The sequence below is a fragment of the Paenibacillus sp. NPDC056933 genome, assembly GCF_042674385.1.
Taxonomy (GTDB): Bacteria; Bacillota; Bacilli; order Paenibacillales; family Paenibacillaceae; genus Paenibacillus.
The window spans coordinates 1-41490 of record NZ_JBHUQN010000013.1 but is presented as its reverse complement, the minus strand read 5'-3'; the positions used below and the strand labels follow the sequence as shown (position 1 = coordinate 41490).

General features: G+C 47.2%; 35 protein-coding genes and 3 tRNA genes. 5 read left to right on the top strand and 33 right to left on the bottom strand.

All coding sequences use genetic code 11. From position 1 onward, the window contains the following. Positions 1 to 206 precede the first annotated feature (206 nt). From ACFTRD_RS32230 to ACFTRD_RS32220, 3 genes are read right to left on the bottom strand one after another with little or no spacing between them, the layout of a single operon-like run. Positions 207 to 464, bottom strand: coding sequence for an AAA family ATPase (locus ACFTRD_RS32230; protein WP_379387061.1), 258 nt, complete (start codon positions 462 to 464; stop codon positions 207 to 209). A 44-nt stretch (positions 465 to 508) separates the two neighbouring features. Continuing rightward, positions 509 to 1816: a replication-associated recombination protein A gene (locus ACFTRD_RS32225; RefSeq protein ID WP_192270196.1), complete on the bottom strand. Its 1308-nt coding sequence runs from the start codon at positions 1814 to 1816 to the stop codon at positions 509 to 511. Positions 1817 to 1869: 53 nt separating this feature from the next. Continuing rightward, on the bottom strand, positions 1870 to 2748 hold the full coding sequence (locus tag ACFTRD_RS32220) for a LysR family transcriptional regulator (protein ID WP_379387048.1): 879 nt from the start codon (positions 2746 to 2748) through the stop codon (positions 1870 to 1872). A 164-nt stretch (positions 2749 to 2912) separates the two neighbouring features. On the opposite strand from ACFTRD_RS32220, the gene ACFTRD_RS32215 reads away from it, so the two are divergent. Both ACFTRD_RS32215 and ACFTRD_RS32210 read left to right on the top strand, forming a co-directional pair. Further along, positions 2913 to 3653: an SDR family NAD(P)-dependent oxidoreductase gene (locus tag ACFTRD_RS32215; protein WP_379387059.1), complete on the top strand. Its 741-nt coding sequence runs from the start codon at positions 2913 to 2915 to the stop codon at positions 3651 to 3653. Between the two features lie 31 nt (positions 3654 to 3684). Beyond that, positions 3685 to 4587 (top strand): DMT family transporter, encoded by a 903-nt coding sequence (locus tag ACFTRD_RS32210; RefSeq protein WP_379387047.1) that lies wholly within the window; start codon positions 3685 to 3687, stop codon positions 4585 to 4587. Between the two features lie 107 nt (positions 4588 to 4694). On the opposite strand, the gene ACFTRD_RS32205 is transcribed toward ACFTRD_RS32210, so the two are convergent. The 12 genes from ACFTRD_RS32205 to ACFTRD_RS32150 form a co-directional block, all read right to left on the bottom strand. After that, positions 4695 to 6881, bottom strand: coding sequence for a HelD family protein (locus tag ACFTRD_RS32205; protein WP_379387045.1), 2187 nt, complete (start codon positions 6879 to 6881; stop codon positions 4695 to 4697). A gap of 176 nt (positions 6882 to 7057) precedes the next feature. Then, positions 7058 to 8851 carry an ABC transporter ATP-binding protein gene (locus ACFTRD_RS32200; RefSeq protein ID WP_379387056.1) on the bottom strand — a complete coding sequence of 598 codons (1794 nt, stop codon included), beginning with the start codon at positions 8849 to 8851 and terminating at the stop codon, positions 7058 to 7060. A gap of 70 nt (positions 8852 to 8921) precedes the next feature. Continuing rightward, positions 8922 to 10220 (bottom strand): NCS2 family permease, encoded by a 1299-nt coding sequence (locus ACFTRD_RS32195; protein WP_379387043.1) that lies wholly within the window; start codon positions 10218 to 10220, stop codon positions 8922 to 8924. A gap of 434 nt (positions 10221 to 10654) precedes the next feature. Beyond that, on the bottom strand, positions 10655 to 11413 hold the full coding sequence (locus ACFTRD_RS32190) for a tRNA threonylcarbamoyladenosine dehydratase (RefSeq protein WP_379387041.1): 759 nt from the start codon (positions 11411 to 11413) through the stop codon (positions 10655 to 10657). Between the two features lie 18 nt (positions 11414 to 11431). Further along, positions 11432 to 13210, bottom strand: a complete 1779-nt coding sequence (aspS, locus tag ACFTRD_RS32185; RefSeq protein ID WP_192270210.1) for an aspartate--tRNA ligase — start codon at positions 13208 to 13210, stop codon at positions 11432 to 11434. Between the two features lie 166 nt (positions 13211 to 13376). Further along, positions 13377 to 14630 (bottom strand): histidine--tRNA ligase, encoded by a 1254-nt coding sequence (gene hisS, locus ACFTRD_RS32180; protein ID WP_379387039.1) that lies wholly within the window; start codon positions 14628 to 14630, stop codon positions 13377 to 13379. Positions 14631 to 15245: 615 nt separating this feature from the next. Then, complete coding sequence (locus ACFTRD_RS32175; RefSeq protein ID WP_379387037.1) at positions 15246 to 16514, bottom strand: SEC-C metal-binding domain-containing protein; 1269 nt, start codon at positions 16512 to 16514, stop codon at positions 15246 to 15248. A 622-nt stretch (positions 16515 to 17136) separates the two neighbouring features. Continuing rightward, complete coding sequence (locus ACFTRD_RS32170) at positions 17137 to 17583, bottom strand: hypothetical protein (RefSeq protein ID WP_379387035.1); 447 nt, start codon at positions 17581 to 17583, stop codon at positions 17137 to 17139. A 105-nt stretch (positions 17584 to 17688) separates the two neighbouring features. After that, the gene (locus ACFTRD_RS32165) at positions 17689 to 18195 is read right to left on the bottom strand and encodes a type 1 glutamine amidotransferase domain-containing protein (protein ID WP_024633050.1); all 507 of its coding nucleotides are present in this window, start codon (positions 18193 to 18195) and stop codon (positions 17689 to 17691) included. Positions 18196 to 18481: 286 nt separating this feature from the next. Then, complete coding sequence (locus ACFTRD_RS32160; RefSeq protein WP_192270224.1) at positions 18482 to 18649, bottom strand: hypothetical protein; 168 nt, start codon at positions 18647 to 18649, stop codon at positions 18482 to 18484. Between the two features lie 76 nt (positions 18650 to 18725). Continuing rightward, entirely contained in the window at positions 18726 to 19187 is a 462-nt protein-coding gene (dtd, locus tag ACFTRD_RS32155) for a D-aminoacyl-tRNA deacylase (protein WP_379387032.1), read from the bottom strand. Positions 19188 to 19199: 12 nt separating this feature from the next. Further along, positions 19200 to 21377 carry a RelA/SpoT family protein gene (locus ACFTRD_RS32150; RefSeq protein WP_379387054.1) on the bottom strand — a complete coding sequence of 726 codons (2178 nt, stop codon included), beginning with the start codon at positions 21375 to 21377 and terminating at the stop codon, positions 19200 to 19202. 374 nt (positions 21378 to 21751) lie between these two features. Here ACFTRD_RS32150 and uraA point away from each other — a divergent pair, with 374 nt between their 5' ends. Then, entirely contained in the window at positions 21752 to 23068 is a 1317-nt protein-coding gene (gene uraA, locus ACFTRD_RS32145; protein WP_379387030.1) for a uracil permease, read from the top strand. A gap of 176 nt (positions 23069 to 23244) precedes the next feature. Here the strand turns inward: uraA and ACFTRD_RS32140 are convergent, their stop codons facing one another. The 6 genes from ACFTRD_RS32140 to ACFTRD_RS32115 form a co-directional block, all read right to left on the bottom strand. Continuing rightward, positions 23245 to 23757 carry an adenine phosphoribosyltransferase gene (locus tag ACFTRD_RS32140; RefSeq protein ID WP_024633046.1) on the bottom strand — a complete coding sequence of 171 codons (513 nt, stop codon included), beginning with the start codon at positions 23755 to 23757 and terminating at the stop codon, positions 23245 to 23247. 37 nt (positions 23758 to 23794) lie between these two features. Further along, entirely contained in the window at positions 23795 to 26203 is a 2409-nt protein-coding gene (recJ, locus tag ACFTRD_RS32135) for a single-stranded-DNA-specific exonuclease RecJ (RefSeq protein ID WP_379387027.1), read from the bottom strand. A 39-nt stretch (positions 26204 to 26242) separates the two neighbouring features. Further along, the gene (locus ACFTRD_RS32130; protein WP_379387025.1) at positions 26243 to 27208 is read right to left on the bottom strand and encodes a cation diffusion facilitator family transporter; all 966 of its coding nucleotides are present in this window, start codon (positions 27206 to 27208) and stop codon (positions 26243 to 26245) included. Between the two features lie 74 nt (positions 27209 to 27282). Then, positions 27283 to 28191: a protein translocase subunit SecF gene (gene secF / locus ACFTRD_RS32125; RefSeq protein WP_192270234.1), complete on the bottom strand. Its 909-nt coding sequence runs from the start codon at positions 28189 to 28191 to the stop codon at positions 27283 to 27285. Beyond that, entirely contained in the window at positions 28181 to 29431 is a 1251-nt protein-coding gene (gene secD / locus ACFTRD_RS32120; RefSeq protein WP_379387023.1) for a protein translocase subunit SecD, read from the bottom strand. The genes secF and secD overlap by 11 nt, the downstream gene beginning before the upstream one ends. Positions 29432 to 29521: 90 nt before the next feature. Continuing rightward, positions 29522 to 29761 carry a post-transcriptional regulator gene (locus tag ACFTRD_RS32115; RefSeq protein ID WP_036617497.1) on the bottom strand — a complete coding sequence of 80 codons (240 nt, stop codon included), beginning with the start codon at positions 29759 to 29761 and terminating at the stop codon, positions 29522 to 29524. 225 nt (positions 29762 to 29986) lie between these two features. Between ACFTRD_RS32115 and spoVB the strand changes: the two genes are divergently transcribed. Beyond that, positions 29987 to 31600: a stage V sporulation protein B gene (spoVB, locus tag ACFTRD_RS32110; RefSeq protein WP_379387021.1), complete on the top strand. Its 1614-nt coding sequence runs from the start codon at positions 29987 to 29989 to the stop codon at positions 31598 to 31600. Positions 31601 to 31602: 2 nt separating this feature from the next. Here spoVB and ACFTRD_RS32105 read toward each other — a convergent pair whose 3' ends face one another. Beyond that, positions 31603 to 32307, bottom strand: a complete 705-nt coding sequence (locus tag ACFTRD_RS32105) for a DUF421 domain-containing protein (RefSeq protein WP_379387051.1) — start codon at positions 32305 to 32307, stop codon at positions 31603 to 31605. A 230-nt stretch (positions 32308 to 32537) separates the two neighbouring features. Here ACFTRD_RS32105 and ACFTRD_RS32100 point away from each other — a divergent pair, with 230 nt between their 5' ends. After that, positions 32538 to 32930, top strand: a complete 393-nt coding sequence (locus ACFTRD_RS32100; RefSeq protein ID WP_379387019.1) for a TIGR04086 family membrane protein — start codon at positions 32538 to 32540, stop codon at positions 32928 to 32930. A 135-nt stretch (positions 32931 to 33065) separates the two neighbouring features. On the opposite strand, the gene yajC is transcribed toward ACFTRD_RS32100, so the two are convergent. From yajC to ACFTRD_RS32045, 11 genes are all read right to left on the bottom strand, one after another. Then, positions 33066 to 33377 carry a preprotein translocase subunit YajC gene (gene yajC / locus ACFTRD_RS32095; RefSeq protein ID WP_062325079.1) on the bottom strand — a complete coding sequence of 104 codons (312 nt, stop codon included), beginning with the start codon at positions 33375 to 33377 and terminating at the stop codon, positions 33066 to 33068. A gap of 65 nt (positions 33378 to 33442) precedes the next feature. Further along, positions 33443 to 34579, bottom strand: coding sequence for a tRNA guanosine(34) transglycosylase Tgt (gene tgt / locus ACFTRD_RS32090; RefSeq protein WP_192270241.1), 1137 nt, complete (start codon positions 34577 to 34579; stop codon positions 33443 to 33445). Between the two features lie 40 nt (positions 34580 to 34619). Further along, the gene (gene queA / locus ACFTRD_RS32085) at positions 34620 to 35648 is read right to left on the bottom strand and encodes a tRNA preQ1(34) S-adenosylmethionine ribosyltransferase-isomerase QueA (RefSeq protein ID WP_379387016.1); all 1029 of its coding nucleotides are present in this window, start codon (positions 35646 to 35648) and stop codon (positions 34620 to 34622) included. A 7-nt stretch (positions 35649 to 35655) separates the two neighbouring features. Then, a complete protein-coding gene (locus ACFTRD_RS32080; protein ID WP_379387014.1) occupies positions 35656 to 37743 on the bottom strand; it encodes a SpoIID/LytB domain-containing protein in 2088 nt (695 codons plus the stop codon). Positions 37744 to 37812: 69 nt separating this feature from the next. Continuing rightward, a complete protein-coding gene (gene ruvB / locus ACFTRD_RS32075; RefSeq protein ID WP_379387012.1) occupies positions 37813 to 38823 on the bottom strand; it encodes a Holliday junction branch migration DNA helicase RuvB in 1011 nt (336 codons plus the stop codon). A 55-nt stretch (positions 38824 to 38878) separates the two neighbouring features. Continuing rightward, positions 38879 to 39493, bottom strand: coding sequence for a Holliday junction branch migration protein RuvA (gene ruvA, locus ACFTRD_RS32070; RefSeq protein ID WP_379387010.1), 615 nt, complete (start codon positions 39491 to 39493; stop codon positions 38879 to 38881). Next, positions 39490 to 39993 (bottom strand): crossover junction endodeoxyribonuclease RuvC, encoded by a 504-nt coding sequence (ruvC, locus tag ACFTRD_RS32065; protein WP_024633031.1) that lies wholly within the window; start codon positions 39991 to 39993, stop codon positions 39490 to 39492. Before ruvC ends, ruvA begins: the two co-directional genes overlap by 4 nt. Before the next feature lie 320 nt (positions 39994 to 40313). Beyond that, positions 40314 to 41006, bottom strand: coding sequence for a BofC C-terminal domain-containing protein (locus tag ACFTRD_RS32060; protein ID WP_379387007.1), 693 nt, complete (start codon positions 41004 to 41006; stop codon positions 40314 to 40316). Positions 41007 to 41229: 223 nt separating this feature from the next. Continuing rightward, positions 41230 to 41303: transfer RNA gene (locus tag ACFTRD_RS32055), tRNA-Pro, on the bottom strand. Between the two features lie 8 nt (positions 41304 to 41311). Further along, positions 41312 to 41390, bottom strand: a tRNA-Leu gene (locus ACFTRD_RS32050). Between the two features lie 14 nt (positions 41391 to 41404). Further along, a tRNA-Arg gene (locus ACFTRD_RS32045) sits at positions 41405 to 41481 on the bottom strand. Positions 41482 to 41490 lie beyond the last annotated feature (9 nt).

The following is a 41490-nucleotide window of genomic DNA, read 5'->3' as shown; positions in this document are numbered from 1 at the left end:
TAAACAAGTGTAAAACAGCACTTAACAATTCACTTAGTACCATAAACGCAGCAAATAAATAATAATCTTAGGAATCGCCAACCGCGATTCCTTTTAAAATGGAACTTTTATTAAACTAAACTCCGTTAAGAATATTCCTTCACAACATCGATAAATTAACATACTTCATTTGCTAAAATATAAAAAAATGCGTTTTGATAAAAGGGTTATGGAAACGTAATGGGCATCTTTAAGATGATCAGGCACATCGCCGGTGATCCCCTTGCGGACGCTCCCCAAGCCCTGTCCAAAGCTGTATAGGCCGTGTTTGATTTAGGAGTTAAACCAAACACGCATGTTGGGACAGAGAGTGATATACCGGCTTCTGGGAGGCCCAAACGCTCTGCCGATTCGATTGCACTAAATGTAATATTACCTACGTTCGGATCGGCACAACGTACCCATAATTCCACCGATTCCAACATAGACAAGTTCTTTCATCGTTCAAGCATCTCCCGGGTCATCGATCTTACATCTCTCTGCGCCGCTGCTGGTTTAGACGAATCTTGGATTCATTGCCTTGTTCCGTTGCTTCATAGAACACGCGGCGTGAGAGCTGTTTCGGTAAATATTCCTGTTTCACATAATGGCCCGGATAATTGTGCGGGTATTGGTAGCCTTCATGTCCCAGCTTCACTGCACCGGAATAATGGGTATCCCTCAGATGAAGAGGTACCTCAGCCGACTTCACCTCATCAATAGCGTTCATCGCTTTGGAGATCGCGGTGTATACCGCATTGGACTTCGGACTTTCCACAGCGAACAGGATCGCCTGGGCAATGTTCAGCTTGGCTTCAGGCCAACCATTATTCCGATAAGCATCCAGCGCCCCAATTGCCTGCGTCATCGCTTGCGGATTCGCAAGTCCAATATCTTCACTGCTTGCTGCAATCAGACGACGTATAAACGTCATCGGGTCCATGCCCAACTTTTCTACCGCATACAAAAACCAGAACAGTGCTGCATCACTGGAACCTCGGATGCTCTTGTGAAATGCCGACAGTACATCATACTGCGTCGATTCATCTGCTCTCACAATGGGACGACGAATAGACTCTTCGGCTACATCAAGCGTAATGTGGATCGAGCCGTCCTTCTCTGGCGGTGTGGTCAGTGCGGCAAGTTCCAATGCGTTCAGTGCACGCCGAATATCACCATTCGCCATTGTTGCAATATGCTCCAGTGCTTCGTCGTCTGCCTTCAGGTCCATGAATCCCAAACCTTTATCTGTATCGGCCAGTGCCCGGCGCATTGCAATCAGGGAATGCTCTTTGTTCAAAGACTCCAGCTGAAACAGCGTGGAACGGCTCATCAAGGCCCCGTTTACATAATGAAAGGGATTCTCTGTCGTAGCGCCGATAAAAATAATCGTGCCCTTCTCTACTGCAGGCAGCAGTGCATCCTGTCGTGAACTATTAAAGCGGTGCACCTCATCGAGGAACAAAATGGTTTTCGTTCCGTACAACTGCTTGTTGGTCTGCGCCTGTTCGATGACTTCACGTACATCCTTGACAGATGCATCCACCGCATTCAGACGGACGAACTGTCCTTGGGTATGCTGGGAAATAATATGTGCGAGTGTCGTCTTGCCACATCCCGGAGGGCCATATAGCAAGATGGACGAAATCTGATCCGCTTCAATGGCGCGCCGAAGCAATTTCCCTGGTCCTATAATGTGCTCCTGCCCAATATATTCATCAAGCCGCTCTGGCCGCATGCGGTCAGCGAGCAGTCTTGCTTGTGGTTCTGAATCTTGTTGAAACGAAAATAAGTCCATTGCTCATCACTTCCTTAACGGATTGCCTCACTCTTTCCTTACCAAATTCCTGACTAATCTCTACACTCTATCATATCATACTCCCGTGGAAGCATATCCATAAATGCACCAAGTGCACTGCTGACAAAGGCATCCTTACGAGTAATAAAACGAGTCATCATGCGATTCATGCCTACTGGGAGTGTGTGCTTTCGCAGTGATCCATTTTCAATCTGATGCCGAATGACGATCTCAGGTAACAGCGAAATTCCCATGCCTGACGAGACCCCGCTAATAATTGCTTCGAGGGTTCCAAATTCCATAATGACCGGACGGTTTACCCCGCTCACCGATAACCAATCCTCCAAAATTTGACGATAGGAACACCCCATGCTGTAAACAAGAACAGGTTTACTTGTGAGTTCTTCATCCATTAGCCCCATACCGGAGGAGACAACAAAGAGTTCCTCGTCAAATACGGGAGTAGAGGAAATGTCGGGATGGTCGCATGAACAGCCGATGAACGCCCCTTCCAATTCATACCCAATCACCTGATCCATAAGCAATTGGGAATTACCCGTGGTCAACGATAAGGAGACAGCTGGATGCTGTTTATAGTATTTTGCAAAAAGCTCAGGTAACCGAACCGCTGCAGCGGTCTGCGTGGAACCGATCCGTAGTGGGCCAGCAGGCTCAATCGTAGAGCTCAGCGCTTTTCCAGCCTCATCGAGCAGGCCCACAATTTTATCCGCATACGTCAGCAGCATCTCACCTGCTGGAGATAAAGTCATACCCCGATTATGACGGATAAACAACAGTGTCCCTACTTCGGATTCCAGATGTCTTATCCTTGCTGTGACATTGGACTGCACGTAACCGAGGCGCTCTGCAGCCCGGGTCAGATTTCCTTCTTGTGCGACACATTGAAATATCCGTAAATCTCCGCTCTCCATTGTGAACCTCCCGGCTATGATTTTATTCAGTCTGACATCATTCAAAATGATACCTGAATCATTAACAATCATTATACAGTATAGCTGCTTCGAGCTACAATCGGGGTAGATCAGAACACAGCAGCTCGCTATCCACTGAGTTCACTTAAGGAGTGTTAATAATGATGAACTGGACAAACACCGTAGCTTTGGTAACTGGAGGCGGTACGGGAATAGGTCGAGCTACCAGTATACTATTGGCTAATCGCGGAGCCACCGTGGCCGTTAATTACTCTCGTTCCCAGTATGAGGCCGAAGAGACGGTACAACATATTCTGGATGCCGGAGGTCAGGCTTTTGCCATTCGGGCCAATGTGGGTTCGGATGTCGAGGTTCGCGGAATGGTGGCCTCTATCATCGAAAAAGTTGGACCTGTGACCGCACTCGTAAATAACGCCAGCATCACACATCATATCCCAATGAAGGATCTGGAATCCGTAACGGATGAGATATGGGATGAACTGTATGACGTCAATGTCAAAGGCATGTTTTACTGCGCAAGAGCTGTATCGAAGGGAATGCAGCAGACTGGCCAAGGCGCAATCGTTAACCTTGGCAGTATAGCTGGCAGCACAGGATCAGGCTCCTCCCTTCCTTACGCAGTTTCCAAAGCAGCTGTACACGGTTTAACCAAATCTTTAGCACATGCGCTATCTCCCGATATTCGGGTTAACGCCATCATTCCAGGTGCAGTCGCTACCCGTTGGTGGGCAGGAAAAGAAGAACAGATGAATCGTCTGGGCGGTGAATTATTGTTGCAGCGAATAGCGGCAAGCGAAGACATTGCACATATGATAGGCGCCGCGTTGGAGCAACCATCCATGACCGGGCAACTGATTACAGTAGATAGCGGCCAGACGTTATGAGCTTGTCGAGAATACAAAGGGAGGAAACCTGATGAAGCCCTTAAGATATACAATCCTGATCATCATAACCACTCTCATTATGGGAACCTCGTTTCCCGTAGGCAAAATCGGTATGATGTATGCTCCTCCCTTTTTGTTAATGGGACTTCGCTATATACTGGCAGGAGCGTTACTTGCTTGGATCATTAGAAAACGTCCTATGCCTGTGGGGTGGAAACAGTGGATGCAAATTGCTGTAATCGGTTTGTTTCAATCGGCTGGAGTAATGGGTTGTGCCTACTACAGCATGAACTGGATCAGTTCGGGAGAGTCCGCCATTATCACGTTTACCAATCCCTTGCTTGTCATCATCATGAGTGCTGCTCTATACGGAGTATCCTACCGCTTTAGCCAGTGGACCGGTGTGGTGCTCGGATTGGTCGGAGTGGCGTTGACCTTTGGATTCCATCTGAGCTTGAGTCCTGGAACGTGGATTGGGTTTGGCGGCGCTGTATCTTTTGCTGTATCCACGTTGCTCATTAAACGCTGGGGAGCAGCTCATGATACGTTTGTTCTTACCGCTTACCAAATGCTCGCCGGAGGCGTCGTACTGCTTGTACTGAGTCTCTTTACAGAGCAACCTCATTTTATCGTAAATACAACTTCCATCGTTGTCTTGGTATGGCTGACGATTTTCTGTTCCATCATTCAGTTTACGTTCTGGTTTTACTTGCTGCAAAACACAGATCCGGCCAAAACCAGTTCCTTTCTTTTTCTTGCGCCGCTCTTTGGACTGCTGTCTAGCTACTTCTTGTTGGGAGAGCATGTCGGCTGGATGGTGGGTGCAGGCGGGGTCATGATCTGTCTGGGTATTTTCCTGGTTAACCGCCATCCCGCTAGGCATAACTCAGCCTTGGATAAACCGGGGTTGACCCAACGAACACCTGCAAGTTAACTCAGTAGTCAGAGATCATATAACAAATGTTAAAACGTACAAAAAAGCATGGTGCCTTAACAGCGCCATGCTCTTTCCATATGAAAACGATGTTCAACAATCAGGTTTCACTCTGCCTCGCTGTCAGGCCAACCCTGAATGGCAACAGACTCGCCTTCCGAGTTGTGGATCGCAGCAGCATAGTCAGGCAATGGGCCGTCGTGGAATAACCACAGTTCGTGCAAAGCCCGGGTACAGCCAACGTATAACAGTTTCGCATCACCCGCATTAGGCAGATAGTGCTTCTCATCGCCATCGGCCACGATAACTGCATCAAACTCCAACCCTTTCGACAAATAGACAGGTAAAACGGAGTGTCCGCCGGTGTACTGTTTTTTGCCGCCGTCAATCAAGTTCAGATCCCAGCCTGCTGTTTGGAGTTCATGGTGAAGCTCCTTTGCCTCATGCAGGGTACGGGTCAGAATCGAGACAGTGCGGTAGTCTTTGACCGTTAGCAGCTTCAATGCACGCTCAAGGCTTGCGGTTCGCCCTTCTCCCCCATAGGACAACGTCCGTACAGGGTCACCACTCCGAAATACAGGAATCGCCGTGATCCCGCTCTTGACGCCCCGCTCCAAAATGGTATTTGCATAATCTATAATTTCCATCGTCGAGCGATAACTGCGGGTCAAGGCAAAGTATGCATTCTGTTCCTCAGGAAACAGGGAACTCATTTCTTCCCACGTATGAACACCACGGTACTCATGAATGCCTTGAGACAAATCACCCAATATGGTAAAGGAATGCCCTTTGACGAAGTGATCCAATAACGCCACATGAAAAGGAGAAAAGTCCTGCGCTTCATCAATGACGACGTGATCGAATCGCTCTGAACCTTCAATATCATGCACCAGTGTATGGATGTATACCAATGCAGGCAAATCCTCTTCACGGATGATACCCTGCTTCAAATCTGCTGCCGTTTGCTTCATCACCAATTTGGGAATAAGCGCGCTGAGCGAGGCAGGTACCGAACCGCCTTTAACAACCTTGAACAGCTGTTTATACAGCGTAAGCGGTTCATATTGAGGCCATTTTTTGGCGTAAGCCTTCTCACGGGTTGTCGCTTTCTTTTTACGTTCTTTGCGCACAGCTTCAGGCATAGGCTTCTTGAGTTCCATCTCAATCCAACGGTGAATACGCGCCATGACCCGCTCTTTTCGCTTTGCCAGCGGATAATGTTTGTATTCTTCCCCGAACCAGTTCTCAATCTCGGCTTTGCTGAGCACTGCACCATCCCATGGGCTGAAGTCCATATCAGGTACGGATTCCTCTTCCATCCCGGACAGCCACTCCCGAATCAGTTCCATGAAGCGGATCGAGCCTTTATAACGCCCAGGCACATCATCATTGAGTTCAGGACGTGTATCCGGCGTTTCAAACCAGGTGTTTAATGTCTCCGACGTGTCTGCCAAAGGCAGATCTAGTCCCAACAGGTTCATCGCCCAATCCGGGAATGTACGCTGCTGAATATCCCCTACACCGAGCTCCGGGAGCACATCCGATATGTAATCCAGGAACATATGGTTGGGTGCGAAAATAACCATTTTCTCCGCAGATACCTGCTCCTTGTACTGATAGAGCAAAAAGGCAAGCCGATGCAGGGCAACCGTTGTTTTTCCCGAACCGGCCACCCCCTGAATGATCAATGCGGTGTTTCTCGCCGCACGAATGATCTGATCCTGCTCTGCCTGAATGGTGGATACGATATCCCGAAGCTTGTTATCCTTGTTCTCTCCCAAACGATACACAAGGAATTCATCCGATACGGCTGGCTGGTCACTGTCCCGATTATACGTATCCGCCACACGTTCCAATATACGCTGCCGAATAACAACGTTTCGTTTCAGATATACCAAACCCTCAATGAGTCCCTCTGGGGCTTCATACGTTGCGGAGGCTTCTCCTCCGGTAAATGAGTAAAACAGGCTTGCGACAGGAGCACGCCAATCGATGACGAGCGGATGCTCTCCCACCTCTTCGCGGTCTACGCCGATTTTGCCAATATACAGCGGTTTCCGTGCACCACTGCCCTGTTCTTCGAAATCCAAGCGTCCGAAATAGGGTTGCTGCGCGCTCTTGGACAAGGCGGTGCGGCGCTCTTCGCGTCCGGCCTCCAGCACTTGTTCTGTGAAGTCGTGGCCCGTGTACACCGGCATTTTCTGCAAGCGTTCCAGCTGACGATCCACTTCCTCCATCGTTCGCTCTAACCTGTACTCTTCTTCTTGATAGGCACTTTGAAAGCTGTCTGACATGTTTCAGTTACCTCCTAAGAATATGTTTGCTCTGCATAGTCAATCACTGACGACACAAAAGGATACCCACTATATCATATTGATGTACAAAAAGCTACAGTAACCCGGTTTGCAAAATGAAAGAAACCGCTGTTCCTGTCCTGCAAAGAACAGAGGAACAACGGTCACTATCTAAATCATGCCGGCTCCAAATCCGACTTTCCATCCTGTGCCACAAACTGTTTCTGGGCCAGCTCACGGTATACCGGATGTGTACTGATCAACTCCGCATGTGTTCCGGTTCCCGTCACATGGCCCTGTTCCAGAACAACAATCTGGTCAGAATCGACGACGGTGGACAATCGGTGTGCAATGACAACCGTCGTTCGTCCTTCCATCAGATTGGACAGAGCTTGCTGTACTTCATGTTCGGAAGTGCTGTCCAGACTGGATGTCGCTTCATCCAGCATCAGAATATCCGGGCTGCGCAGCAGTGCACGAGCAATAGCGATCCGTTGGCGTTGACCACCGGAGAGCTTGATCCCGCGTTCCCCCACTTCCGTGTCGTAGCCCTGGGGCAATTTATCAATAAAAGCTGAGGAATACGCCATGTCTGCCGCCTGTCTAATCTCGTCCATGCTTGCCTCCCGACCCAATCCGTATGTCATGTTTTCCTTAATTGTACCTGCCATCAAAGGGCTCTCCTGCGATACATATCCAATCTTGCTGCGCCAGGAGGACAATGAATAATCCGTGATGGCTTGTCCACCATACGATATACTACCTGAACCAGGAAGATAGAATTGTTCCAACAAGGAGAACAACGTTGATTTCCCGCTGCCGCTTGGCCCGACAATAGCCGTCACTTTACGAGCCGGAACGGTCAGATTGATGCCATGCAGTACTTCTTCCCCTGTGACATATGAGAAATGCAGGTTGTTAAATGTAATCGTCTCATTGCCCTTGGGAGCAATGGTTGTACTATGACGCGGTTCTTCTTCATGTGCCAGTATAGATTGTATGCGCTCTGTCGCACCGACTACTTTTTGCAAACGTGAATACAGCGTCGTAAATTGACCCATTGGCATAATCACCTGGAACAACAGCAATATAAATGCAACCAGTTCCCCCGGAGACAACAATCCGGAAGCTACCCGCATACCGCCAACCCCCAGAATAACAACCAGTACAGCGGTCATGACAAACGTAAAGAGTGGACCGATCAACGCCAAAATCCGAGCTTCCTGCAAACCAAAAGCAAACATCTTCCCAATACGGGAATCGCCTGCTTCCGCCTCCTGTTTCTCGGTTCCATACGCTTTCACCAATCGAATCTCGCCAATGACTTGGCTGAGCACCGAAGTAAGACCAGCCATTTCGTCCTGCTGCTTCTTGGAGATTTTGTACATTTTACGTCCGACCGGCAACAGGATCAGCAGCGTTAAGGGTACCAGACTCAGAATAATGAGCGACATGACCCAATCCAGATAGAAAAGCAATGCTACCCCGCCCACAACCGCAACGATGTTGGATACAAAAGAAACGAGATAATCCGCAATTAACGTCATAATCTGACTTGTATCATTCGTGATTCGACTCATTGTGTCACCCGTACGATTCCGGTCGAAATATGGCATCGGCAGAGATAACACTTTGTTCCACAGCTTCGTTCGCAGCGTCGCAACCACCCGTTGACCTGCATAGTTCAACATATAGATGCTGATGCCTGAAGCGATGGCCTGAATAACAAATGCACCCAGCAGCAGGAAAATAACGGACTTATTCAGCGCAGACATCGTGAGCCCATCAATCAAGCCTTTGGTCATCAGCGGGACAATCAGGCCAGCTGTCGTCTGGATGAGTGTCAGGATCAACGCTATAATCAGAATAAGCTTTGGTGGATTTGTGGCAGCAATCAGCTTTACAAAATCCTTGAATCCTTTTTTCCCTACTTTCGGTTCAGCCTGTCCCGCTTGTTGTTGCTCTTCCATTCTCGTTCCCCCGTTCTCCCGATGTTCACCAGAGATCATACGTATGAGCATACATAACGTTCCCTATCTTTTACAATATCCCGTGCAGAACAAAATTGGCCAAAAACAGAATGGCAATGCCGTACATGACTTTAGGCACCCGCTTCCCCTGACCCGCCGCCAGCTTCGCCAGCGGATACGCGATGAATCCAAATGCCATACCGTCCACGATGCTATATGTAAATGGAATCATGACCATAATCAGAAAAGCTGGGAAAGCCTCCGTAAAATCACTGAAATCCATATCCTTCACACTTTGTACCATCAAGCCGCCAATAATGATTAAAATGGGTGCTATCGCACTGTCCGGAATGTAACCGAGCAGCGGGATGAAGAAAAAGGTTGCCCCGAACAACACCGCTGTAACGAGCGGAGTCAATCCCGTACGACCACCTGCCGCAATCCCGGCTGTAGTCTCGGCTGCGGCTACAGGAGGGCTGCTCCCAAATACACCTGCCAATACGGTACTGATGGATAATGCACGCAAGCTCCCCTTAAACCGCTGGGGACGACCAATGAGATGAGTCTGAGCCGTAATCAGTCCGATATTTTCAAATACAACTATGAGCAGCAACAGGAATACTGCGATCCAGAACGCCAAATCGGCCAGCTTTACCAAAGACAGCTCTCCAAACAAGCCGCCATATTGACGCAATGCTTCTATAGCTGACACGGATTCACCGGGATTCACGGCACCGAGTACATAGGCAAGGCCTGTCCCTGCGAGAATGCTGATCAAGAGTCCGCCCTGTACATTACGTATAAATAAAACCAAGGCGATCACAAGAGTAACACAGGCGGTGATCACTCCATGATCATTAAAATGTCCGATAGCCACAAATGTGGTCTGATGTGCGATGACGATTCCGCTTTTTTGCAAACCGATGAACGTCAGGAACAGACCAATCCCCACCGTAATACCATGCTGCAGGTTTTTCGGAATGGCCTCACTAATCATTTTATATAGTGATGTAAATGCAACAACCGCGAACAGCACACCGGTGACGGATACAACCGCCAAGGCTTCCTGCCAGCTCAATTTCATCGAATGTACGAGTGTGTATGTGAAAAACGCATTAATCCCCATTCCAGGTACAACGATAATTGGCGATTTGCCACCAAATGCCATCAGCAAACAACCAGCAATAGACGTCAGCAGTGTACCCACCATCGCCGCCTGCAGCGGCATTCCGGCATCAGCCAGAATGGTTGCATTGACCATCACGATATACACCACGGAAAAATAGGAGATGGCTCCCGCCACAATTTCCTTCTTCCACTGGTCTCCCGGCTCCATGCCAAGACGCCTGGTCATCCATCCTTGTTTCATTCGTTCCGTTCCCCTCTCCCTATGTAAGCCGAACAAAAGTATTTACACTTTACCACTGCGCTGACAGAACAACCTTCCGATCGCTGTTATCCCCAGATTTTTAGATTTATGTTTTTAAAGTTAAATCCGGTGATAAAGGCGAACGCTTTGCTTCTCCAGGTTTTTTCTGTCCTCTTCGTTCTTGTGTAAATCTTATATTCATCTTATATAGCTGCGATTTCTCTATGTATTTATCATCATTTCGCGCAGCACCACATATCATACACGGTTTTGGGATTGAAGTACATCACGTAACCCTGACATTTGTTAAGGTTTTGAGTCTCTTTTTAATACGGCTTTGATTTGCCCTTTTCTCCCTCTATCCACATGTGTTGACCATGCAAAAAAAAGCGCAGGCACCTTGTCGGTACCTACGCTTTTCCATTCACAGCAGATTAATGCTGCTTGTTCTCTGCAATTTCGATCAGTTCCTTGACAGCCACACTGACCATGATCAGTCCGGCTACCGGAGGAACAAAGGCGTTACTCGCTGGTGGCTGTTTGGCCTTGCGAATTTCCGGCGCATTCTCAGGAACAATTTTCTGCGTTACATCTGCGCGCGGTTTCAGCGGTTCTTCGGTGGAGAAGACCACTTTCACCCCTTTTTTGATGCCATCTTTGCGCAATTTTGTACGAACAACACGGGCAATCGGGTCCATGGTTGTTTTTGAAATGTCCGCTACCTGGAATTTCGTCGGGTCCATTTTGTTTGCAGCACCCATGCTGGAGATGACCGGAATCTTCCGCTTCAGGCATTCCTTGATGAGATGGATTTTGTAAATGATCGTATCGGAAGCATCCAGCACATAATCCAGCTCATACTTGAACAATTCCTCATATGTCTCTTCGGTGTAAAACATATTCAGTGCAATCGCATCGCACTCCGGATTGATCAGCTTCACCCGCTCCACCATCAGATCTGCTTTTTTCTGACCAACGGTCGTGGTCAGAGCATGAATCTGACGATTGATGTTGGTGATGTCCACCACGTCTTTATCAATGAGAATGATACGGCCAACGCCACTGCGTGCGAGTGCTTCCACGGCAATACCGCCCACACCGCCGATGCCAAGCACAGCGACTGTACTATTTTTCAAGGCGTTCAGACCTTCAGGTCCGATAGCCAGTTCTGTTCTTGAAAATTGATGGAGCATTGAGAGTCGATGCCTCCTTTATTTCTTTTCCGCCACCGGTTTGCGGGCTACGCGGATGTGAAGTTGTTCCAATTGGGAGTTATCCACTTCAGATGGTGCATTCATGAGCAGATCCGTTGCACTTGCCGTTTTCGGGAAGGCAATCGTTTCACGCAGATTTGTGCGGCCTGCCAGCAGCATCACCAAACGATCGAGACCAAAAGCGATTCCGCCGTGTGGTGGCGTTCCGTATTCAAATGCTTCAAGCAGGTATCCAAATTTCTCGTTGGCTACTTCCGGGGAGAGTCCCAGTGCAGCGAACATTTTTTCCTGAACATCACGTTTGTAAATACGCATCGAACCGCCGCCTACTTCATAACCATTCAGAACAAGGTCATACGCTTGAGCGCGGATCGCACCCGGATCTGTGTCGAACAGATGCACATCTTCGTCTTTTGGACGAGTGAACGGATGGTGTTCTGCCACATAGCGTTTCGCATCTTCATCGTATCCGAGCAGCGGGAAGTCTACGACCCATGCAAATTTGAATTTGCTGTCATCAATCAGGCCCAGTTGACGACCGATTTTCAAACGAAGTGCTCCCAGTACATCAGCAACCACTTTTTTGGTGTCAGCAGAGAAGAGCAACAAGTCGCCTTCTTCAGCGCCCGTACGTTCTTTGACGGCTTCGATCTCTTCCGGCGTAAAGAACTTCACGATTGGTCCTTTGAACTCGCCATCTTTGACTTGAATCCATGCCAATCCTTTTGCACCGTACCGTGCTGCGAATGGTCCGAGGTCATCGATTTCTTTACGGCTCCATGTACCACAGCCTTTGGCGTTTAGCACTTTCACTTCTCCACCTTTTTCGATGACAGAAGCAAATACTTTCACACCGCTGTTCGCTACGATATCGTTCATTTCGACCAGTTCCATGCCAAAACGCAGATCTGGTTTGTCTGAACCGTATTTACCCATGGCATCTGCATACGTAATGCGTTGGAAAGGCAGTTCCAGCTCAATGCCTTTCGTTTCACGAAGCAATTTGGCCATCAGCTCTTCCATCATTGGCAACAGGTCATCCTGTTGAAGGAAGGAAGTCTCGATGTCGACTTGGGTGAATTCCGGTTGACGGTCTGCACGCAAATCTTCATCACGGAAACAACGTGCGATCTGATAGTAACGCTCAAGTCCGCCGACCATCAGCAATTGTTTGTAAATTTGCGGTGATTGCGGCAGGGCGAAAAATTCACCTTCATGCACACGGCTTGGTACGAGATAGTCACGCGCACCTTCCGGGGAGCTCTTGGTCAGGATCGGTGTTTCCACTTCAACGAATTCTTCTCCATCCAGATAATCACGGAACACTTTGGATGCTTTGGAACGAAGTTTCAATGTTTCGAACATTTCCGGACGACGCAGGTCCAGGTAACGATATTTCAAACGAAGGCTCTCGTCAACTTCCACACCATCTTCGATAAAGAATGGAGGTGTTTTGGCCGCGTTCAGCACTTCGATCTCGGTAATTTGAACTTCAATTTCGCCTGTAGGCAGGTTTTTGTTGACCGTTTCGGCATCCCGTTTAACCACTTTACCCGATACGGCGATAACATATTCACTACGCACTCGGTCAGCGATTTGCAATGCTTCGCCAGAGTAAGCTGGGTTGAAAACAACTTGTACAATGCCGCTGCGGTCACGCAGATCGATAAACAGTACGCCCCCCAGGTCACGGCGGGTCTGTACCCAGCCGTTCAATGTTACGGTTTCACCGATGTGTGCGGTTGTTAATGCGCCGCAATGATGACTTCTTTTCATAACCAAACTCCTCATTATGTGAATTTCCGTTCTGTATGGGCGGGCAGAACCCGCTTTTCAACAGCGCGGTTGCGTGAAGATAATTTTATTGAAAAGGCATTAGCTGCCGAATCATTCCATTGTTAAATCAACCTGTTTTACAGTTGGCTGTTTTTTTGTTGCACTCTTATTTAGCTCCCTGAATGGTTGCAATCAGCTCTTCCAGTTTCACGGTTTGCTGTTCACCGGTGTCCATCGCTTTAAGCGCAATCTCTCCGCGTTCCAACTCATCGTCGCCAAGAATTGCTGTGTAGCGGGCTTTATATCGATCCGCCGACTTCATTTGAGCTTTCATCTTGCGACCCAGATAGTCGCGTTCACCGGACAGACCGGATTGACGAAGCTTAAACAGCTGACGGTTGACTTCACGATCGGCTGCTTCGCCGAGGGCAACAAAGTATACATCAAGCGGAGCGAGGGCACTTACATCAATGTTTTGGTGTTCCAGAATCAGTTGAATGCGTTCCAGACCGATACCAAACCCAATGCCTGGTTGATCCGGTCCGCCGATATCCCCAACGAGGCCGTTATATCTGCCGCCGCCACCCACGGTGTCAATCGCACCAATACCTTGAGCCTTCAATTCAAATGCCGTCATCGTGTAATAATCAAGTCCACGTACCAATCTTGTGTTCACTGTGTAATCTACGTCAAAATCCTCCAGAAGACTTTGAACTTTCGCAAAGTGATTCGTCGCTTCCTCGTCCAGGCTATCCAGAATGGATGGTGCACCGACAAACTTGTCCTGATCCACCTTGCAATCCAGGACGCGAAGCGGATTACGTTCCATGCGGTTTTGACAATCCTTGCACAGGGTGTCTTTCATCGGTCTCAGGAAACCAAGCAGTTCTTCACGATAAGCAGCACGACTTGCCGCATTACCAACCGAGTTTACTTCGACTTTGACATCTTTCAGTCCCAGCTCGACACAAAATTGATAACCGAGTGCGATAACCTCGGCATCAATCGCCGGGTCCACTGCTCCGAATGCCTCCACTCCGAACTGGTGGAACTGACGCTGACGTCCTGCCTGCGGACGCTCATAGCGAAACATCGGGCCGACATAATAGAGTTTGGTTACATCTGGCTCCCCATAGAGTTTATTCTCTACAAAAGCACGTACAACACCAGCGGTTCCTTCCGGACGGAGGGTCATGCTGCGATCTCCCTTGTCCTTGAACGTGTACATCTCTTTCTCAACGATGTCGGTTGTCTCTCCTACACCCCGCTCAAACAATGTGGTCTGTTCGAAGATGGGTGTGCGAATTTCCCGATAATTAAACCGACGACACAGGTCCCTTATTTTCCCCTCTACAAACTGCCACTTCTCCACAACCCCAGGCAGTAAATCCTGAGTTCCCGTTGGTTTTTGAAAAGCCATCTCTCATCCCTCCAGCATCTATTTTTTCTCTATATAACAAAAAAATCCCTCGCCCTGTCGCTGTATATACAGCAAACAAAGGGACGAGGAATTGTGTTTACACATTCACCCGTGGTACCACCCACATTCCGGAATCCCTGATACTTTCGCCGTTCAGGTGATCATGTGATGATCTAAGGTTGCTCTAGGCAATCCGATCAAACAGATCATTCCGCTCTACGTATAACGCACGTCCTGCGCAGGCCGGCTAATGATCATCAGATAAAAGGCTGATGTGTTCGCCGTCTGTTCTCGGGGAAGTCATTCGTCCGCTCATCAAGAGAATCCTTACAGCCTGGGGATTCCTCTCTGTTCATGTGGGCACGGAGTACTTGGTCCCGTCATCAAATCATCAAGTTATATTATTGAATAACGCTTATAGTTATTATATAACGTTTAAAGTTAATTTATTTTCTGATTGTAATGAACCGCAGTGCTAAAGTCAAGGGTTAACATGAAAAGATAGCACTAAAAAAATTCTCACACGCCGTACGGGATGCGGAGTCTACAGAGAACAAAGCTAATAGAAGCTGGATTCATCAAATGAATTCCAACTTCTATTGCCTTCTTATATCTCTATTGTTTCAGCATCCACTTCAGCAGATCCGGCACACTCGCCCATAGACGGGAGTGCATAATGACATATTCAATCGCTTCGTCGGAATCGCCCATTCCAACAAAATCAGGGAGGTTATGCGGCAGCCGCTTCAAACCCAGTAGGTAATCAGGCACATGTTTGTTCACACCCCTGGCCACACGGTACAGCATTTTGAGCTGGGAGGTGATTCCGTTCTTCTTATACTCTAGAATGATCTGGTCATAGGCAAAGGCGGCTGCGTCGTCACCTTTCCCATACTTCTCCAGCAGTTGCTCTGCCTGCTTCAATTGGTTGCTGTACAAATACACAGCAGCGAGCAGGTAACGCGCTCCGGTATTGTCTTCCGTATTAAGCTCCAAAATATGCTCCAGGATTTGTGCCGCCTCTTTGGCATCCCCGCCAAACCAGCAGGATTCGGCGTAACTTTTGCATATCCGGATATATGGACGAGTCTCATGAAGCCCCCAGAAGTCCCCTTTGTTCTTCTCAAAAAACAGTTCGCCCAGTTCGCGTTCGCCTGCAGCGATTCCGGCCTTGAGATAAGCCCGTGCATCAGACTCATTGTCCGATTCCTCAGCTAGAATACGATACGCATCAGAGCTGTCAGAATACATCTCCAGGGCCGTTTTCGCCAGCTGTATTCTGCGTTTGGAAGAACTGGCTTCCATCGCCTTATTCAGCAGAGCCTGCGCTTTGTCCTTCGATGTGCCTGGGCTGTTCAGAATCATCAGCTCGTCCGTTTCGCCGTCCATGCCGTATTCTTCGATGTAATTAAACATCTCCTTAACCTTTCGGGAGATCGTTGCTGTCGTTACCTCATATTTATCAGCCAGCTCAGTCTTCGAAACATTAAAGCCGTATTCGTCGGACAGCAAATACTCAATTGCGGCACAGAACGAGCCTGTCTTCTTCACAGTAGGGCGAGTCTGACGGGAATAGCCATTCCATAGTACCAGAGCTTCCAAAATCAGCTCCCGCTCGTATTGGTTCCTCATGTTCTCAATAAGCTCCAGGGCCAGTTGTTCGTGAGCCGGATGCTCCCATTTCAGTTCGTGCGCCACCATCTTTTTCAGCTTGGTCAAGGTCAGTTTGCTCTCAGGCTGAATCGAGGCTTTCTGGACAGACTGCTCCGTTGATATCAGCCGCAGTACGGATTCTACCGCAGAGGACTCCTTATCCAGACAGCATTTCTTATATTTTTTCCCGCTTCCGCATGGGCATAAATCATTTCTTCCAACCTTACTCAAAACTAATTCCCCCTTAAATCTATCACTAGCCATTCGCATGAGAACACTGTTGCTTTAGCATTATAGGTGTCATTTCTCAAACGAGGCATTCTCTATATAACTGACAATTTCCATCGATCAAGCAGAAAACGGCTGCCCCGCTCTTATATAAGGGCGGGGCCGTTGCAGCGAGTATACGTTCATCTGGAATATGACGGATCACTCTGGCGATAAATTCTCCACACTCTCTGTCATAGGATTGGATTCGCCTGAGCCCAATCGCTGGAAGCTTGATTTACCATCCAATGTAGCCCAACTATGAAAAAGATTCGCTTTAAAATATTCAAATCCATTTCTCTATTCTAGCAAAAATTTAAATACGGGGTAAGCTTCGCCCTAAACATATAAATTCTCATCTCAAAAAAAAGCCTGCACACGGTGTGCAGGCTCAAAGGATATATAAAAAAGGGGGTCATGCTTGTTATTATAAACGCCCTATGTTAAAGCCTTATGTAACTAATATTACAGTAATATTACAAAAATGATAGCGCTTTATTTATCTGATTTTCTCCCATATCAATTAAAGCCCCTGCAGCTGGTCCTGACATCGAAGTCAGGCACTACAGGGGCTTCATACTACATATTAATTCAATTCTTCCACATAAGCTTGGTTAGAGCGAAGTTTATGAACGATTTCCTCATAATCCTCATCCCTTACTTTGGCAGACAAAACATAATGCAGATCGTCATAGTCAGCCGAGGACACGTCCGCAGCATCCAGCAGATCGCCGTCCTCATTGACATTATCCCGGGGACCTCGCTCGGTATGGCGATCCACATTACTAACGACCGGAATTACATTTTCGCTGGCGGGTACCCCAGGTGCAGCACCCACACCCATGGCTCCATTGGTTCCTACGCCACCCGCTGTGTTATAAGGCACCAGAGGTACCATAATCCGTCTGTCTCTGCCAACCGCACTGTCCAGTTGCCCTACTTCCAAATGCTCTGTACGGAACGTCTGAAGGGAAGTTCTCGCTCCCTCCGCCTCGTCCTCGGTCCGAAAATAAGCCTGAATATGTTTTGTCATGTCAAACCCTCCTTTATCGGAATAAACGTTTTGTAAAATGAAACGTAGAAGCTTCAAGTTCACCTTACAACATAATTAAATTTAACGTACGCCCGTTCGACGTCATTAGATTACTTTTAACAACTCTCGGACAAATGCCGGTTCATCGGCAGGCGTTCTTGATGTAATATAATTGCCATCCACAACTGCTTCATGATCCTTGAATTCTGCTCCTGCGTTCACCATATCATCCTTGAGCGGAGGATAGGATGTAATTGTACGGCCTTTCAACAGGTTTGCACTTGCCAGAATTTGCGGACCATGGCAGATCGCAGCGATTGGCTTTTTGGCACTGTTGATTTCGGTCACGAATTTCAGAATGTGTGCGTCCGTACGCAAATTCTCAGGAGAGGATCCTCCAGGAATAACAACTGCATCGTAATCCGAAGCCGACACCTCAGAGATCGCTTTGTCTGAAGTATAGGAGGCTTTACCCCCTTTACCCTTCAGCGTCTCTCCCGCCTTCAAGCCGATAATTTCAACGTCGTGCCCGGCTTTTTTCACCTCATCATATGGAACCTGCATTTCCGAATCTTCAAAATCATTCGCCAATAAAAAAGCAACTTTACTCATAACGTATGTTCTCCTTTCTGTGTCGAAATTTCTTGAAATCGGGTATTCGCAGAAATTCATTATCTGCTTATCTCGTTCATTGCCCGTAATAAATATGTGAACTTGTCACTCCATTGTGCCTCGTTCTGTTATTACCCTAACTAGAGTCGTTTATAACAAAATGAGTCAGTATTATTTTGACTTTGATCTGGCGACTCGGATCAGGGACGGATTGAGTCCATAACAAAAAAAGTCTTGATTCGATAATCGAATCAAGACTTTTTATTTCATTCCATGCTCTCAGCACTCAGTCACGCGGAAGACGGCTCTGCTCTCCTTTATCTGAATCCTGAAGAGCCCAGATCGTAGTTGCGCATTCGGTAGCAGCACGGGCAAGCTTCAGGGACTCATACAGGTTTCCAGGTAGAAGCAAAGGTTCTATTCGGGAGCGTGTTTCCTTGACGGATTGGCGCATAATAGGTGGATACTCCTTTGATCATCGTAGGTTAATGAATCGAATTATCCCTCATTATGGCCTGTTCCCCAGCCAATTATGCATTTGTTTCTTGACGAATAGGGCTTTCCAGCATCAAAGTCACGGGTCCCCAATTGGTAAATGTCACATCCATCATCGCCCCGAAACGTCCAGTCTCTACCTGGAGCCCTTTATCTCGTAACAGCTGATTAAACGTTGTATATAACTGTTCTGCCGCTTCAGGTCTGGCTGCAGCTGCAAAGCTTGGACGTTTTCCTTTGCGGCAATCCCCGTACAACGTAAATTGTGAGACAGATAATACAGCTCCGCCCACGTCCATCAGACTGAGATTCATCTTTTCCTGCTCGTCCTCGAAGATTCGAAGTCCGGCGATCTTGTCGGCCAGATATAAGGCGTCTTTATCCGTATCCTCATGTGTAATTCCCACAAGTAACATTAATCCGGATTCAATTCGACCTGTCAGTTCGTCTCCCACGGTCACCTGAGCCTCTTTACAACGTTGTACAAGCACCCTCATCTTACAGGCTCCTTACTGCATAATCCGATGCACCGAATAAACATCTTTCACCCGTTTGATCCGTTCCACAACCGAATGCAGATGCTCCGTGTTGCGAATCAGAATTGTGACGTGCACCAATGCTAATTTATTTTTGTCTGTCCGTCCGGTGACGGCAGATATATTGGTTTTACTTTCGGAGACAGCCTGAAGCACTTCATTGAGCAAACCATTGCGATCATGGCCCGTAATCTCAATATCCACGCTGTAGTTGGCTTCAATATTTTCTTCCCACTCTACTTCAATGACGCGAGCTGCTTCTTCCCCATCCGTACTGGACGGAATATTTGGGCAATCACTGCGATGCACGGAAACACCCCGTCCGCGTGTAACATACCCGATAATATCATCCCCTGGTACAGGATTGCAGCAGCGAGCAAAACGAACAAGCAAATTGTCTATGCCTTTGACACGGATGCCATTGGTCGGACGGTTTCTGCGTTCGGGTGCAGGCTTCAGCTCACGCATCTCGGAATTCAGTTCAAGCAAGCTGGATTCTTCCTGCTCCTTGCGAAGTTTCTCCGTTGCTTTGGTCACAATCTGTGCAGCCGTAATCCCACCGAACCCAACTGCTGCGAGCATATCCTCAATATCATTGAAAGCATACTTTTTGGCTGCTTCCTGCAACTTGTCATCCGTCATCCAGGCAGATGGATCAAGTCCCATCCGCTTCAGTTCTCGCTCACAACTCTCGCGTCCTTTTTCAACGTTTTCTTCCCGCCGTTCCTTCTTGAACCATTGCTTGATCTTCGCTCGTGCATGAGAGGATTTTGCAATTTTAAGCCAATCCTGGCTCGGTCCATATGAATGTTTGGACGTCAAAATTTCGATGATATCACCCGTTTTGAGGTGATAATCGAGCGGAACGATACGACCATTCACTTTGGCACCAATCGTCCGATTACCCACCTCTGTATGGATTCTGTATGCAAAATCCAAAGGAACGGACCCTGTAGGCAATTCGATAACTTCCCCTTTTGGCGTGAATACAAACACCAGATCCGAGAAGAAATCCATTTTGAGTGATTCTACAAATTCAGACGCATCCTGAGCTTCATTTTGAAGTTCAAGAATCTCGCGGAAGAACGTAATTTTATCTTCAAAATGATTTCCGTTCGCAGCGCCTTCCTTATAGGCCCAGTGGGCAGCAATACCGAATTCAGCGGTGCGGTGCATATCCCATGTCCGAATCTGGACTTCAGTCGGTTCCCCATTCGGACCCACGACCGTAGTATGCAGCGATTGATACATGTTCGCCTTCGGCATCGCGATATAGTCCTTGAAACGTCCAGGCATCGGTTTCCATAACGTGTGTATAATTCCGAGGGTAGCATAACAATCCTTGATGTTATCCACAATAATACGAATCGCAAGAAGATCATAAATCTCGTTAAACTGCTTATTTTTCGTTGTCATTTTTTTGAACACGCTGTAGATATGCTTAGGACGACCCGACAGATCTGCTTGAATTCCCATCTCATCCAGCTTGCTCGTAATGCCGTCCATAACGGTATCAATATATTGCTCACGTTCCGCACGCTTTTTGTGCATCAGGTTTGCAATTCGATAATATTGCTGCGGATTCAAATAACGGAGGGCGATGTCCTCCATTTCCCATTTGATCGCAGAGATACCCAGACGGTTCGCAATCGGACAGAAAATCTCCAACGTTTCATACGAAATCCGGCGTTGGCTTTCTTCCGACTGAAACTTGAGTGTCCGCATATTATGCAGACGGTCAGCCAATTTGATCACGATGACACGGATGTCCTGCGCCATGGCGATGAACATTTTGCGGTAGTTCTCGTTCTGCTGTTCTTCCTTGGAGCGGAACTGAATACGTTCCAGCTTCGTCAAGCCGTCAACAAGCATGGCACACGTATTGCCGAAATGATTGCGGATTTCTTCAAGTGAAACCGTAGTATCTTCTACTACATCATGAAGAAGCGCTGCAATTATGGAGATGGTGTCCATCTGCATGTTTACAACAATATCGGCAACCGCAAGCGGATGCAGAATATACGGTTCTCCCGATTTTCGCGTCTGTCCATGGTGGGCCTGATCAGCAAATTCGTAAGCTTCACGTATGCGCACCAGATCGGGTTCTTTGATATACGCCCCGGCCTTCTCGAGTAATTGCTCTATGCCCATTCTGATCTGTTCCGTGTCCTTTCTATACAAAATGGAACCCGTGACATAATATCAACACAGGTTCCCCGTAAAAGTAATTTCCTATAATTATGACGCTTCGCTCGTTTCTCGTCAACTACTGACGAATAAGAGAACATATCCATTTTTCTTAAACGTTATGTACCATTTCTGAAAGATGTTGCCCAATATACGACACGGGGTGGGAATGCTCCTCATTTACTAGACATTATTGCCGTTATTTACCGAAATAGAAGGAGAAATTGTAGGAATATAAATTCTTTTACCCTGCTCAGCAGAAAAATGTTATTGCTTAATTATGAGAAACTCTGTACTATATTGAAGATTTGTGTTTCGGAAAAAGGAGATGAAACTGCTTGCAACGTGAAATTCAGGTTAATCAAAAGATGCCACTCGGCTCAGGCTCACTGCTGAGTCTCCAGCATTTGTTCGCCATGTTTGGCAGTACGGTACTCGTGCCGAACCTATTCGGTGTCGACCCAAGTATGATTTTGCTTATGAACGGTATTGGAACATTGTTGTACATACTTATGTGTAAAGGAAAAATCCCTGCTTATCTAGGGTCAAGCTTTGCGTTTATCGCGCCCGTTTCTTCCGTGTTAATCGCACACCCTAACAACGGATATTCCATGGCACTTGGAGCGTTCATCGTAACAGGCGTTGTTTTCTGCATTGTGGCTCTTGTCATCAAATATGCGGGAACAGGCTGGATTAACGTGGTATTCCCGCCAGCAGTTATGGGCGCCATTGTTGCCCTGATCGGTTTAGAGCTTGTACCTGTGGCAGCCGGAATGGCTGGCCTGATCAATTCAAATCCTGCGGAGAATCCCGACTGGATGCCTCAGGCTAAACCAATTATTTTAGCCATGGTTACTCTTGGCATCACTGTTATTGGAGCAGTAACGTTCCGCGGATTCCCCAAGATCATTCACATTCTGATCGGGATTGTATCTGGTTACGTGCTCGGATACTTTATGGGTGAAGTAAAGACTGAGAATATAGCGAACGCTGACTTTATATCGCTGCCTACAGTAACGACACCGACTTTTGACTGGTCTGTCATCTTCACCATTTTGCCTGTCGCACTTGTTGTCATTGTCGAGCACATCGGACATCTGCTTGTAACGAGCAGCATTGTGGGCAAAGATCTGTCCAAAGATCCCGGTCTGCATCGCTCCCTGCTCGGGAACGGCGTTTCAACCATCCTTTCCGGTTTCGTTGGGTCCACGCCGAATACAACGTATGGTGAGAATATTGGGGTTATGGCTCTAACAAAAGTTTATTCCACCTATGTAATTGGCGGCGCAGCTGTCATTGCCATTGTGCTTTCTTTCTCTGGAACCTTCTCGGCTTTAGTGGCCAATATTCCCGTCCCGGTTATGGGTGGTGTATCCCTGCTTTTGTTCGGAGTTATTGCGGCATCCGGTTTGCGTATTCTGGTCGAGCAGAAAGTCGATTTCTCCAAACCGACCAATCTTTTGCTAACTACCCTTGTACTCGTCATTGGACTCAGTGGTACTGAGATCACGCTGTATGGAGTTCATCTCAAAGGAATGGCTTTGGCAACCATCGTCGGAATTCTGCTGAGCTTGTTGTTTAAATTATTTGAAGTATTGGGTTGGTCGAATGATCAAACGGAGAAACAGCCTTTAACCGAGAAAACTCCGGATTGATTCCTTGCCGACTAATTTTGAACGAACAATGTTTATTCATTCTTCATCTTATACATCGTACAACGCAAAAAGCCTGCTCTCTAACCTTAACGGGTTGAGGGACAGGCTTTTTTTTGCAAATAGTTAATGCTGTATATTATTTCCCGGGAAACGTGAGACCCAGTTTAGCCGGAATTCTAGTAGTTCATCAATGTAAATACATCAATTCCAGGCAATTTCGCACGTCCATTCAAATCAGACAACTCAATCAGGAATGCTGCACCTACAATTTTCCCACCCAATTGTTCAATCAGGTTAATGGAGGTAGCAATGGTTCCGCCTGTTGCCAGCAGATCATCTGCAATCAGAACATTTTGTCCTTTTTCAATCGCATCTGTATGCATAGCAAGCGTATCTTTGCCATATTCAAGATCATAACCGACTTCGATCGTCTCTCCAGGCAATTTTCCGCTTTTGCGGATCGGTGCAAAACCGACACCAAGAGCGTACGCCAGAGGAGCGCCCACAACGAATCCACGTGCTTCAGGTCCGGCAATAACGTCAATTTTGAGATCCGAAACCATTACTTTCAGCTCATTGATCGCCTTGCGGTACATTTCTCCATCCTTCAACAATGTCGTAATGTCTTTGAAGCTGATTCCCGGTTGTGGAAAGTCAGGAATGACACGAATATAATCTTTAAAATCCAAAATAATCTCCTCCTAAAATAAATAGCACAACTTCTATCTAAGATACGCCCTTCATCCGGGATATCATCCATTGAGTCAACTGAGGGGTGGGTGCATCCAGCATCACCTGCTCTGTCTCGGCCATACTTTCCAGTGCCTGATAGTGACGCGAAGCAGTTAGATCACGCTTGGGCGGGTTATCCACAAACGCTATCTTCCCATGGTCTCGGGTAATGAACGATAACTCTTCAAAAACATTCAGCATCATGGTAATCATGCGCGGCGAGCAGCCACACTGACGACTGAGCACAGGAGTAATCTCTTGTTCCTCTACGGGCTCAGCTCTCCATTTCGACACCAGCATATAAATACGCTTGAAGAGTTCTCTGGAAGGCATCTGAAGGCGATCTCGATGGTTGCCTGATCCGTGCAGAAGGATGATATTCTCGGCTCCGCTGAATAAGGACAGCATGGCATCAAGTTGTTCCGGGGTTTCCGGCGTATCAAACACAAATAACGTCCGGACCTGTTCCTGTCCATAATGCTGAGCAGCAGCATTACACGGAAACAGCCCGACCTTTCTATCATATACCCAAAGGCACGGTTCATACAATGAATTTCCCTCAGAAACATTCGTTTCTTTCCGAACGATGGCACCAATAGAGCCCGACTTGTATCGTAAATGTACTTCAAGCGAACTCAGGAAATGTTTCATCGCGTTTAGCGGTTCCGTATTGCCTCGCAGATCGAAAACTTGCGCATGAGGGACATGAATGTCCTGAAGCATCAATTGTGGCTTCCTCATGCCATTCCACTCATTAATGGACAATTCACCCATCACATCTATGATCGAGCCTGGTGGCAGAAACTCAGCCAATGTTCCCTTGCCAAAAGCGACTGTTTCCAGTTGCTGTCCGTCCTGTTCCAAAACCAGTTTCAGATGACGTTTCTCACGCCCCATCGTCCGTGTTTCTTTTACAGTCACATGGCGAAGTACAAAACGAGGGGAAGGATTATTCATGCCAAACGGTTGCAACCTGTCGATTTCTTGAATGACCTGTAACGGTACATCACTGATTCTGCATTCATCATCCGCAAGACGATGAGGGATAAAGTCTTCTTCCGTCAACACAGTTGCAGCAAACTCATTCAGCCCTGCTTCAAGCTCTTCAAGCTGATCACGATGAAGACTCATACCTGCTGCAGCTGGATGACCCCCGTAATGGTCCATCGTGTGTTTACAAGCCGTTAATGCCTCATAGATGTCCAGTCCCTCTATAGAGCGTGCTGAGCCTTTACAAGCGCCGCTCTCCGGGTCAATGCCCAGGATTAGCGTTGGCCGATAATATCGTTCAAGTAGCTTGGAAGCTACAATACCTACAACGCCAACATTCCAACCTTCTCCTGCCAAAACGATGACATCCGGCACGGCCCCTGAGTTAAGTTCAATTTTTTGCTCCAACTGGGCTGTCGCTTCCTGAAGTATACCCTCAACGACCTGTTGCCTTTCACGATTCAACAAGTCCAGCTGACCTGCCAGACTATGCGCCTCATCCAGATCCTCCGTGGTAAGCAGCGATACTGCTCTTCCAGCGTGATCCAGACGTCCACTGGCGTTAATGCGCGGAGCCATGGCAAAGGCGATATTAATCGAAGTGACCTGGCTTTGGTCCACACCACTAATTTCAAGCAAAGCACTTACACCAGGCAGACGCGTACCACGCATGGATTCAACGCCATAACTGACGATAACCCGATTCTCACCTTCCAAAGGCATCAAGTCGGCAACGGTACCGATTGCAGCAATCTCCATCCATTCTCCTGGCACTTCCCCAATCAATGCCTGAGCCAGCTTCAAAGCCACCCCTGCACCAGCCAATCCTTTAAAAGGATAAGGACAGCCGGGAAGCTTGGGATTAATTAGCGTGTAGGCCTTGGGCAGAACCTCGGGAGGTTCATGGTGGTCCGTCACAATGACTTCGATTCCCAGTGTTGAAGCATAGGCTATCTGCTCTACCGCACTGATTCCGGTATCAACCGTGATAATCAGCGTGACACCCTGTTGATGGGCCCAATCCAGAGCATGATTGTGTAGACCGTATCCCTCATTGGAACGATGGGGAATATAGATATCGTATGATGCACCAAGATGGCGCATTAAATGAATCATCAGCGATGTACTGGATACGCCATCCGCGTCATAATCCCCATAGATTAAAATATGTTCTTCACGCTCAATGGCCTGCCGGATTCGGGGCACAGCTTCTTTCATGCCTAGAAGCAGATAAGGATCATGCATCTGATTCAGATCAGGATGGAGAAACCGTTCTGCCTCTATTTCATTGTGCACCCCACGACTGACCAGCAAACGTCCAACAAGTGATGAAACGGAAAGCGCCTGCGAGAGTCCCGCAGCCGCCTCCAAGTCGATATTTGGTGTATTCCACCGATATTGCGAATAAAGCAATGATAACGCTCCTTTCCTGATCTACACGACCAAGCTTCATTACTGAATTAATGTCGCTTCAGGATCTGGCAGTTCATGATTGGATTTATAAGGATATCCGGGATCATAAGGTATAGCCTGGATCTGTACTTCTTTGACATGACTGAACCGGGTCAGTAGTAGTGTCTTCGCCCGATTCGCAATTTCCTGTGCCTCCAGCACGGAAATTCTGGGGTTCACACTAATGACCAGTTCAATCGTAACATCATGTTCCTGCTCACGTGCTACCAGATGTTCAATCGTAATGATGCCATATACACGCTGCACCGTCTCTTTAAAATCAAGTGCTTCTTCCTGTTCCAGTTCCTGAACAAGTGAACCGTATACGGTATCCACAATCATTCTGTATCCCTTGTGAAGAACAAAACAGGAAGCGATCAAGGCAGCGGCAGGGTCCATATATCGAAGAATACTCCACCCCGTGGTCTCTCCTGCCATGGAACCTATAATGCCGACCAATACAACAAGCGAACAGTAGAGTGCCCGGCGATGCTGCTGTGCATAAGCCAGAGCCTGTGACTGATTTCGTTTACGGAAATACCGATACTGGTATTGAAAGATTGCTTCTTTGACAGCCAATGCTGCAAATGCCACCACAAGTGCATGTGTGTACTTCTCTAGCGATTCGGGTTCATCCCCAGACAGACTGGTTAAAGCAGAAATGGCAATCTGTAGGCCTCCCATAAGGATGAGCACAGACAATAATACCGAAATCCCAGGTCTCGCGATACGCGAACGTTCCTTTGACCGCTCCCCGCGATCCTTGTTTTTCGTTTGTACAGACTTCGAGGGAATGAGACCGGATAATGAAGAAGCAGCTTCTGAGGCGGAGTACAGGCCGTCTGCAAGCAACGATTTGCTGTTTGCCATATAACCGAATCCAGCCTTGATTACTGCAAGTGTCATATTCCCGGCGATCCCGCTCCACGTGGCAGCGTGAGCAGATGGGATACGTTCTCTGGTCATGGATATGCCCCCTTTATTACTCTGCCTAAAGTTGCAAAACCGCGCCTGGCAGACGCGGCTTAACAATAACGTATTTAGTTGGATGCTTTGACAGCTGCTTTAGGTTTTTCTGTTTGTTTACCTTTGAGTACCAGCCACAACGGAGCGGCGATGTAGATGGAAGAATATGCACCGAACAACGTTCCGATGACCATGGCAAGTGAGAACATGCGAATGGATTCTCCACCAAAAATAAACAAGCAGAGCGAAGCGACAAACACAGTGAATGTTGTATTCAGGGAACGTGTCATCGTTTGCGCCAAACTGCGGTTGACTACTTCACGCAAATCGGCTTTCGTTGTCTTTTTGGCAAAACGCATATTCTCACGAATCCGGTCAAAGATAACGATGGTATCATTGATCGAGAATCCGACAATGGTCAGTACAGCCGTAATGAAGGTCAGATTCACTTCCAGACGGAATATCGAGAATACACTAATGACTACAAACGCATCATGGAAAAGCGCAATGACCGCAGCCAAGCCAAACCGCCATTCAAATCGAATAGCCACGTAGATCATAATTCCGATACTCGCGATAAGAACCGCGTATATGGCATTGCGTTCAAGTTCTTTCGCCATCTCCGGGTCAACCGTGTTGACTTCATAAGAAGCGGTTGAGTCCAGCTTGGTGAACTCTTGCTTAAACTTACTTTCCTGAGTTTCATCCAGTACGTTCGAGAAACGAACGTTAACTCGATCAGCGCCAGGTGTAATATGAACATCGTTTGCGTCAACGCCAAGCTCAGTCACAATCGGCTTAATTTGTTCTGTCGTGATTGCTTTGGATACCGTAATATCCACATTTGAACCCGAGCGGAAATCAACTGCATAATTCAAGCCAAGGGCCAAAATACTGATAATACCTGCAATCGTCAAAATGATGGAAAACGTGTAGGCAATTTTACTGCCCTTAACATAATCAAAATTCCAATTAAAGCGCACGAATTTCACTCTCCTTCACTCCGAAGTACTTAGGCTTCTTCAACACGTTAGCCCGCACAAGCAGGGTCAACAGGAAGCGGGAGAAGAAAATATTCGTGATAATGCTGGTCACGATGTCAAAAATCAGTACCAGTGCGAAACCTTTAACCGCACCTGTACCCAGGAAGAACATAACTGCGGCAGCAATGATGGTTGTAATGTTGGAGTCAATGATTGTACGGAAGGAGTGTTTACCTCCTGCTTTGACCGAAGACAATATGGACTTGCCACTGCGCATTTCTTCCTTAATCCGCTCGTACGTGATGATGTTGGCATCTACGGCCATCCCTATCCCCAGGATAAATGCCGCGATCCCCGGAAGGGTAAGCACGAATTCCCCCATATAGAAGATTGCAAGTACCAGCCACGTATGTGTAATCAAGGCAAAGCTCGCAATAATCCCCGGAATACGGTATAGACCAATCATGAACACCAGAATAATTACGGAACCAATTAATCCCGCTTTAATCGTCTGGTCCAGAGATAGTTTACCCAGCGTTGCACCAACGCTTTGAGAGTACTTCTCTGTCAGTTTCAACGGCAACGCACCCAAATTAATGGTATCACGAAGCTGATTGGCTTCCTCACGCGAGTAATTACCCGTAATCTGCGCTGAGCCATCACTCAGCTGCTGCTGTACGGTTGGAGCTGACAGCAATTGATCATCCAGATAGATGGCCAATGGTTGTCCAATCAAACGTTTGGTGATCTCAGCAAACTTGGCTTTGTCTTTAACCTGGATGTCGATCATCGGCGCGTTTAACTGGTTGAATACCACCTTGGCGCCATTTTCCACGAACTCATTTCCCCGAAGCTCGATTTTGGTGTATTCGCCTTCTTTGTCATTCTTAGCTTTACTGCGGAAGGTCATGACAGCAGGTTCTTTCATTTTGGCTCTAACCTCAGCCTCGTCGGTAACCCCGGCCAGCTTCAAACGGATCCGGTTCGTTCCTTCAGTTGTTACTTCCGGCTCGCTTGTTCCGAGCGCATTGGCACGGCTCTCCAGACTTTTTGCTGTTTGCACCAAAGATGCTTTGGTGACTTCCTGTCCTTGCTCCAGTGGCTCTGCTTCATATAGGATCTCGTAGCCTCCTTTTAAATCAAGGCCCAAGCGTATATTTTTTAGCAGCCCTGGACTTGTGCCCAACATTACTCCTGCGGTCACAAGCACGACCAGAATGAAACTGACGATTCTTTTCATGCCGTTCCTAGATCCCCTTTCGTTCTCAATATTCCTATTATAGCGATGCCGTAAAAAGCAGTCAATTTCCAACAAAAAAGATCCCTTTCGCTAGAAAGAGGACCCCCGGTATGCAGACACGGTCATAAAGTTCATAAAGCTTGTTGCTTTCAGTGACAAAATGTCGTTCACCAGCTGGTGAAGCGGTGGAATGCCCTGCTTTTCATATTTATGACTGACGCAATTCCAGACATCTTTGCTGGTGACATATTCGTAACCGACAAGCCTTAATTCCTCTGCCTTGCTGCGGCAGAGCATCTCTATAGACTGTTCCAACTCCACATCATTCATTTCTTCCAACGGGGAGCCTCCCTTCGTACATCCAAGCCTTTATGCGGCATCAATATTACATGATTCGACTTTACCCGATCATATTCCTTCTTGTTGATGATGGATCTTTTTGTTAATCGTGTCCAAGTTGTCATGAGAAGATAAAGGACTGGCATAGGATGAAGAACAACGGCTTTGTCCCGTTTATGAAAATCTGTACTTTTCAACCGGGAAAGAGGGGTATTCTTGAAGAAACAGACATTTATCCAGGGAGCCATGATCCTGCTCGCGGCAGGCATTATCAATCGGATTCTGGGCTTCATCCCACGCATTGCGCTGCCACGGGTCATCGGTGCAGAAGGTGTTGGCATTTACCAACTAAGCTACCCCTTTTTCATCGTGCTTGTCACATTAATTACAGGCGGTATCCCACTTGCTGTAGCCAAGCTCGTTGCCGAGGCGGATACAGGTGCCAACCGCTATTCACCCCAGCGAATTCTGCAAATCAGCTTGAGCTTTACACTAACTCTTGGTGTTGTGTTTATGTTTTTGTGTATCATCTTCGCTCCTTGGGTCACTCGTTATGTTCTGACAGATGAGAGAGTATATCATACGTTTGTCAGCATGAGTCCCATGATTGCCATCATCGCCGTATCTGCTGTCTACAGAGGTTATTTTCAGGGTAAACAGAACATGATGCCTACAGCCATTTCATCCATTGTTGAAACCATCATTCGTATAATCTGTGTGATCTGGTTTGCGTGGCTTCTTTTACCCCAGGGTATTGCGCAAGCTGCAGCAGGCGCCATGTTGGGAGCACTTGTCGGTGAATTCTTCGGCATGCTCGTATTATTGTGGAACTATGCTAGACAGAAAAAGGAATCAGGTCTTGATTCACCTCATTCCATTCGGACTTCTCGCATGGAATCCAAGTCGAAAGTGTTAAAGGAGTCAACCGGTTCAGAGCCTGGACTACTACGTCGCTTACTTGCCATTTCGGTTCCCGTTACTGCTGGGAGATTAGTCGGTTCCCTGTCTTATCTGGCTGAGACCATTGTTACCGCACAGAGTCTCGCTCTTGCGGGTATCTCCAAAGGACTCGCTACGGCTCAATATGGTGCGTTACAAGGCATGATAATTCCACTGCTGTTATTACCTGGTGCATTAACGTCCTCTTTAGCCACATCACTTGTGCCTTCATTGTCAGAGGCTTCTGCTCAAGGTGATCGTGCCCTGATTCATAAACGAATGCACCAGGCCTTGCGACTGGCACTTGTAACAGGTGCTCCATTTTCTGTATTTATGTATGTGCTTGCCGAACCGATGTGTCTCATGCTGTACAATGATGCATCGATTGGAAGCATGCTTAAGCTCATGGCTCCTTTTGCTTTGTTTATCTATATCCAGGCTCCACTTCAAGCGGCCCTTCAGGCGCTGGATCGTCCGGGGAAGGCACTGCTCAATACGTTTATTGGTGCGGTTATCAAAATTACGTTGATTTTAATGCTTGCATCCCGACCGGAGTATGGGATTTTTGGAGCGGTCATTGCCATTTGTGTGAACTCAACGATCGTTACTCTTCTACACGCAAGAAGTGTGCGCAGCCTGCTTCAGTTCCGTTTCAAAATCATGGATTGGGTCAAAACAGGGACGGGTATGGTCATCATGGGTGCCGCCACACTTGTTGTTTATGAACAGACTACAACTTTGCTTCCGTTCTGGCTCAGAATGATTCTCGCACCTTTTGTTGGTTTGATCGTTTATTTCATCGTTATGGGGTGGACTAAAATGATTGATTTTCACGATCTTTCCCGTGCTCCCATCATCGGTTCCTGGTTTAAGCGCCGTTCCCGTAAATAAATTTACTTTTCATCTTTCAAACTTACGTATATTTTGCCGTTATGGTCGATGGAGCATATAAATACATCCTTAAAATCAAGAATGCCCTTTCCCTGAATCTGATTTTTAAGCCAAAACCGTGTTTTCTGAATCAGCTCAAGGTTCTGGTCCTGCACTTTACCATCCATGATCAGGGGTAGGGGAAGCCCTTCATATTTAATATTTTGGAAACCATCGATCTTCTCTCTTCTTGCTTTTTGTATGCTATTTGTAGCCCCATCCTTACCAGAGGAACTGTTGCCATTGGAGGAGGGCTTACTTTTGGGAAATACGGTTAACTTGCCTGTCGTCTCCAAAATGGCGAATTCCACTTCACCAATGCTGTCGATATTCTGTTCACGGAGCTGAAGCAGAAGGTCATCCAGATTATATCGCTGCTTGCGCATCTCATCCCGATGCAATGTTCCCTTGGAAATCAAGACGGTTGGTTTCCCATCAATCATTAGCCGTAATTTACGGCTCTTGAGACTTAGAAAAGCCATGATAATCTGCACAAATAGTACTGTGAGCATAGGTACGATACCATGAAACAACGGCTTATTGGTATCTTCGATCACAAATGCAGCAATCTCTGCAAGCATAATGGAAACGACCAGATCAAACATGGACAGCTTCCCAATTTCCCGTTTGCCCATCAGTCTGATCGCTCCGTAAACGATAAAATACATGAGAATGGTTCGGAAAATATGTGCTCCGATATCTGATAAGTTCACAACAGGGTTCCTCCTTCCCAATATGAGTTTTTACACAGGTACCTGATGCGTAATCTATATTTTGGCCTGAAGCTCACATGCTCATGCAAATATAATCTGTTCATTTAATGGAAAATTCAGTTCATAAGTCCGAAGGCTTGACCATACACTGTATTAACTTCAAACTTGTACAAGGGGGTTGCTTCATGCAGTTGATTCGCCGAATGGTTTCATTTCGAATGTCTAACCCGACTCTTTCCGGCCTCTGTCATGCCTTTGTGTGGATGTTGCTGGGTGCACTGATTCTTTCCTTCTTTCTTTGGATGACTGGAATGCGGGAACAGGACCTTTCTCTGTATACGTACGTAGTTCATGGATTGTCCTTGCTGGTCGGCGGATTTATATCTGGCAAAAGATCAGGGGAGCGAGGCTGGTACTATGGAGGTATTACCGGAATCATCTATGGAGTTATCGTGTTGCTGATCGGATTTCTGGCACTCGATGCTTCATTCAATTGGAATGATAGTCTGCAGCTTGCAAGTGCATTCCTGATCTCTGCTCTCGGTGGCATATTTGGGGTCAATACACGCAGATCATAGAAGAAGTTCAGAGGTATGTTTAGTTCATAAAAATAAAAAAGAGAACCGGGCCTCCAAAAGAGATCCGGTTCTCTGAACAAGAAGAATACGCTGCAAACGTACTCATAGCCTTACAGGCTTTTGCACATCTATAATTTATTCAGCCGTTTCACGAGCAACTGCACTGCTAATCGCATTGCGATCAAATGTAAGTTTGGTTACATCGTTTACGCGCAATACAACCACATCATCCGTAATTTCAGCAATCGTTCCGTGAAGACCGCCGATTGTAACAATTTTATCGCCTTTTTTCAACTGGCCGAGCATGGCGTTGCGTTGTTTCTGCTTTTTGTTCTGTGGACGAATCATCAAGAAGTAAAAAATCGCAACCATAAGTACCAGAGGTACGATCAGAGACACAATTCCTCCGCCCGCATTGGCCGTTGTAGCTGTTAATCCTTGGAACATTCGAACTCCCCCTTATCGACTATACATACAAATAACCTTGTTACTTCGGTTCCGCAAAAACCTGATCAGAAACCTTTGTCATTGTCGTGAAGACCATATTGATCGAAAAATTCATCCCGGAAATCAAGCAGACGATCTTCCATTATGGCTTTGCGCACATTGCGCATCAAATTCTGCAAGAAATGAAGATTGTGGATGGTCGTCAAACGCAAGCCAAACGTTTCATCCGCCTTGATTAAATGACGCAGATAAGCTCTGGAATAGTTACGACAAGTGTAGCAATCACATTCAGGGTCCAGTGGCCCAAAATCGGTTGCAAACTTGGCATTACGAACTACCAGTCGTCCCTGGCTGGTCATCGTAGTTCCGTTACGGGCAATTCGGGTAGGCAGAACACAATCGAACATGTCCACTCCGCGAATCGATCCCTCAATCAATGCATCGGGTGAACCTACACCCATCAAATAGCGTGGTTTATTGGACGGCAACAAAGGAACCGTATAATCCAATACACCATACATCAAATGTTTTGGTTCTCCAACACTCAGTCCACCAATAGCATACCCCGGGAAATCCATGGAAGTCAAATCTGCTGCGCTCTGACGGCGCAGATCTTCATGCATGCCTCCCTGTACAATGGCAAACAGCCCTTGATCATTCGGACGAGCATGACTTTCCAGACAACGTTCTGCCCAGCGGCTTGTTCTTTCAAGTGATTTTTTCACATATTCGTACTCAGCCGGATAAGGCGGACACTCATCAAACGCCATCATGATATCGGAGCCCAGTGCATTCTGGATCTCCATTGCGACTTCAGGCGAAAGAAACTTTTTGTCCCCGTTAAGATGGGAGCGGAAGTTAACGCCTTCCTCCGTAATTTTGCGCATCTCACTAAGAGAGAACACCTGAAACCCACCGCTATCAGTCAGAATCGGGCGATCCCAATTCATGAATTTGTGCAATCCGCCAGCCTGACGAATAATTTCATGTCCCGGTCTCAGGAACAGATGATACGTATTGCTCAGAATGATCTGAGCATCCATCTCTTTCAGCTCTTCGGGACTCATCGTTTTCACCGTCGCCTGTGTTCCTACAGGCATGAAGGTTGGTGTCTCAATAATACCGTGAGGTGTATGTACACGTCCCAGACGGGCTCCGGATTGTTTGCAGGTTTTGATATGTTCATACGTAATTGCTGACATTGGTTATAATCATCCTCTAGAAATTAATCGTATTGCCTTATTAATAAATCAGCATAGCATCGCCAAAGCTAAAGAAACGGTATTGCTCCTTAATCGCTTCTTCATATGCCTGCATAATATGCTCTCTACCCGCCAGCGCACTGACCAGCATAACCAACGTTGATTTCGGGAGATGAAAATTCGTAAGCATTCCGTCGATCACTTTGAATGTATATCCCGGGTAAATAAAGATCTTGGTCCAGCCACTACTTTCTTGCAACTGTCCATTCTCAAACTTGCTACCTACCGTTTCCAGTGTCCGACAACTCGTTGTCCCTACCGCATATATACGGTTGCCACGTTTTTTCGTTTCATTAATCAGATCCGCCGTCTCTTGAGACAAGGAATAATACTCCTCATGCATGACATGCTCTTCCACAACATCAACCGACATCGGCCGGAAAGTTCCAAGTCCAACGTGGAGGGTAATGAAAGCTACATTAACGCCCTTGTCCCGAATTCGATCCAACAGTTCTTCTGTAAAATGTAGTCCTGCTGTTGGGGCAGCAGCCGATCCTTCGTGTTTCGCATAGACCGTTTGATACCTTTCCCGGTCATCCAGTGTCTCTTTGATATAAGGGGGCAAAGGCATTTCACCCAGACGGTCCAGAATCTCCTGAAAGATCCCATCATAGGAGAACGTAAGCATACGAGCGCCCATTTCGCCTTCTTCATCAATGACTGCCTTGAGCTCGTCGCCAAAAACGATGACCGAACCAGCTTTCAGCTTCTTGCCTGGTTTAACCAGCGCTTCCCAACGATCGCCTTCCACGTTTTTGAGCAAAAGAACTTCTGCCTTTGCTCCGGTATCCTCTTTGGTTCCGAACAACCTGGCTGGAAGAACACGAGTATCGTTTAACACCAGTGTATCCCCTGGCTGAAGGAATTCAATAATATCAGGAAACGTGTGATGTTTAACTTCACCACTTTCCTTATTTAAGGTCAGTAACCGGGACGCCGTGCGATCAAGCAATGGTGTCTGTGCAATGAGTTGCTCCGGTAATTCAAAATCATATAAGTTCACATTCATTTTAGTTTCATTCCTTAACAATAGTCGCATTTTGATAATAGTGTTTCAATATTGCCTGGTAATCATACCCTTCGTCTGCCATGCCTTTGGCTCCCCATTGGGACAAGCCCAATCCGTGACCGTTGCCCTGGCCGATGAACATGAAGGTTTGGCCCTGCGTTACAGCTCTCGCTTGACCCTCAGCACTCATCACCACAAGAGCATTACTGGATGAGGTTCCTGTGCCTGAGGCAGATAGCACAGCAGCACCCTGTGAGCCTGTTTTGCTTGCCGTTTTGCCGTCAGCGCCTAATACAGTATAACTTCCGGTCCCTGCAATATCAAATAAGGTGCTCGGTAATCCGCCTAAAGCGGAACGGTACGTATCTCCATATTTTACTGCCATGAGCTGCCCGTTGGCAGTGACTTCAAGAGCTCTTCCGGAAGGCCCACGCTTGGTCACTTCCAGCGTTGAGATGGAAGAGGGTACAGCTGTAGTCGTTTTACCCTGCAGGGATTTAACCAACTGGGCTGATGTGAATGGTCCTCTTACCCAAGCATAGTCATTGGATTGCGGCACTTTGGCCAGAACAACAGCTTCGTTGCCTGGGTTCAATTTCGCTACCGGTTCAACGTTGGATTGAATTAACGGAACGGGACGGACATTCGTATTTTGGGCAGTAACCGTAACTTTGGCTAGCCCGGCATCTGTTTTGGTTGTCAGTTCCTTTACATTATCTTCACGGATGTACCCGCTGACTCCAGAGCTCAGCAGTACATGATACCATGTATGTAAGCCTGCTTGAGCCGATGTGTCCCCATGGCTGTCCACATTACTGAACACACCCGCTCCTCCATTCCATACCTCGGACGGATGAGCCGTCTGTCCTCCTGCATTAGAAGAGAACACGGCTTCAACGATTTTACCTCCGCTCTTGATGACTTCTCCAGCAGTCGCATCAACCGCGCTGGTGACTTTGTCATTCTCTGAACCTATGCCGTTATAGGCCTGACTCAGCGTGGTATCCACGACATTAGCAATCTTAAAACGCTCCCCTTGTTGAAGTGCATATGAGCGTGCAGCGACAGCCTGTACTTTCAGAGCTTCTGCTGGCCAGGAGGAATACACCTCTGCACCGACGACTGAATACAGGTATTGCTCCAGTGAAACTACATTCACTAACGCAAGGTCTCCACCCACGATGCTAATTTCCATGTCTCCGCGATACGTTCGCTGGGAGCGTTCCAACACCTTGATTCCACTACCATCGCCCTGCACCAATGCCTTGGCTTCATTGCCTGCAATGGTGTAATGCGGAGCCGTCTTTAATGTGTCGGTACTTAAACCCGCATCCTGACGGATTATAAGTGCGGCACTATTACTATTTACAGGAGACAGGCTTACTCCTGGAACACTGGCTTCTACATTATTTTTCAGTGCGGATAAATCTGCATCACTTGTAGCTTCTCCGATCCATACCGTGTACCCCGGAGTACCACCACTCAGTTGCAGTACCGTATAGGAGGTAAAACCTGCTCCAGCTATGGAAGACTGCGCAGCCTCAGCCTCTTGAAGCGAACTGTATGTTCCTGTAGAGAGACGTTTGCTGCCCGTCACTGCGGGCTGTTGACCGCCCAGTTGAGTTGCTGCTACTTTCTGCACACGTGCTACAGCTTGTCTAGCTAACTCTTCTGTAGCATAATTCCCTGTGTACAGCTGATAAGTAGTTTTCCCACTCAGAGACGTTGTGAATAACAATGGCTTGTCGCTGGTTGCCTGCAACAATTTTGCAGCTGCTGCCGCCGTTTTGAAATCCCCTGTTTCCAACACTTTTACGCGGAACCCATCCGCAGTGAAACGAATTTGTCCTGCTGGAAGAGTTATACTTGCTCCGCTTTCCGAACCGATATTCCAAGTTCCACTCGACTCAAGCGTAATCAGTGGTGTAGTCGATTTATACGTACTCCCCAGGTTCGCAAACATGGCTACCCGGATCATCTGCCCGTTACCTTCAGCGGCATAAACGGGCACTTGTAGGCATCCTACTGTCAACAGAGCTGCGGCCAATACCTTCAAACGCCGACTCCACTTTTTAGTTTGCATTACGTTCCCCATGATCAGGCTCCTCTCCATATTGGTCCCAATTTTTATAAAAGATGAATCCGATGGATATAAAATCTTAAATTACTTCCCATCTCTCGGTGGAATGGGCAGACCTAAATGATGATAAGCCATATCCGTTACGATCCTGCCCCTTGGTGTACGTTGAAGCATCCCAATCTGCAGCAAATAAGGCTCGTAGACATCCTCAATGGTCTGACTCTCCTCACCAATTGTAGCGGCTATCGTATCCAACCCCACTGGGCCTCCCCGGAAACTGTTGATCATTGATTTGAGCATCTTGTGATCAATCTCGTCGAGACCCCGAGGATCGATCTGAAGTCGTTGCAGCGCTTCTTCCGCCAGTGCCTGTGTGATGATGCCATCACCCCGTACCTGAGCAAAGTCACGCACTCTTTTCAGAAGTCGATTAGCGATCCTTGGCGTCCCACGGGAGCGCAATGCAATCTCTTCGGCTGCATTACCTACAATCTCCACCCCTAAAATCTCTGAGGCTCGTGAGACGATGTAGGCCAGCTCATCCACCGTGTAAAATTCCAGACGACTAATCACGCCAAACCGGTCTCTAAGAGGCGCAGACAGCAAGCCTGCACGCGTTGTAGCGCCAATCAATGTAAATGATGGCAGATCAAGACGTACGGAGCGGGCACTTGGACCTTTACCAATCATGATATCCAACGCAAAGTCCTCCATGGCCGGGTACATCACTTCTTCTACCGTACGATGAAGACGATGGATCTCGTCAATAAACAGGACGTCCCCTTCTTGCAGGTTTGTGAGCAACGCTGCCAGGTCACCTGGGCGTTCAATTGCAGGTCCCGATGTCGTCCGCAGGTTAACGCCCAATTCGTTGGCTATAATATTGGCAAGTGTTGTTTTTCCCAGTCCGGGTGGACCATATAACAACACATGATCGAGTGCCTCATTACGCATTTTGGCGGCCTCAATGTATATTTTCAAATTTTCCTTGACCTGGTTCTGCCCAATATATTCATTCAGATACCGGGGACGAAGGCTCAGCTCAACCGCCTGGTCCTCCATCATCAGGTTCGCGGAAATAATCCGGTCATCCATATTCATCCCTACCTTTTTTGTGCGGGTTACTGCTTAATTCGATATGCAAAATGTATTATCCCGTAAACAGCATTTGCAGTGCCCGTTTCATCAACACATCAACAGAATCGGCCGAGGTAACATCCTTCTTCAATTTGAGCCATACTTTATCCAATTCACTGTCCGTATACCCCAGCGCCTTGAGGCCTTCACGTGCTTCGTCCCAGGCAGAGCCGCTTCCTGCTTCTTCTGAAGGAGGGGCGAACAAACCTGTTGCATATGTTGCAGCCCCGAATCCATCCAGTTTGTCCTTGAGATCCAGGATCATACGCTGTGCTGTTTTCTTGCCAATTCCCGGCAGCTTGGTTAAGAACGTCAGATTCTCTTGATAAATAGCAGTCACGACATGGTCCGGCGTACCGCCAGCAAGTATACCCAGAGCAACTTTGGGTCCAATACCTGATACCTCGATCAGCTTGCGAAATAACTTCTGTTCTTCTCGTGTGGCAAAACCAAACAGCAACATCGCATCTTCACGTACATGATGATGAGTGTAAACCATAATTTCGCCTTCTTGCTTCGCAAATGCATATGGATTCGGACAGAACACACGATAACCTACACCATGAACATCAAGTACAATATATTCATTCTCCAGATGTGAAAACTGTCCTCTTAAAAAATCAATCATTTTCGCAATACCTCATTCAACTTGGAATTTAATGTATACGAGTGTGCATGGCACACGGCTACAGCCAAAGCATCCGCTACGTCATCCGGCTTCGGAATAGCCTGCAAACGCAGAAACATTTTGACCATTTCCTGGACTTGCCGCTTCTCAGCTTTGCCGTATCCAACGATCGCCTGTTTAATCTGCATCGGCGTATACTCTGCAATAGGCAGTCCCTTCTGAGCAGCAGCCAGTACCATGACCCCTCTTGCCTGGCTGACAGACATAGCTGTTGTTACGTTACGGTTAAAAAAAAGTTTTTCCAGCGCTACCGCGTCCGGTTTGTATTTATCGATCAGCTGTACCATGCCCTCATATACATGAAGCAGTCTTTCCTCTTCGGGGGTATGTGCTTCCGTCTGAATACAGCCATATTGTACAGGGGTCACCTTACTGCCGATTTTATCCACAAAACCAAAACCAACAATCGCAATCCCCGGGTCAATTCCCAAAAAACGCAAAACCATCTCTCCCTTACAAAAGCGAACATATGTATCGTTCATTTCATTATAACAAAAGATAGACCCTGCGGCAGGAAAAACTTTGTCCGGATCATTTACTCGCCTTTATTTGTGATTAAACTCCAATTTCTATCTTCAATTTTCAGACATTTCGGTCAAACAACGACAAAAAGGACATCTTTCGATGTCCTTCTTGTTTTCATCTTCGTATGTCTTCTTCATCGGGTACACAACGTATTACTATGCTGCACCCGGCTTCTTCCCATCTCATGATGCAGAAGAATTGAATGAATAAGTGCAGGTTGTCAGCCTTTTCTTATTTATCCGCCATTGCGTACTTCTTTACCAGCCTCATCCACTGCATAATCACTAAACGTGGATATCACGCTGTCATATTCATCCTTATCCTGAATACGGATACCCTGCTGCAACTGCTCCAACACACCCTCAGGCAGTGAAGTCTCCAACGAGCCTACATCCATCTGAAAAAAAGTACGAATAACTTTCTCTTCTCCAGGTCGGCCTTCGTAAAGATTGAGATTACCCACTGCATCTATACTGATATATGCCTGCTCTTTACATAACGGAGAAAGATCATCAACATGTTGCTTAACGTGCATTACTTCTGATGATTTAACCTCCGCTTCCCATTCGGGATGTTGAATGAGTAATATTTTCAACTGGGGGACAGCCAACTTGCCCAATTGTTCCGTCTCCACTCCGCAGATGTATTGTGTCTCCAAAACAACGCTTGTTAAATGGTCTGGATCAGGTCCAAGTTGCTCAACCAAGGTCTGAATTTCTTCTTCAGACCTTGGTTCCATGGTTGGAGGTCCCATTACGGATACAGCCTCGCTGAAATTGGTTGTTAGTAAACGCTCGATTGCAGAAGAAATCGGCAAACCACTGTAGGCCAGTATGGCTACGGCAATCAAAGCTGCTGTCATCCACAAGGTTCGTTTCCACCGGCGCCAGCGTCTCTTGATATGTTTTTTGAAGTTAAACGTGTTCACATGAACCCCTTCTATCACTTTTTAAACCTATTGTGACCGAAAGCTCTGGGCTTTATGCAGATATACCTTTATGAGACAGCATTCCCTTACGTTTTGACTACAATCGCGATAGAGGCTGTACTACATGTGTTATTACTCTTCATAGTTCCCATGAATTGCAAAGTAGAACTAAAAATAAACACAAAAACGGATTATCTATTATAGATAATCCGTTTTTGTGAGATCGGGATGACACGATTTGAACATGCGACCCCCTGGTCCCAAACCAGGTGCTCTACCAAGCTGAGCTACATCCCGTTATTTTATACCGGCGAGAGGACTCGAACCTCCACGGTTTCCCACTCGATTTTGAGTCGAGCGCGTCTGCCATTCCGCCACGCCGGCAAGTAAAGTTATAATGGCGCGCCCTGAGAGATTCGAACTCCCGGCCTTTTGATTCGTAGTCAAACGCTCTATCCAGCTGAGCTAAGGGCGCAAAATATTG

Bases quoted from the DNA above. Each gene is read 5' to 3' on its own strand.
- ACFTRD_RS32230 (WP_379387061.1), bottom strand. From the start codon at position 464: ATGTTGGAATCGGTGGAATTATGGGTACGTTGTGCCGATCCGAACGTA.
- ACFTRD_RS32225 (WP_192270196.1), bottom strand. From the start codon at position 1,816: ATGGACTTATTTTCGTTTCAACAAGATTCAGAACCACAAGCAAGACTG.
- ACFTRD_RS32220 (WP_379387048.1), bottom strand. From the start codon at position 2,748: ATGGAGAGCGGAGATTTACGGATATTTCAATGTGTCGCACAAGAAGGA.
- ACFTRD_RS32215 (WP_379387059.1), top strand. From the start codon at position 2,913: ATGAACTGGACAAACACCGTAGCTTTGGTAACTGGAGGCGGTACGGGA.
- ACFTRD_RS32210 (WP_379387047.1), top strand. From the start codon at position 3,685: ATGAAGCCCTTAAGATATACAATCCTGATCATCATAACCACTCTCATT.
- ACFTRD_RS32205 (WP_379387045.1), bottom strand. From the start codon at position 6,881: ATGTCAGACAGCTTTCAAAGTGCCTATCAAGAAGAAGAGTACAGGTTA.
- ACFTRD_RS32200 (WP_379387056.1), bottom strand. From the start codon at position 8,851: ATGGAAGAGCAACAACAAGCGGGACAGGCTGAACCGAAAGTAGGGAAA.
- ACFTRD_RS32195 (WP_379387043.1), bottom strand. From the start codon at position 10,220: ATGAAACAAGGATGGATGACCAGGCGTCTTGGCATGGAGCCGGGAGAC.
- ACFTRD_RS32190 (WP_379387041.1), bottom strand. From the start codon at position 11,413: ATGCTCCATCAATTTTCAAGAACAGAACTGGCTATCGGACCTGAAGGT.
- aspS (WP_192270210.1), bottom strand. From the start codon at position 13,210: ATGAAAAGAAGTCATCATTGCGGCGCATTAACAACCGCACACATCGGT.
- hisS (WP_379387039.1), bottom strand. From the start codon at position 14,630: ATGGCTTTTCAAAAACCAACGGGAACTCAGGATTTACTGCCTGGGGTT.
- ACFTRD_RS32170 (WP_379387035.1), bottom strand. From the start codon at position 17,583: ATGACAAAACATATTCAGGCTTATTTTCGGACCGAGGACGAGGCGGAG.
- ACFTRD_RS32165 (WP_024633050.1), bottom strand. From the start codon at position 18,195: ATGAGTAAAGTTGCTTTTTTATTGGCGAATGATTTTGAAGATTCGGAA.
- ACFTRD_RS32160 (WP_192270224.1), bottom strand. From the start codon at position 18,649: ATGCGCCAATCCGTCAAGGAAACACGCTCCCGAATAGAACCTTTGCTT.
- dtd (WP_379387032.1), bottom strand. From the start codon at position 19,187: ATGAGGGTGCTTGTACAACGTTGTAAAGAGGCTCAGGTGACCGTGGGA.
- ACFTRD_RS32150 (WP_379387054.1), bottom strand. From the start codon at position 21,377: ATGGGCATAGAGCAATTACTCGAGAAGGCCGGGGCGTATATCAAAGAA.
- ACFTRD_RS32130 (WP_379387025.1), bottom strand. From the start codon at position 27,208: ATGACCAGAGAACGTATCCCATCTGCTCACGCTGCCACGTGGAGCGGG.
- secD (WP_379387023.1), bottom strand. From the start codon at position 29,431: ATGAAAAGAATCGTCAGTTTCATTCTGGTCGTGCTTGTGACCGCAGGA.
- ACFTRD_RS32115 (WP_036617497.1), bottom strand. From the start codon at position 29,761: ATGAATGATGTGGAGTTGGAACAGTCTATAGAGATGCTCTGCCGCAGC.
- ACFTRD_RS32105 (WP_379387051.1), bottom strand. From the start codon at position 32,307: ATGTATTTTATCGTTTACGGAGCGATCAGACTGATGGGCAAACGGGAA.
- ACFTRD_RS32100 (WP_379387019.1), top strand. From the start codon at position 32,538: ATGCAGTTGATTCGCCGAATGGTTTCATTTCGAATGTCTAACCCGACT.
- yajC (WP_062325079.1), bottom strand. From the start codon at position 33,377: ATGTTCCAAGGATTAACAGCTACAACGGCCAATGCGGGCGGAGGAATT.
- tgt (WP_192270241.1), bottom strand. From the start codon at position 34,579: ATGTCAGCAATTACGTATGAACATATCAAAACCTGCAAACAATCCGGA.
- queA (WP_379387016.1), bottom strand. From the start codon at position 35,648: ATGAATGTGAACTTATATGATTTTGAATTACCGGAGCAACTCATTGCA.
- ACFTRD_RS32080 (WP_379387014.1), bottom strand. From the start codon at position 37,743: ATGGGGAACGTAATGCAAACTAAAAAGTGGAGTCGGCGTTTGAAGGTA.
- ruvB (WP_379387012.1), bottom strand. From the start codon at position 38,823: ATGGATGACCGGATTATTTCCGCGAACCTGATGATGGAGGACCAGGCG.
- ruvA (WP_379387010.1), bottom strand. From the start codon at position 39,493: ATGATTGATTTTTTAAGAGGACAGTTTTCACATCTGGAGAATGAATAT.